The organism is Nostoc sp. CCY 9925 (assembly GCF_963920935.1).
Taxonomy (GTDB): Bacteria; Cyanobacteriota; Cyanobacteriia; order Cyanobacteriales; family Nostocaceae; genus Nostoc.
On record NZ_CAWUDO010000050.1, the window covers coordinates 1 to 57,671 of the forward strand.

Here is a 57,671-nt window from a genome sequence, read left to right on the forward strand (position 1 = left end):
TCAAATCCCTTATTGGTCATAGCAATACGGTCAATAGCGTTGCCTACAGCCCCAACGGAAAACAGTTAGCTTCTGCTAGTGCTGACAAGACCATCAAAATCTGGGATATCAGCAGTGGTAAATTCCTCAAATCCCTTATTGGTCATAGCAATACGGTCAATAGCGTTGCCTACAGCCCCAATGGACAACAGTTAGCTTCCGCTAGTGCTGACAACACGATCAAAATCTGGGATGTCAGCAGTGGTAAATTCCTCAAATCCCTTATTGGTCATAGCAGTGCGGTCATTAGCGTTGCCTATAGCCCCAATGGACAACAGTTAGCTTCCGCTAGTGCTGACAACACGATCAAAATCTGGGATGTCAGCAGTGGTAAATTCCTCAAATCCCTTATTGGTCATAGCAGTGCGGTCATTAGCGTTGCCTATAGCCCCAATGGACAACAGTTAGCTTCCGCTAGTGCTGACAACACGATCAAAATCTGGGATGTCAGCAGTGGTAAATTCCTCAAATCCCTGACTGGTCATGGCAGTACGGTTAATAGCGTTGCCTATAACCCCAATGGACAACAGTTAGCTTCCGCTAGTGCTGACAACACGATCAAAATCTGGGATGTCAGCAGTGGTAAATTCCTCAAATCCCTGACTGGTCATAGCGATTCGGTCTATAGCGTCGCCTACAGCCCCAATGGACAACAGTTAGCTTCCGCTAGTCTTGACAAGACCATCAAAATCTGGGATGTCAGCAGTGGTAAACTCCTCAAATCCTTAACTGGTAATAGCCGTGGGATCATTAATGTCGCCTACAGTCCCAATGGACAACAGTTAGCTTCTGTTAGTGATGACAAAACAATAATTTTATGGGACTTGGATTTCGATAATTTATTACTCAGTGGTTGCAACTTGCTAAATAATTACCTCATTGCCCATCCAGAAGTGTTAGAAGAATTGCAAACATGCCAAACTCCATCTCGGTTGGTGCTGGGGGCGACAGTGTTAGTCATCCAAGGTGAAAAGTTAGCGCGAGATGATATTGATGGCGCTGTTGAAAAGTTCAACAAAGCACAGCAGTGGGATAATAAATTAAAGTTTGATTCCCAAACGAGGGCGAAGGAGTTGGCGAAGTAAGACGCGATTCATCGCGTCTGTACAAGAATCAGTCCCTTAGACATCTGGTAGAAATTAATTATGCGTTGCCCGAAAGCCTTGGTAGGGGCGAACGGCCGTTTGCCCTTACGTCATTTTCACCAGATGTCCCTTGTAGAGACGGCGATTTATCGCGTCTGTGTTGACGACGATTTTCTCTCACTCATCTTCTTTGTTGCATAAAATAGCTGTATTGAGTCATCAATTCGCCATGACTGCAACCACCAAAAAACTGACTTTTGCTAAGTATCTCAAGTATAGCGATTATGAATCCAAATGTAGAGAGGTTGCAATGCAACCTCTCTACAAGGATTGCGATATCACGGACATTTCAGCAATTTTTTTATAATAGAATTTCAACGCTAAAAAGTTATAGAGAACTGCGATCGAAAACGAAGGGGATTATTAATTTTGAATTTTGAATTTTAAATTCGGAGCGAAGCGACGTGACCACTACACTACACTGGCAAGAGCGAGTTGGCAATCAACGAGATTGGGTTTGGCGGGGTTGGCAAACTCGCTATACTTATATTCGCTCTGCCAAAAATGACGAAAAGACACAACCTCTAATTCTGTTACATGGCTTTGGCGCTTCCATTGGTCATTGGCGACATAATTTAGAGGTGTTGGCAGAACATCACACAGTTTACGCCCTAGATATGCTGGGTTTTGGCGCTTCGGAAAAAGCCGCAGCTAATTATAGCGTCGAACTTTGGGTAGAACAAGTTTACGATTTTTGGCAAACGTTTATCCGCCAACCAGCAATATTAATAGGCAATTCCAACGGTTCGCTGATTTCTCTAGCGGCGGCCGCGGCTCATCCCGACATGGTGCGGGGTATGGTGATGATGAGTTTACCCGATCCTTCACTGGAGCAAGAAGCAATTCCTCCTGCGCTGCGACCAGTGGTGAGAGGAATTAAAAATATTGTCGCTTCGCCGTTGATTCTCAAACCTTTGTTTAACTTTGTCCGCCGTCCTGGAGTGCTGCGTCGCTGGGCTAGTCTAGCCTACGCTAACCCAGAAGCGATTACCGATGAACTGATAGAAATTCTAGCTGGCCCTCCCCAAGATCGGGGTTCGGCGAGGGCTTTTAGTGCTTTGTTTAAAGCGACAATTGGAATTAACTTTAGTCCCAATGTCAAGGCAGTATTACCAACCTTAACAATTCCCATGCTCTTAATTTGGGGACAAAAAGATCGCTTTGTTCCGCCAGCTTTGGCTAGCCAATTTGCCCAATATAACGAGAAATTGGAAGTGCTGAATTTAGAAGACGTGGGTCATTGTCCCCATGATGAATGTCCCGAACAAGTGAACCAAGCGATTTTAGATTGGATTGAGAGGAATTAGGAGACGCGATCAATCAAAGAGACGCGATGAATCGCGTCTGTACAAGGGTTAAGAATTATTCTCTTTGTCTACCTTGTCTCCTCTGTCCTCTTTTTATCCGACGGTAGTTTGGCTGCTGTCAACGTTTGTGGCGCCGTTCACAGTACGGGCGACAGAAATCATTCTGTCAAGGATTTGTTGATTGGGAACTTTACCTTTTAATACTACAGTGCTGCCTGTTTGAGCAACCCAAAGGGTATTAACATCATCAAGTTGGGCGTCTTGGTCGAATGCCAAGGCTACTCGTTTGGCTAGACCACTTTGGTCATATTCTCCATTTAATCCTAGACGTTCTGGCGGTATTGTTTGTGTAGCGGTAGGCGCAGCAGTAGCAGTAGGAGTTTGGGGTATTGCCTGTGGAGTAGGGTTTACTTCAGCATTTTGAGGTTTTTCCATTCCAAATAGTCTTTGTAACCAACCCATAACAATTTATCTCCAATTAAAGGTTCAATCAGCTTTGAATATACAAGTTTTAACCAGATGGTACATCTGTCCATGAAAAGATATGCATTCAAAGAGAATCCTGCTTACGAAATAATTTGTGGACAAATTATCTCTATCATTTGAAATGAGTGTAGCTATTAAGTTTAAAATAAAAAGTCTCACTTATTATTTTTTAGTGGAGCAGTACGTCTAGCGCAGCCTTTAGCTAGTGTCTGCGTTACTCAAATCCTGCTCTAGCCTCTGCTGGCGAAAATGAAACATACTCTTTCTGTTCTCGTAGAAGATGAGGCGGGTGTTCTGTCCCGCATTTCTAGTTTATTTGCCCGTCGTGGTTTTAATATTGAAAGCCTTGCTGTTGGCCCGGCTGAACAGGGAGGAGTTTCACGAATTACGATGGTTGTACCTGGTGACGATCGCGTGATCGAACAACTCACCAAGCAATTATACAAGTTAGTCAATGTCCTCAAGGTACAGGATATTACCGAAACTCCTTGTGTAGAGCGAGAATTAATGCTGTTGAAGGTGAATGCTACCAGCAGCAATCGTTCTGAAGTTATCGAACTGTCTCAGATTTTCCGGGCGCGAGTTGTGGATGTGGCGGAAGATTCTCTAACTTTAGAAGTTGTGGGAGATCCAGGTAAAATGGTAGCGATCGTGCAGGTGTTACAAAAATTCGGTCTCAGAGAAATCGCCCGCACTGGCAAAATCGCCCTAACTCGTGAATCGGGTGTGAATACCGAATTACTCAAATCTTTGGAAGCAAAGGTTTAACAGAAGTCACAACTCAGAATTCAGAATTCAGAATGTTTTAAAAGTATTGTGCGAATATAATTCGCCAGTACATAAGTAAAGCCCTCAACCTAAATTAACCAAAAAGCAAGCTTTTTAACCCGCGCAGGCGGGTTTTGTTTATTTATAGCAGTCGAAGGATAGTTTAGGAGACAAACTGCTCGTAAAACCCCGATATCAAGAGCCTGTTGCCTGTTCTCTGCTATGGCTACCAATTCCATTGGCAGGGGCTTTCTTCATCTTTTCCGGTAACAATAATTACTAACATATGAATAAGCATAAACGGTTATGTCTTTTTATATGCACAAGTTACGCCAATTTGGCATGACGCAACAGATAAGAAACTGCTACAAAGTTGTTAGAAGGATAAAACATTAACAACAACAAGTTTTAATAGTCATATAGACGACTATTACCTAATTTTAAATGTTTTATTCAAAAATTTAGGTGTATTTCTTTTGAGCAAAAATATCTCTTTGATAAAAATGATCGTGCCCAATAAGATGTACACTCACTTTTGCGGTTGAGATAGTTAATTTTCTAAAAATTAATAATCTAATTTAAGTTAGACAAATCATTTACAGTCTTAAATCCCTATATTGTGCAATTAGAGGGTAATTTCACAGTAAAAAACCTGACTTTGGGGGATAGAAGACTATATTTGATTATTTAACAAAACCAATGATTATTTAGATTATCTAGAGGTTTTGACAGGCATGAATTTATTATTGTTACTCGTTTCTAATTGGTTGCCTCAAAAATTAATGAACAAATTATTAAATAACTTGCTAAATATCAGAAATCGGCATTTGTTTGTTTTTGATATTATTGTTTTTTTAGGAACAACTTTTTTGGCTCTGAGCTTAGGTTTAGATGGTAAATTTTTCATTGAAGAATATAAATCACAATTAGCAATTGCAACAACACTTTTTCTAGCAATCAAACTGACTGTATTGTGGAATTTTGGTTTTTATAAACTTTACTGGCGCTATGCCAGTATTGAAGAACTTTTATATATAACTATACTTATGGCTATTGCGGTATTAATCCAAGCAATATTCTTCGATGCTATGGAATTTCTACCATATTTAGGGCTGGATGTACTGCCGCGATCGCTACCCTTAATCGATGGTTTACTTTCGTGTATCTTCATTGGAGGACTGCGTTTTAGTATTCGGATTGTAGAAAGATTTAGTCAGCGAAGCGTAGTATTTAATCCACAAGAACGTGTCTTAATAGTTGGTGCTGGAAATGCTGGAATTTCTCTGGTACAAGAAATGCAAAGAAATCCTCAATTAGGGTTTTATCCTGTTGCTTTTATTGATGACGATCCTCGCAAATTTCGAGCATATATACGTGGGATTCCTGTAGTTGGCGATCGCTATCAAATTCCTGATGTTTTAAAATCTCTGCAAATCCATAAAGTTATCATTGCTATGCCGACAGTTACAGGTGGAGTTATTCGAGAAATCGTAGATATTTGCAAAGCAACTGGAACTCAAACGAGCACTTTACCAGGTATACATGAAATCCTCAATGGTCGTGTGCGAGTTGACAGCATTCGAGATATACGAATTGAAGATTTGCTCAGACGTGAACCTGTGCAAATAGATTTTGAAAAAGTTTCTAAATTCCTCCAAGGCAAAACAGTATTAATCACAGGTTCAGGTGGTTCAATTGGTAGCGAACTTTGCCGTCAAATTTTTAAATGCAATCCTGCAAAAATGATACTTATGGGACATGGAGAAAACTCTGTGTTCAACATCCAGCAAGAATTACAACAACTTGTCCAAGTACTTGAAGATGAATGTAAATCATCCATTAACACTCCTGAAATTTCTACCTTTATTGCTGATATTCGCTTCAAGTTTCGATTAGAACATGCATTTGAAATTTTACAACCTGATGTAATTTTTCATGCTGCTGCTCATAAACACGTCCCATTAATGGAATTAAATCCAGTAGAAGCAATCACGAACAATGTAATGGGAACAAAAAATTTACTAGAACTAGCCTTGAAATATGATGTGAAACATTTCGTGATGATTTCCACAGACAAGGCAGTTAATCCTACTAATGTTATGGGTGCTAGTAAAAGAATTGCTGAAATGTTGGTGCTACAAGCTGCAAGAGAAAGTGGCAAACCTTATGTCACAGTGCGTTTTGGCAATGTTTTAGGCAGTCGAGGTAGTGTAGTTCCCACCTTTAAAAAACAAATTGCAGCAGGTGGACCAGTAACAGTTACTCATCCAGATATTCGTCGTTATTTCATGACTATTCCCGAAGCAGTTCAACTAGTTTTGCAAGCTGCGGTACTTGGTCGTGGTGGGGAAGTTTTAATGCTGAATATGGGTAAACCTGTGAAAATTGTTGACTTAGCGAAGGAATTAATTCGCCTTTCAGGATACGAAGTTAACCAAGATATTGAGATTGTATTTACTGGTTTACGTCCAGGAGAAAAATTATTTGAAGAATTATTTATTCCTGGCGAAGAATATGAGCCGACCGAACACGAAAAGCTGTTAGTAGTAAAAAATGCTAGTAGGATGATTCCAGAAAATTTGGATATTAGTGTAGCAACTCTGTGTCAAGCAGCAGTGAAAAATGATATCAACTTGATTCTGTTTTTACTTGAACAATTAGTACCAGGATATAAACCCCAAAATTTAAATAGTTATTTGGGAGCAAATATTCCCAGCCATACTTCACTCAAAATCAAGCCAAACATGAATATGCTGGCACAGGCAAAATCTTAATTTTAGATGTTGGATTGTGAAAATGTGATTACACATTGGCTTGAACAATCTATGTGTCAAATGATTTTTTAAAATTGGTATCAAACGCAAGAATAAATATGTCCAAAAATTCTAATATCAGCAGTATTTCAGAGGTATTCGATAGAGTATCTAGAGTAAATAATAAATATTTGGCTGGGATTAAAAATATAGCCAAGATTTTTGTCACAAGAAGAAGTGAGTGGTCAATTGGAGTTTATATAGGCAACTCTCCTTTCAATTTGGTTTGTCCAGACACAATTATTAATCCAGTTTTGACTGCTAACGACATAACAGATGTTCCAGCGCACTTTGTTGCTGACCCATTTATGCTTCGTGAGGACGGCATTTGGTATATGTTTTTTGAAGTATTAAATGGTCAGCAAAATAAAGGAGTAATAGGACTAGCAACTAGCAATGATGCATACAAATGGAATTACCAACAAATTGTACTTGATGAGCCGTTTCATTTATCTTATCCGTATGTATTCAAGTTTCAAAATGAATATTATATGATTCCAGAAACTTCTGAAGCTAGTTCTATTCGTTTATATAAAGCAATTAATTTCCCAAGAAAATGGTCTTACGTCAAAACTTTACTCGCTCAAAGTGATTTTGTAGACCCTAGTATTTTTCAATACAATAATCTTTGGTGGCTGTTAACTGCAACATCAGAAGCAAGAAATACATTACGTCTTTATTATTCTCAAGATTTAATGGGTGTTTGGATTGAACATCCGAAAAGTCCTGTAATTCAGGGAAATAAAAATATTGCAAGACCAGCGGGTAGAGTTATAGTATTCGATGGCAAAATTGTGAGATATACCCAAGACTGTGAGCGCATATATGGTCATAAAGTTCGAGGGTTTGAGATAACTGAATTGACAACAACAAATTATCAAGAGAAGGAAATTAAGAATAATCCAGTTATTCAAGCAAGTGGAGTGGGTTGGAATCAAATAGGTATGCACCATATTGATGCTCACCAAATTGATGAACATAAATGGATTGCATGTGTGGATGGAAAGCGTTATCGATTAGTTTTTGATCCAAGGTTAAATAACTGAAACTTTGGCTAGTAGCAATTTTATTTGATTTGTGAAAATGATTTTTTATCTCACGCAGAGACGCACAGAGAAGTCGGAGCGCTGGCCATCCTTTGCTACGCAACGCTACCACGAACGGGAACGCCGCGAACCGGCTGCCGCAGGCATCTGAACTTCGGTGGACGCAGAGATAATACCAATTCAAAATTCAAAATTAAGAAATCCTTGTTTGACAAGGGTTTCTAGATTTGGATCTGTTTCAAACTTTTAGTGAATTGGTATAAGAAGAATAAAGAGAGGTTTTCACGAATAATTTAGGATTTTTAGGTATTTATTAGCACGTGTAGGCAATCAGAATTAAAATCTGCTAGCTACAAGGGTATTTCAAGAAGTTTAGTTTGAATAAAGTAGTAAGGACTAAAAAAATGTTAATTGTTACAAAAAAATTTATTTTTTCCGTGGGAGAAGTTTGGTTTGATGAAAATCCAAAGGAATTACGTAATGTAGATGTAGTCCATTATAGGCAATTGATACACCCTATTAAAGGTGGTCAGTCTGATGAATTCTACACAAGAGTGATTGATTTAACTAAAAGTCATGATGAACTTTGGGGAAGTATCAGTAGTAATGATAAATATAAGATTAGGCGAGCAGAGCAAAAAGACGAAGTTATTTATGAATATTGGGAACAAACTGACTCTGATATACTTAATGAATTTTGTGAATTTTATGATTTATTTGCTTCCCAAAAAGGCTTGACTAAAATTAACAGAATTCAACTAAAAAATCGCGTGGATGCTGGTGTAATTGATATCTCACGTGTCAAGTTAAAAGATGGTGAATCTTTAGTGTGGCATGTTTATTACCGTACTAAAAATAGAGTTCGTCTTTTACATTCTGCATCTTTGAAAAAAAATAATGATACTTCGTATCAATCGATTTTGGGACGAGCAAATCGTTACCATCACTGGCAAGATATTGTCAGATTTAAGAATTTAGGCATTTCAACTTATGATTTTGGCGGTTGGTATAGGGGAAGTACAGATCAGGAAAAATTAGGTATTAATCAATTTAAAGAAAAGTTTGGCGGAGAAGTTGTTAAGAATTTTAACTGTGTTTATGGGATTACTTTGAAGGGGAAATTATATTTACGTTTACTGAAGATATATATGAGTTTATCTCAATTATCTTTACTGCGTAGACCTCACTTTGTAGCTCACGCAGAGACGCAGCAAAAAGTTGAAATGCCGGTTTCTGACGAATTAAACTTTTCAAGGCAAGACGCGCACAGAGAGTGAGAAATGCAAAGCTTAGTTGATCGTTGGAAGAACCTGACAAATGGCTCTATCGATCGCCAAATTTTTGGTGCTGCGATGATAGTTGGTTTATTGACAGCCTTGGTTAAGGTGGCGGCTGTTGGTAAAGAATTGTTGGTTGCTCAAAGGTTTGGTACTGGAGACGATATAGATGCGTTTTTAATTGCTTTGCTGATTCCTTCTTTTATTATCAATGTCATCGCTGGTTCTTTTAATACTGCTCTCATACCTACTTATATGCAGGTTCGAGAGCAGGAAGGTACAAAAGCTGCTCAAAGGCTTTTTTGTGGAGCCACAATCAGCGGCTTGGGATTGCTATTAATCACAACAATATTGATGGTAATCCTAGCACCTTTGTATTTACCACGAATTGCAGCTGGATTTAGTCCTCAAAAGTTAGATCTGACTTTTCATTTGCTTTGCGCGATCGCACCTTTTATTCTCTTAAGTGGGATCGTTGTTATCTGGGGTGCTGTGTTGAATGCAGGAGAACGTTTTGCTTTAGCAGCATTCTCACCAATTATTACCCCAACTGTTACCGTCATATTACTTTTAATGCTCAAATCTTGGGGTATTTTCGCTTTAGCCGCTGGGTTAGTCTGCGGTGCAGTACTAGAAATAATTATCTTAGGAATAGCACTGCACCGACAAGGCATTTCTTGGCTTCCCAAATGGTATGGATTTGATACTAATCTACGTCAAGTTGTTCGCCAATATTTCCCCATGATTGCAGGGGGACTTTTAATGTGTAGTACAAATTTAGTGGATCAATCTATGGCAGCAATGTTGTTACCTGGTAGTGTAGCAGCACTCAATTACGGTAACAAAATAATTGCATTCCCCATGTCTCTAGCCACTACAGCATTGAGTACTGCTGTGATTCCCTATTTTTCCAAAATGATAGCTACTAACAATTGGGTAGGAACATGTCGCACACTTAAGCGATATATACAGATCATCTTTGTTACAACTACTTTATTGTCAGCATTCTTATTTATCTTTTCTGAATCTATAGTCCAAATACTCTTTCAAAGAGGTTCATTTACTGCTGATGACACTCATTTAGTAGCTAGAATCCAAAATTGTTTTGCTCTCCAAATTCCTTTTCATGTAGCAGGAATTTTAGTAGTACGCTTAATTTCAGCAATGCAAGCCAATCATATATTAATGTGGGCTTCGGCATACAATCTCATCAACAATATTGTTTTAAACTATTTATTTCTCCACTATTTTGGCGTTGTAGGTATCGCTTTATCAACAGCCTGCGTTTCTGCCTTAGCATTCTCATTTTTATCATACTTTGCTCATAAAAAGCTCAAAAAAAATTCTGCTATATTAACAAGCTAATTTCTATCTAACTCCTTTCTTAATGTCTATTCTCTGCGCCTCTGTGTGATTTTAAACATTCCCACAAATGAAAATAACATTAATCATTCATTCTCTTACCTATGGTGGTGCCGAACGTATTATATCAATCATGGCAAATTACTGGTCAGCCAAGGGATGGCAAATTACTCTACTAACATTTGATGACAATAAAATACCCGACTTCTTTTTAGACTTCCATGTAATTTACATTCCCTTGGGTATAGCTAAAAAATCTCCCAATACAATGATTGGCATTTGGAATAACTTAAAACGTATCCGAATACTACGAAATGCAATTATTAATAGCAACCCAGATGTTGTAATTAGCTTCATGTCTAAAATAAATATCAATAGTTTATTAGCAACGCGGTGGTTGAACATACCAGTAATAGTTTCTGAACGTAGTAACCCCGGAAAAAGTTCTTTAGGTTGGAATTGGCAACAACTACGGCAATGGACTTATTCATTTGCAGATAAAATTGTTTTTCAAACTCAGCGAGCAAGAGATTATTTCCCATTAAAACTGCAAAATAAGAGCAGTATTATCCCTAATATGGTTGTATTACCACCAATAAAAAAACAGTCATTAGATAAACTTTCAACAGAGCGATCGCTCATTGCTATGGGACGTTTTGTTCCAGAAAAAGGTTTTGATTTATTGCTACAAGCTTTTGCCAAAGTCAAAGATAATTATCCACAATGGACATTGACTATTTTAGGAGATGGAAAACTACGTCCAGAATTGGAATCTTTGTGTAAACAATTGGGATTAAGCGATCGCGTTTATTTTCCAGGAATGGTGAACAATACTTATGCTTTTTTGCAACAAGCAGAGTTGTTTATTATGTCTTCCAGATTTGAAGGCTTTCCCAATGCTATTTGTGAAGCAATGGCATGTGGATTACCAATTATATCCACAGATTGTCCTAGTGGTCCACGAGAGATTATTCGTGATGGGATAGATGGTATTTTGGTTCCCAATGAAGATGTTTCAGCATTAGCCATAGCAATGGAACGACTGATGTCTAACGAACAAGAACGCAAGTCTTTAGCTACTCGTGCGCCAGAAGTAACCGAACGATTTTGTGTCGAAAAAATTATGGGTATGTGGGAAGACGTGTTAGCTCAAGTTATTAATAATAGAACAAAATTTTCCATTAAACGCCAAATTGTATAGCCGTAGTCACACAGGTTAGGACATTTTGAAAGCATGGAAGCTAGGAATAGTAATACTTTTACCTCCTGCCTTCTGCCTTCTGCCTCCTGCTATAAATAATTAGCTATCTTGCAAAATTCATTCTTTTCATCTTCTGTGCAGGATACGGATATATTTTTTTCTAAAATTATAATGATTAATACAATGAATATCAGAAAATATCTTTACTTCAATTATGCTTATTCCCGAAAATACAATTTTCCTCAAATTTATAATAAATTTGCCAAAGAAAGTTTTTCAAATATCTCTTTTGATACCACTAAAGAATTGTTAACCAAACTCCTAATTCACTGCCATAAATATGTTCCATACTACGCTCAAGTAATGGATAATCTGTCTTATGAAGGAATTATTCAGCAAAATCCAGAGCGATATCTTTATCGATTACCAATTCTCACAAAAGATATTATCCGTGCCAATTTTGAACAACTAAAATCTCTAGATTTAGCACAACGCCAGTGGTATTTTAATACATCAGGTGGTTCAACAGGAGAACCAATTAAGTTAATTCAAGATGCTGAATACAACGACAAATCTACAGCAGTTAACTTACTCTATTCTTATTTAGTTGGACGGGAATTAGGGGAGCCAGAAGTACGTTTATGGGGTTCAGAAAAAGACGTTTTTGATGGCACGATGGGATGGAAAGCAAACTTTTTTAATTTTCTGAGAAATACTACATATATGAATGCCTTTCAGATGACCCCTGAAAGAATGAGATATTTTTTGAAATTCCTGAATACAAAACCACCAAAGTTAATTGTTGCCTACGCTCAAGCGATTTATGAATTAGCAAAATTTGCTGAAGATGAAAAAATTAAACTTGTTCCTCAAAAGGCGATCATAACTTCTGCCGGCACACTTTATGCTTGGATGCGGCAGAAGATTGAAACTGTATTTCAGTGTAAGGTATTTAATCGTTATGGTTCTAGAGAAGTCAGTGATGTAGCTTGTGAAAAACCAGGACAGCAAGGATTGTGGGTAGCTCCTTGGGGTAATTATATTGAGATTGTAGATGATGATAATAATCATGTGCCGGCAGGAGTTGAAGGTAATATTCTGATTACTTCTCTGACAAATTTTGCTATGCCGTTGATTCGTTATAAAATTGGCGATCGCGGCACTTTATCTCCTGAATATAAATCTGGACAAATACTACAGCAAGTTTCCGGTAGAAATGTTGATATTTTCAAAACTCAAGGTGGAACTTTAGTAGATGGTGAATATTTTACTCATCTTCTCTACTTCAAAGATTGGGTACATAAATTTCAAATTATTCAAAAAAGCTACTTAGAAATTACCATCAAGATTATTAAATCTAATTCTGATTATCTCACTGAAGAACTTGATGATATTATCGCCAAGTGCAAGCTGATGATGGGTAAAGATTGTGTAGTTAATTTTGAATTTGTCAATCATATTCCTGTAAATAACTCTGGTAAATATCGCTACACAATTTCCGAGGTGATTTAAATGAAAAAGAAAATTGTATTCCTGATTCGAGATTTGAATTATGGAGGAGCAGAAAGGCAATTAGTCACACTAGTAAAAGCTTTAAATAAAGAATATTTTGATATCACAGTTTTATGTTTTTACGCTGGTGGCTCATTATCTTTAGATAAAGAATTGAAAGATAATGGCATCCCAATAATTTATTTAGAAAAACAAGGACGTTGGCATTTATTTGGCTTCTTTTGGCGTCTTGTTCAGCATCTTCAGTGTATAGATCCTGATGTGTTGCATGGATATGGTGGAACACCAAATTTACTAACTATCTTTTTAAAACCGTTTTTTCCCTCAACTTATATGGTTTGGGGATTACGTAATTCTAATAGCGATTCTAATTTTTATGATTGGTTAGGGAATTTAATCTTTAAATTAGAGTGTATTTTATCCCATTTTGCCAACTTAATAGTTGTGAATTCTTATGCTGGTAGAACATACTATCTCACTCATGGATTCCCCATCAAGAAGATGATGGTAATTTCTAATGGTATTGATATCGAACTTTTTCAGCCTGACTTAGAAGCTAGAACAAAAGTGCGATCGCACTGGGGAATTTCGCAAGATACAATTTTGATTGGTTTAGTGGGACGACTAGATTTAAGAAAAGACCATCCGACATTTCTCAAAGCAGCAGCATTATTATGTGAAGAAAGCCAAAATGTGCATTTTGTTTGCGTAGGCAGTGGTTCAGAGAACTATGCACGGGAGTTAGATGAACTAGCTCATCAACTAGGCATTTCTGAAAAAGTTATCTGGGAAAAAGCGCGTGCAGATATGCCTGCAATCTACAACGCTTTAGATATTATTGCTTCTTCATCTTATACAGAAGGATTTCCCAATGTAATTGGAGAAGCGATGGCCTGCGGTGTTCCCTGTGTGGTGACAGATGTAGGTGATTCAGCTTTAATTGTTGCTAATCTGGATGTAATAGTACCTCCTAAAAATCCAGAAGCTCTGCAAACTGCGATTGAAAAATTAATAGAAAGAGTGAATATTAATGGTTGCGATCGCACTAAAATTCGACAGCGAATAGTTGACCATTTCTCAGTAGCTAAACTAGTCCTCAAAACCGAAGCTGCTTTACTTAGTTTATCCCATGAATCACTTTCTAAATAAAAAAATTGATTTACTGTTTTATTATCAATGTGCCCTAGCCTTAGGTGCTGTTTTTGCCTTTTTTACAGATATTAATTCGTATTTATATACATCAGGCATTGTTTCTCAACCTCCTTTATTTTGGATCTTAGGTTTTGCTGTAGCTTCTATTCCATTAATTCTTTCACAAGATAAGTACATACCACTATCTGTAATTATTTGGTGCTTTGGTTTTATTTTTGTCTCATTATTGTGGTTCGTACTATTTTCACCATCTGGAGAACTTGCTTTTGAAGAATTAAGAAAACGACTTTTAGCAGTGATTTTTATCATTGCAATGACACTAATCTTCTCTCGAAATCAGACAATCCATTACTTAGCTCAATGGGCAATATTTTTAGCAGTCTTAATAGCTGTATTTAATAACATTTACGAGTTTTTTAACCCTGCCGCATTTAGTTCATTAGGTAATGGTGGTCGCGCTACCGGATTTTACTTAAATCCGAACAGTAATGGCTGTGCCTTGATATTAGGGATGATTTTTAGTGTAAGTATATTACAGCCAATATATCGTTTACCTTTCGTGTCTATAGTCGGTTTTGGGGTTCTCTTGACATTTTCCCGAGGCGCTATTCTTGGCTGGTTAGTTACAGTTATTATTTTTACCATCGCCCGTATACTTCATTTGAACAAATTACTTTATTGGATTTTAGGAATAGGTATTTTCATTATTAGCTTAGGCTCACAATGGTGGGAAGAATTATTGCAAAATTTGAATTTGAATACCAATTCACTGGAAAGAATTGCATGGTTTCAAAATATCTCAACTTCTGATTCTGAAGATTCTGCTGATTCGCGCTTAGAAGTGGCTCAATTGGCTTGGCAAATGTTTACTAAACATCCCTTTTTCGGCAATGGAATTGGCTCAACTTTAACCTGGAACATAGAAATATCTACACACAATATTTACTTATATTATATGGCAGATCATGGAATTATCGGCGCTTTAATCTTACCTTTATTAGTATATGCAGTCACACAGCACGCTCGTGGAGAAACTAAATATATTGGCTTGGCTTTCGCTGCTTTTATTCTTCTCTGGGGACTATTTAGCCATAACGTTTTAGAGGAACGTTATATCCTCATCATGTTTTCATTCATGGCTGCGATGACTGGAGCGAGTCGGTTAGAGCAAAAGTTCAAATTAGGTTATCAATTATGAAAATTATTTATATCATTACCGGACTCTCCACTGGTGGTGCTGAAGTAATGCTTTATAAACTTCTTTCCAGGATAGATCGACAGCGTTTTCATCCAGTTGTTATTTCTTTAATGGATCGTGGTACATGGGGCGATCGCATTGCAAATTTAGGTATTCCTATTTACACCATTGATATGCAACCAGGAACGCTTAAACTAGTTAATATTTGGCGAATGATTCACATAGTAAATCAACTCAAACCAGACCTCATTCAAGGCTGGATGTATCATGGAAACTTAGCTGCACAATTTACCAAACTTTTTATATTCAGACAAGTACCTGTTTTATGGAATATACGTCATTCACTTCATTCTTTAGAATTAGAAAAACCAAGAACAACTACTATTATTAAACTATGTGCTAAATTTTCTGATTTGGCTACAAAAATTATTTATAACTCTCAAAATAGTTCTAAACAGCATGAAAAAATTGGCTATGTTTTTGATAAAAGTTGTGTAATTCCCAACGGTTTTGAAACAGAAAAATTTACACCATCAATAGAGGCTCGTCTCAGCGTCCGTTCAGAACTAAATACTCCTGAAAATGCTTTATTGATTGGCTTAATTGGTCGTTATCATCCCATAAAAGACCATTTTAATTTTCTTCAGGCTGCTGTATTATTACTTAAAAATTATTCCAACGTCCAATTTGTTCTTGCTGGCAATAAAGTTGATTGGGAAAATCATCTTTTATCCGAACTAATCCATGAATTAGGGCTTGTAAAACACATACATCTATTAGGTGAACGTCACGATGTGCCCCGTTTAACTGCTGCTTTTGATATCGCCTCTTCCTCTTCATCTGGAGAAGGTTTTCCCAATGTAATTGGTGAAGCTATGTCTTGTGGAGTTCCCTGTGTAGTCACAGATGTGGGAGACTCAGGCTGGATTATTGGTGATACTGGAAAAGTCGTCCCCCCAAGAAATCCAGAAGCATTAGCAAATGCTTGGCAAGCATTAATTGATATAGGAAAAGAGGGCAGAGAAAGCTTAGGAAAAGCAGCACGCGCAAGAGTCATCAAATGCTTTTCTTTAGACTCTATTGTGGGTGAATACGAGGCACTTTACGAGAATACAGCACTTTGCAAATAAATAAAGTTCACATCTTAATATCATAAATCTTGTGGGGTAAGCGTCTCGCCTGCCCTTGTATACCTCATGTAAATGAAATGTGCTGTATATTGTCTAAAAAAAGTGCAATAACTCAGGATTTAGAATAGTTAAAAATCAGATTCATCCAGCTATTCTCAATCGAAAATCCAAAATTGTCTCACTTCGTAGGCATAGTAACTTCCCAAATTCCTTGATCTCCACCATATTCCAAAACATAAATCTTATTACTGATAATTTCAGCATCAATAGGATTGCTGAAACCTTGGACAATGCGTCTGGCTTCAAGTTTATAGTTGGTAGTTCCTACTTTAGTCAAGTTTAAATGTAACAGATCTTGGCTGGGATCTTTAAAAGGGCCTGCTACTGTTTCGCCAACGGGGTCGCCTGGTGTCCAACCTAATACAAATCCATCTTTGTTGAATTCTGGACTCATTGCTCCTTGTATATCAAAAACTAAACCCAAAGGAGAACGGTGTGTTGTAAAAGTACTCAAACTTTGTCCAAGAACACTAGCATCTTTGATTTGGCCATTCTGAGGATCGCGGTAACTGTCTGCATCTGGCCCAAAATTAGGAATTGATTCAGTCAAGGTGATATTAGGCCGAGGCGGAAAAGTCGGATCGTTATAATAGTAGCCTTTTATAACTGCACTAAATTTGGGATTTAATAAACGATCATTAGCAGGATTGTAGTTGGGGTATTGTTGTGGATTATCTGTCCCACCTATACGCCAGGGAAAGCCGTAATGAAAACCCTGACGCAGCCAATTTAATTCTTCTGACATATCGCGGTCTGGGCCATTTTCTGCGCCAAATAAATCTCCATTAGGCGCAAAAGCCATATCAAAAGTATTGCGTATTCCTTCTGCAAAAATATAGCCAGCACTCTTTAAAGTTGCTCGATTGTTTGCAAGAAATAGATTTTGTCCATTAGTAGGAAGACGGATTATACAAGCCGTTAATCCTACTTCGCGAGTATTGGGATATAAACCGCCAGCAGTCTGAACTTCACCATGATCGGTACGAGAACCGCTATTGATATAAATAAAATTACCGTCTGCACTAACAACTACGCCGTTGAAACGATGGTCATAGGCTGTTTTGCTTTTAGGATATGCTGCACTCTTAGCTAAAACAGACCAAATGCGTTGTCCTGTATTTGAGTTAATTACACCTTTAACAATAACTGCTTTGGTCTGGTCATTTGCAACATTTCCATTGCCAACTAAATAAATAGTACCGTTAGGCCCAATGGCCATACCTTGAGTTTCACCTACCTTATGATTACTAAAATTGTAGACAAGTGTAGTAGTAGATGAAGCTAAATTCACTCGATAAATCTCACCATTGCGTTTGAGATAATAGAGAGTGTTGTTTCGTGGATCTTTTGCAATCCGAACAGAAGGAGAAATCGATTTTGTATTGACAATATTGCGGATCTTAATATCAGAACGCAGGGCTTCAGGTGCAGCATGAACTACAGTAGTTCCATAATTTAACAGGAATATTGTTAATAAAAGTGTTTTTGACCAAAAAAAGCAGCGTTCGAGAGCAAATTTAGTAAGAAATTTGCCTTTAGCTGGGTTGGATGATTTAGTACTATTCATGATTTTCTCCACAAACAAAGTCAGATAATTTTTTCTAAATCTTCTTAATCAAGTAAAAATTTTTAGAAAATATTGGAAAATTTATACCCATTTGCAAATGATTACAACAGATGGATTCACGAAACCCAAATACATAAATTCCGAATCCAAAATCAAAAATGCTATTATTCGTCCCTATGCCAAACTAACTTCTAAGGTATAAGGAACGGAGATGCTGTCACTTTCGCCGGAGAAAGTTCCACCATTTTGAGGAAAGAAAGCATATTTACTTACTGAAACAAAGTATGTCCCTGCACCTAATGAAGCGGTGATTAACGACCCAAAGTCTGATTCATTACCACTGTCATCATTAAATTGCAGCAAAGTGCCAGCATTGTTAAATAGACCGAGAACCGTATCATCAAGTGTCACCGTTTTGATAGTTACAGTTCTTGAACTTGCTATGGAAAATCTAAAAAAGTCAAAATCAGGATTATCTCCCGGTTGAACTGTTACTAATTCACCTGAAAGATTAACATCTGAGCCTGATGATAAGGAGCCTAATCTTTCAGCGCTGGATAGTGTATTGTTTGTAGCTTGTCCAGCATTTTCCTGCTCATAGAAAAGGAAGTCGTCACTATCAAGTCTGAGATTAGTTCTTCCTTGTACAATACCTACGATTTCATCTGGTTGTGTTCCCGGTTTGTCTAAGAATATTTGTGTGTTAGTTCCAACAACTTGCAGACGATAGTTCTGTAGAGATCCTTTGAGTTCAATTCGATCTTCACTAGAGTTGAAGTCAGTAATGGTGGCTAAGTCTCCAAAACCTGCATTGGTAGTGTTGTTATCGTCGTAGAAAACATTTGTAGCGTTTCCAAGGACAAATCTATCTACCCCAACCCCACCAGTCAAGGTATCAATTTCGCCTAATCCGAGTACAAGTGGACTACCAGGAAAAACACCAATCAGGATATCGTTTCCAGACCCCCCATTGAGTCTGTCATTACCAGGCCCGCCCTGTAGGCTATCATTGCCATCCTCACCATTGAGGATGTCATTGCCCAAATTACCGTCTAGCGTGTCATTCCCTGCTCTACCATTGAAAGTATTGTTAGCACTATTACCAAAGAGGAAGTTGTTAAGATTGTTACCTGTGCCATTGATGGCACTAGTTCCCGTCAGCGTCAGGTTCTCCAAATTCGCTACTAATGTGTAGCTGATAGAAGACCGGACGCTATCTGTGCCTGAATTAGCAGCTTCGGTAATAATATCACCAACATTGTCAATTATGTAAGTATCATTACCTAATCCTCCATTCAAAGTGTCAGTACTAGTGCCGCCATCAAGCGTATCGTTGCCATCTCCACCAATTAGGCTGTCGTTTCCCGTCCCACCAAAGAGATTATCGTTACCAGCTGCACCATTTAAGGTGTCGTTACCTGACGTACTATTGGCATTACCGCCATTAGCCCAACCATATATCGTGTCATTTCCCGAAGTCCCATTTCTGACATCAGAACCTGTCGTGCCGTAAATAACTGCCATATTTATTACTTCTCCTGAATTTTTAACTAATACCTAAGAGATTGTTTAGAAAGTCGTTTTGAATACTCGGCTTCTAGCTTTAAGGGAGTAGGAAGTAGGAAAAAGCAAAATCATACTTTTCAAACATCCTTTAAGTTCGGCATTAGTCAAATAACTCTTTATTAATTCGATGTAGATTACTTGCCATTTGCGTAATCCTAAATTTGGGCAACATTAATTCTTGATTTGATTAAGGATTTACAAATAAAAAATATCCAATTGCTGGTTCGAGGCTGGATCAAAATCTACACCTATGGTTAGAGGTGAAGGAGGCGATCGCCCTACAAAAAGATTGGATAATTTATTTCTTTTAACTCCTTTAACCGATTACGCAAATGGTAAGTAATTGGCAAAAAAATTTATTTATGTTGATTATTTTAGTAAATTTTCCTCATGCCATAATTATTAATTATCATGAGCGAAAGTATACATACACTGCTTTAACAAATCTTCAAAATGTCAATCTATACCATTTATAATAGATTCCCAGTAAATGTAAACCTTAATGAAGCTTTTTTTCAAAAAAACTATTTTTTTTAGTAAAACTTGTGATTTTTTTTCAATAAAAGCGTCATCCTAGTTAAGTTACGTATCAATACCAAATTTTTTGTAAACAAACTATTATTTTTGACTACAAAAAATACTTTTAGATTAAAGAAATATATTGAAAAACCGATAAGTTAAATTGATATATCGATCCAGAAAAGTTTTATCCTTAATAGCAGTTAAACTTTACATAAATTTTATCAACGCTTTTCAAAATACAGTTGCATGACTCTTAGAGAAAACTGCATGAAATGGTAAATTGATATTTCAGGCGTTTACTAATCTCCCAGTGTAAAATTTATCTCTCTCTTCAATAATCTTTGAATCAGGAGAAATTGAAATGTCTCTTGTAAACAAAAAGACAAAGCTTTGGAAGAAAATAAAACTTATCTTAGGCATATTGGGGACAGTATTTACTTTATTTGTTTGCTTAAATATTGCCTTATTAGCTAATAACTCATCATTAGGCGATCGCCCTTTTGTATGGGTGGCGTCAAATCTAGAAAGGATAAAGCAAAAAGACCCACCAGGAACTAAAACCGAGATTGATTTGTACGCAGCGCGTGGAGAATATGAACCTTTTCAGATAGGAATTCGCGCACCCAAGAGTGGTCTGAAAAATGTAAATGTTGTGGTTTCGGATTTGTCTGCTTCAAACAACCGAGTAATTTCCAATACAAACATCACACTCTATCGCGAACATTACGTTCGCGTTACTCATTCCAGCCCTAACAAAAAAGGTAGTACCAATCCATCTTTAGGTACTGGATGGTATGCCGATGGACTAATTCCGTTTATTAATCCTGAAAACAAAACAGATCTTAAAGGTGCTGAGTTAGATGCTGTTCCATTCAATTTGAAAGCCGGGAATAACCAACCTATTTGGGTAGACATTTTTGTGCCCCGCGACACTAAAGCTGGTGACTATCGAGGCACTTTTACTGTTAGTAGTGACCAAGGAGCGATCGCAGGTAAAATCCACCTGAAAGTTTGGAATTTTGAGTTGCCGATCAAACCATCGCTGAATTCTGAGTTCACATTTTATGAACATGAAGATAAAAGCGAGATGATAGAACTTCTCAAACATAAATTAATGCCTGATGCCCATTTTAATCCAGCAGATGAACCAGACTTAATGAAGCAATGGGGACTGCGTTCCCGGAGTCTTCCTTTTTGGAGTGGGGCTAATGTTAGTACTTGCAAAATGGCTCCAGCACCTTCTCTCAAAAAAATTAAAACTACTGCTGCTAAACATGAATCAGGTTTATTTCTCTACGCTAGATATGCTGATGAAATTGATAACTGCCCAAATTTAATTGAACCAGTAAAGGAATGGGCGCGAAATTTTCATCAAGCTGGAATTGCAACCGCTTTAGCAATGACTCCCACACCTGCGCTTTATGATGATGGTTCTGGAACCGGACGCACAGCTGTAGATATATGGATAGTATTACCAGAAGTCTATGATGAAGCTGCTGAGCGAATTACTGAAGTTTTGCAAAAAGGAGATAAAGTTTGGTCTTACAACGCTTTAGTACAAGACGGTTACTCTCCCAAATGGCAGATAGACTTTGAACCAATCAACTACAGAATTCATCCAGGTTTCATTAGCCAAAGCCTTGGACTGACGGGAATTTTATACTGGCGAGTTGACCTATGGACAAAAGACCCCTGGAAAGACATTCAAACTTATTTTCAGCAGAAATACAAACATTATTTTCCTGGTGAAGGCATGTTGTTTTATCCTGGGAAACAGGTAGGTATCAAAGGAGTTGTTCCTTCCATGAGGCTGAAGTGGCTTCGAGAAGGGGTAGAAGACTACGAGTATCTGGAAATACTTAAAAATAAAAATCGCCAAGAGTGGGCGCTGACATTAGCTCGGCGTGTGGGCCTTGACTGGAAGCACTGGACGCGGGATACAAATCTGCTGGAATCAGTCCGGCGACAGTTGGGTGAGGAAATACATAGACTCTCTTCTCAATAAATGATTGAGAAATTCATCATTACTTTGACTAAAATTTAGATATTTTTTAATATATCCAAGTGGATATATTTTTTTCGTGTATAGATATATTTTATACTTAGTTATTGTCTACACTATAAATATAAGATCCCAACTAACAACCAAAGCCAGATTTAGTTTCAAAAGGAATTAAAAATATGAACCCCCCAGAAGAATACATCAATCATAATTCATTCAAAGTAGAACAAGAAGGCTCGAATTCAGCAATCAACGATATGCAATTTAGTAATGGTATTAGCGAAAGCAGGAATTTAGAGAAAGTTAGAGAAATTCTTGTAGGGAATCAAATTCGAGATATGGAAAAAAGATTTACTCGCCTAGAAGAAAGGCTAATTCAAGAATTTGGTAACGTGCGAGATGAAAACAAAAAACGTTTAGATTCTTTAGAAAATTATGTTAGACAAGAAGTTGATTCCTTAACACAGCGCCTCAAAACTGAGCAGAAAGAACGGGATTCTCAGGTGAGAGCAGTTGCAGAAGAAAATAAAAATATAACTATAGCTCTGGAAAATAGGCTTTCTCAATTTGATGAACACAGTACTAATAGTCAACGAGAGTTACACGAGCAGATTCTCAACCAATCTAAAAGTTTACAAGATGATATTCAAAAAAAATCCCAGGAAATTTTAGCTTTACTAGAACGGGAAGTTCAAGAGCTTCGCAGAGAGAAAACAGACCGTTCCAATCTTGCGGCGATGTTTACAGAACTAGCCGTCCGCCTGAACGCAGAAAACAAGTCTTAAACTCAAAATTAAGAAACACAAAGTTGATTGTTTGATCGTCAGCGTAATTCTCCTGTTAACAATAAAATGTTACTTCATAACAATTGGGTATTGGGAGATTTCGGTAATGAGTGACTCTTCGATGAATCAAATACCAAAAGTATCTCCTGAAGGTTTAAAAAGCAACAGCCAAACCTCTGAAACCAAGGATGAATTAACTATACTCCGCAGTTTGCTGCTGGATATTGAGCCAACTAAACTTGAAAGACTTTATGAGCGACTAGAAAACCCCGAAATTCAAGCAGAAGACATTAGCAGTATGCTTCCAGAAGCTGTGATCCTGCGCTCAAAGCAAGATAAACAACTGGGAGAAGTAATGGTAACAACTGTTGAAGAAGCCATCCAAGCTTCTGTTAAACAAGACCATAATGTGCTTGCAGATGCATTATTTCCAGTTATTGGGCCAGCTACTCGCAAAGCGATTTCCGCTGCTCTTGAAGAAATGATGCAATCTATGAATCAAACCTTGGAACATAGCTTGTCTCCACAAAGTTTTCAGTGGAGATTAGAAGCCCAACGCACAGGAAAATCATTTGCGGAAATTGTGCTGCTACGGACACTAGTTTACCGAGTGGAACAAGTATTTCTGATTCATAAAGAATCTGGATTATTACTTCAACATTTAGTAACAAAGCAAGTTACGATTCAAGATCCAGATTTGGTAGCTGCTATGTTGACAGCCATCCAAGATTTTATTAAAGATTCGTTTAGTGTACAAAAAGGTGATGGCATAAAAAGTTTACGTTTTGGAGAAGTCACGATTTGGATTGAAGAGGGACCGCAAGCGTTAATAGCAGCTATGATTCGGGGAAATCCTCCCCAAGAATTAAGATTAGTTCTACAAGAAGCAATCGAAAAAATTCACCTCAAGTTTAGTAGAGAAATTAAAAACTTTGCCGGGGATACGGAACTATTTGAGCCAAGTAAACCCGATCTAGAAGCTTGCCTGGTAGTTCAGTATAAATCTGCCGCTAAAAAAAATTATACTTATGCTTGGATTCTCTTAAGTGTAATGGCGATCGCTTTTGGAACTTGGGGCTTTTTCACAATTAGAGAACAACTCCGGTGGCGAAACTATCTGCAAAAACTCAACTCTCAGCCAGGAATTGTTGTGATTAACTCCAAGCAAAGTTTTGGCAAATACTTTATCTGGGGAATGCGCGATCCTCTAGCAGTAGATCCTAATACACTCATACAACAAACAAATCTCAACCCCAAAACAATAATCAGCCAGTGGCAACCTTACTTGTCTTTGGAAACAGAATTTACTACCAAAAGAGTTAAAAAATTGTTACATCCGCCCCCAAGTGTATCACTAAAAGTTGATAAAAACGGTATTCTCAACGCCACAGGTTATGCATCTCGTCAATGGATTTTAGAAGCACATAAATTATGGTCTTTTATTCCCGGTATTACTCAATTTCAGGATAAAAATCTTGTAGAAATAGAACTTAGTCAATTGGAAGAATATAAAAAACAAATAGAACAAAAAATCTTGTTTTTTGTAGAAGGTACAGTTGAACTTAACTCTGGTGAAGTTAGTAAGCTACCTAATTTAACTCGATCAATACGGAATTTTTTGAATATTGCTAAGTATTTGGATAAAGACGTGCAAATTCAAATAATTGGACATACCAATAATACAGGAACAGAGCAAACAAATATGCTCCTCAGTCAAGCCCGCGCTGAAAAAATTTTATCTTATTTAAAATCCCAAGGAATCAATACAAAGCAATTTCAAATAATAGGTCTAAGTTCTAACCAACCTTTCCAGCCACAACTAACATCAGAATCTCAAAATGTTAGTAGTCGTCGAGTATCTTTTAGAGTATCTCTAGCTAATAAGTCTGACTAAAGTTATATCAATTTATTTATGGTTGTTCAGAAAAAAATTTGTATGATAGGTGCATTTGCTACAGGTAAAACTAGTTTAGTATCGAGGTTTGTTCACAGTATTTTTTCTGAAAAATACCACACCACTGTGGGTGTGAAAATTGATAAAAAAATTATAGAAATTCAAGAAAATAAAATAAATCTCATTCTTTGGGATCTTTACGGAGAAGACGAATTTCAAAAAGTGCGAATGTCTTATTTGCGGGGTTGCGCTGGTTATTTATTAGTCGCAGATGGTACGAGGCGTAATACTTTAGAAAAAGCTTTTGATCTACAAACAAGAGTAGAAAATGCCATAGGTAAGGTTCCATTTATTTTGGTGATGAATAAATACGATATTACAGATGAATGGGAAATTGAACCTGCTGAACTAGATGATGTAATAGAAAAGGGCTGGACTGTGATTAAAACAAGTGCCAAAAATGGACTCGGTGTAGAAGAAATTTTTCAAACTCTTGCTAAGAAAATCTTGGATTGTTAAATGTTAAATGTCCCTAATTCTGTGATTACCTATCTTATCAATTTTCTTACAGTAGAGCGTTCTCTTGCCTATCTGTTGGTGGACAAAGATGGTAGCTTATTGGATTGGGGAGGCAAGTTAGCAGAATATGGAATTACTAACCTCAGTAAAGGAGAAAATATCAAAGAGCAAGTTTGTTTTCTGGAGGGTTTACTACCACTGGATAATACTTCTGTATTCCTGCCATTTATCAAAACAGAGTATGGTAGTTGTGCAGATATTCATATGTTCCCCACAGAGGAAGGAGATTGGGTATTACTGTTAGATAGTAGCTGCAATGAAGACCACCTGTTCGCTACTCAACAAAAAGCTAATGAGTTTAGTCTTTTACAAGAAAAATTAAATCAATAGTTATATTAGTCACCTGAAATCAAAATTAATCACCCAAAATTTAAATTATGAATACATCTATTACAAATGATGTGCTGGCTGCTCTAAACATTTTAAGTTTAGAGTATATAAATACAGGCTTATTTAAAATTATTGCGAATACACCTGACTGGTTAAATCAATTTTGCGATCGTAAATTAACCTCAGGAATGAATATATCAATACCAGAGGAAAAATTTTGTTTTTTAAAAAACTTTTTAATTGATGCTGAAGAATTTTGGCTGAATAATAGGAGTAAAAAACTCAGTTCAGGTTTATGGACTGAAATAGATACAAATGGACAAGAATATCAGTTTGAAGCTTATGCAATTTTTGTAAATCATAGGAAAGTTTTATTGATTGAGCTTTTAGAAGAGAGTTATCAAGATAAGCAATATCTTATACAAAAAGGTAGAGAATACGAATTAATTTATTATCAATTACTCAAAGATAATCAAAAAAAAGATGTCTTGCTTCATTGTATTATGCATGATATAGCTGGGCAATTAAGTGCTATAAATGGCTGTTTATCACTACTAGAATATGAAAATTTAACACTCAAAGGTAAAGAATATTTAGAAGTTGGTAGACAGCAATGTTTCAAACAACAGAGTCTAATTAAAGATATTTTAGACATTTTTTCTACTGAAGTAATGTCATTGGAAAACTCTAATATCGATATTCAAGAATTACCTAATATTTTAAATTCTATACAAGAAGTAATTGAATTTTCAAAGCCTAGTTTTTCCCAAAAAAATATACAATTAGAGCTTGCTAACCAAATTGACACAACAATAGACTGGACAGTTATCGCAGAAAAATCTCGTTTAGATAGAGTGATTTCTAATCTAGTAGAAAATGCTTATCGCTACAGTGTTCAAGATTCTATTGTGACTATTAGTCTCCAGTTGGATGGAGAATATGTTTTAGTTAATGTAGACGATCGCGGTTCCGGCGTACCACCAGAACTAGTAAAAAGTTTATTTCAAAAGTTTTCCCAAGGCAAAGATAAATCCGGCAGAGCCGGTCTAGGTCTTTATTTTTGTAGAATCACACTAGAACGCTGGGGAGGTAGTATTGGTTATTTACCCCACCCGGAAGGTGGTTCTAGATTTTGGTTCCGCTTGCGAAGAAGGGCGATAAGGGGGTGAGGGAGATGAGGCAGATGAGGGAGACGGGGGGACACGGGGACGCGGGGACGCGGAGAATAATCAATGCCCCATGCCCCATGCCCAATACTATAAGTGTGAGGCAAGACCGATCGCTCCCCCTGCTAGCACTAACCAAGCAGAATTGATTTGGAACCGGAACACAGCGATCGCACTCACAATTGCCACAGTAATTGTTAACCAATCGACTAGGGCGGCTTGTCCTAATGTGTAGGTCACTCCTGCCATTAATCCTAGAGAAGCGGCATTCACACCATCTAAAAATCCACTTGCCCAAGGAGATTGACGCAACTTAGAAACCCAAGGATTAACTACCCACACGAGTACAAAAGCTGGTAAGAAAATACCAATTGTACCAGCGATCGCTCCAGCATTTCCCGCTAACAAATAGCCAATAAATGTTGCAGTCGTGAAAACAGGCCCTGGTGTAAATTGCCCGATGGCCACGGCATCTAAAAGCTGCTGTGACGTAAGCCACTGGTTGCGCTCAACTAATTCTCTTTGCAAAAATGCTAGCAATACGTAACCACTGCCATAGAGAACACAGCCGATCTTGAGAAAGAAGAAAAAGACACTAATCCAACTAACTGATGTGACTGCTGCTGTACTACCAACCTGAGCCAAAACACCTGAAAATGGCAATAGGAATGCTCCCGTTATGTTTCCTCTGCTTTGCCAATTCTTCAGTAGCATCACAACAACACCTAGCAAAATCAGCACCAAAATTTCATTCAGTCCAGCAAAGTAGGCAGCGATCGCCGCTATCCCTGCAATAATTGTTGGTGCATCTTTGGCTGCCTTTTTACCTAGATTCCACACAGCCTGAAGCACGATCGCAATAATTACAGGTTTAATTCCATAGAGCAACCATTCCACCTGGGGAACAGTTTGATAGCGAGCATAAATGGCAGCTAATGTCCAAACGATGAGCATCGCAGGCAAAATAAAGCAACTTCCCGCAACCAGTAAACCACGCCATCCGGCTCGTTCGTAGCCAATATGAATTGCTAATTCCGTTGAGTTGGGGCCTGGAATCAAATTCGTAATCCCCAGTAAATCTAGTAGTTTCTCCCGGCTCATCCACTGACGGCGATTCACCACTTCATTGTCCATCATGGCAATATGGGCAGCAGGACCACCAAAGGCGATCGTCCCCAATCGCAAAAACACCATTGCCAGTTCCGTTAATCGCTGCTTCTGCTGTTTGGGAGTCAGATTATTATCGGATTTCTGGATATCCTCAGCTTCCTGAGTCACTGTGATTTTCCTGATTTAATGATGTTGATAGCATTAATATATCGAATTTCGATATCGTAAATCTATATATTAGAAGTTAATTCATGCTACCATGCCGTTGACAATTAAATACGGTAAATCAATCGATTTTATGGAGTATATATGAGTGATATTAAAAAGGTGAGCGATAAGTATTCCGCAGGTGGACAGCCAACCCCAGAAACGCTAAAACAGCTTGTAGATGAGGGTTATAAGTCTGTGGTGAATTTGCGCTCGGTTGATGAAGCTGGAGCATTAGCAGACGAACAGCAGCAGGCTCAAGCTGTAGGGCTTGAATATATTAACGTTCCACTCAAGTCAAGCCAAGCCAACGCCAACTCGACTGCAAAAGTTCTCTCAGAACTACAGCAATTGCCGACTCCTGTATATTTTCATTGTGGTGCAGGCGGACGAGCCAGCGCCTTAGCGCTCATTGCCTTTGCAACTCAACATCAGCTCAACCGCGAACAAGTTTTAGCAAAAGCAAAGGAACTTGACATCAATCCAGATCAAGCTCATCTCAAACAGTTTTTAGAAAATCTGAACTAGGGCATTGGGAGTTAGGAGTTAGGAGTTATTATTCTCCCCTCCGCTCCCCACTCACCACTACTCTTCAAACAATTCGCCAAATAATTCACGTACCTTTTCTTTGGCATCTTCTAACGTCATTTTTCCTAAATCGGTAGCTCGGTATAGGCGTCGGTTCTGTCGCCCAGATCTTTCCTCAACTGAATATAGATATCCCTTACGCTCCATATCGTGCAGCATTGGGTATAGTGTTCCCGCGCTGAGTTTATAGCCGTGACGTGCCAATTCTTCAATAATGCCCAGCCCAAAAATTGGCTCCTGAACTGCATGATGAAGAATGTGAAGTCGAATTAAGCTTGAGTAAAACTCTCTTCCATCCATTGGGCAAGGCTTTTGCAACACTTATATCATTTTGAATTTTAGATTTTGGATTGGGAATAGGCTTAGCGAATCTGGGTTTAATAAATCCATCTATGGTAATTATTTTACAAATTGCTATTAGAGTTTCATTTTCACCTATATCGGGCTGAGTGTTGTTGGGTTTTCCCACAGATACCCTGCACGGATGTCAGCATCGACACTAACGTGGGTAATTTTGGACGTACTTCATCATACACGGCGTTCGAGTAGCATCTATGCAATAACTTCTGCTGAGGACATAAAGAAAGCACAGAATCAGCGTACAGATTTTTCCTAAATTCAATATAAATTCTATATAAGAATAACTACTTGTAGACAATTCCGTAGATGTGGTTATGTCTTTTTATTTGTAGGAACTGCGCCAATTTGGCATGACTCAAACAACAAAACAGTGCTACAAAATTGAGATAGAAATCAAAAATAAACAATAGCTACTATTTGGAATCAGCTAAAACAGATATTGATTGCACAATTCCTTAATTTGTCATCTTAGATCGTTTGCCATTAGCCAAAAAATTTTATAAAAGACAAACGACTAATGACTAATGACTAATGACTAATGACTAATGACTAATGACATATTCTAAATATACTCCTGTTGAGATATGAGCAACCGCATTGCAGTTATTGGCCTTGGCTACGTTGGTCTACCTGTTGCCTTGGCATTTGCTAAAAAATTTCCTCAAACGATTGGGTTTGATATCAATTTAGAAAAAGTTAAAAGTTTAAAGCAAGGCATCGATCACACAAATCAAATCTCCAGCGATGAGTTAATAAATTCTAGTCTAATCATTACTTCAGAAGTCTACGATTTAGTAGACGCAAACTTTTTTGTAATTGCCGTACCAACGCCAGTTGACGGCAACCATAATCCTGATTTGAGTGTGCTAATTAAAGCTTCTGAACTCGTTGGCAAAGTATTACAACCTGGAGCGATCGTAGTGTATGAGTCTACAGTTTATCCAGGAGTAACAGAAGATATCTGCAAAACAACTTTGGCTAAAGTATCAGGCTTGCAACCGGGTGTTGATTTCAAGCTGGGTTATTCTCCAGAACGGATAAATCCGGGTGACAAGGCTCATACACTGGAAAAGATCGTCAAAGTAGTAGCTGGGGAAGATGCAGAAACTCTAGAACGAGTTGCAAGTGTCTACACAGCTATTATCGATGCCGGTGTTTATCGCACGTCCTCAATTAAAGTAGCTGAGGCTGCCAAAGTCATTGAGAATACTCAGCGAGACTTAAATATTGCTTTGATGAACGAACTCGCGTTAATATGCGATCGCCTTGGTATCCGCACCCATGATGTTTTGGCAGCTGCCGGCACCAAATGGAACTTTTTGCCATTCACTCCAGGACTTGTTGGTGGTCACTGCATTGGGGTTGACCCTTACTATCTAACTACCAAAGCAGAAGAATTGGGATATCATCCCCAAGTCATCCTAGCTGGTCGTCGAATTAACGACAGTATGGGTACTTACCTTGGTCAACGTTTTGTCAAACTCCTAGTTGAAGCGAACCTGTCGATTAAACAGGCACGGGTAGGAATTCTCGGCCTTACCTTCAAAGAAAATGTACCCGATATTCGCAATAGTCGGATACCAGATATGGTGAAGGAGTTGCAGCAATTTGGTATTGAACCACTCTTACACGATCCTCTGGTAGATCGTGATGAAGCACAGCAAGAATATGGGATTGATTTAGTCGATTGGCATAACCTGTCTGATTTAGATGGGGTAATACTTGCAGTCAGTCATCAAGCTTATTTAAATATGCCTTGCGAACAACTTCTTAACTGTTTGCGTCCAGGTGGTGTACTGATGGATATCAAATCCATTTTCAGCCAAGCTACACTACCACCCCATATTCATTACTGGAGCTTATAGGAGAAACATCATGGTCAAGGTTTTAGTGACTGGTGCTGCTGGTTTTATTGGATTTCACCTCAGCCAACGTCTATTGACCAGAGGCGACAAAGTTGTTGGTCTGGATAACCTCAATGATTACTACGATGTCTTCCTGAAAAAAGACCGTTTAGCTCAATTACAGGAAAGACCGGGTTTTAGTTTTTATCAACTGGACTTGGAAGACTCGGCAGCTATAGCCGAACTCTTTGCCGAACAACGCTTTGATGTGGTGGTCAACTTAGCAGCACAGGCTGGCGTTCGATACTCCATCAAGAACCCTCATGCCTATATAAACAGTAATTTAGTCGGCTTTATTAACATCCTGGAAGGTTGTCGTCATTCAGGCGTTCAGCACTTAGTATTTGCTTCTTCTAGTTCTGTTTATGGCGCTAATACTAAAATGCCTTTTTCTGTTCACGACAATGTAGACCATCCAGTTAGTTTATATGCTGCTACTAAAAAAGCTAACGAATTAATGGCTCATAGCTATAGCCACTTATATGGTCTACCAACAACTGGACTCCGCTTTTTTACTGTCTATGGGCCGTGGGGTCGTCCCGATATGGCGCTGTTTTTGTTCACTAAAGCAATTTTGGCAAAACAACCAATTGATGTGTTTAATTACGGGAAAATGCGCCGAGATTTTACTTATATTGACGACATTGTAGAAGGTGTTGTGCGAGTGATGGATAAAATTCCTGAGCCAAATATCGGTTGGTCAGGAAATGCACCCGACCCAGGAACGAGTAAAGCTGCTTATAAAATTTACAACATAGGTAATAATCAACCAGTTGAATTAATGCGCTTTATCGAAGTACTGGAAAATTGTTTGGGAATAAAAGCACAAAAAAATCTGCTACCTCTGCAACCAGGTGATGTCCCCGTTACATATGCGGATGTTGATGATTTAGTCAAGGATGTAGGCTTTAAGCCCAGCACGCCTATTGAAGTAGGAATTCAACGTTTTGTAGCTTGGTATTGTTCTTATTATCAAAAAGCGAGTAATCGGGTAAACCAAAATGCTTGGGTGAGGGTAGGGAATAGGGAATAGGGAGTGGGGAGTGGAGAATAAGGAGTAGGGAATAATGAAAATACTGCATATTTGTGCAATTGGAGGCACTGTTGAGGCACTTTTACGGCCTCAAATTGATTATTTTTTGTCTCAGAATCTATCAGTTGAAATAGCTTGTTCTCCAGGTTCTGAAGTTGAAAAGCTACAACAACAGGGTTATATAATTCACCCAATTCAAATTGACCGCCGGATTTCTCCTGTTAGAAATTTGAGAAGTATTTATCAATTAACACAATTAATGAGGCAGAATCATTATGACCTTGTTCACGTACATACTCCTATTGCTGCTGTCTTAGGTCGCATTGCTGCTAAGCTAGCTGGTGTCAAAAAAATTGTCTATACTGCTCACGGTTTCCCATTTCACGATCAGTCCTCACCCAGTGAATATCGTTTTTATTTTACTGTTGAGAAACTGGCTGCTTTGATAACTAATTTGATTCTTACCCAAAATTATGAAGATATCGCCACTGCCAAAAAATTAAATCTTTGTCCGCCGATAAAATTGCGTTATTTAGGTAACGGTGTAGATGTTAATCGCTTCCAACGCGATCGCCTCAATCCCACTCATCAAATTGAATTACGCAAATCCTTAGGTATACCTGAATATACCGACTTAATTATTGGGACAATTGGACGCATAACTTATAAAAAAGGGAGTGGATATTTAATTGAAGCCGTAGCCAAACTACTCCCTTATTTTCCGAATTTACAAGTTTTAGTAATTGGCTCTCAACTTAGTAGTGACCCTGAACCTTTCCAAAAGCAATTAATTCAAAAGATTCATGATTTGGGAATTAAAAAAAATGTTATTTTGACAGGAGAACGTCAAGATATACCAGAACTTTTAGGTTTATTAGATATCTTCACTTTGCCTACATTTACTCATGAAGGATTACCGCGCTCTATTCTTGAGGCAATGTCAATGGGTTTACCAGTTGTCGCTACAGATATTCGTGGTTGTCGAGAAGCAGTAATTCATGGAAAAACAGGTTTAATTGTACCACCTAAAAATAGTGAAAAATTAGCTGAAGCTTTGGGTGTACTATTGTCTAACTATCAATTACGACAAAGTTATGGTAAAGCTAGTCGCGAACGTGTAGAAGTTGATTATGATGAAGAATTAGTTTTTAAACGGCTGAATAAGTACTATCAAGATTTAGGAATTTATTGAGGATAAAAGCAAAAATAAAATCCTTAATAATTCTCTCTGTGTTCTCTGCGTCGCGCCAGTTGCTACCCTGCGGGAACGCTAAGAGCGAACAAGTCGGGTAACCGCAAGGGCGCACTGGCTTCTCTGTGGTTCGTTAAAAAAAAACCAGGCAGAGAGAAGAAATGAGAGATATTTTGAGACCGGAGGGTGTATTGATGAATGGTAAGAATTTTGAAGGTGTTGATTTCAAAAGGTATAGCAGATTAATTAAAGTTATATTGGATAGAGTTGTGGCAGCGATCGCCTTAATTTTTCTTTCTCCTTTACTCGTGGGTGTAGCGATCGCTATTTATTTCCACATGGGTTATCCAGTTATTTTTACTCAACCTCGTCCCGGTAAAAATGCTCGGATTTTTAACTTTTACAAATTCCGCACGATGACCAATGAATGCGATACCAAAGGTAATCTTCTTGCTGATGAAAAACGCCTCACAGCCTTTGGTAAATTCTTGCGTCAAACCAGTCTTGATGAATTACCTCAACTTTGGAACGTCCTGAAAGGAGACATGAGTTTTGTTGGCCCTCGTCCATTATTAGTAAAGTATCTTGACCGCTATACACCTGAACAAGCACGTCGTCATGAAGTGAAGCCGGGTATTACTGGCTGGGCACAAGTTAATGGTCGTCGCACATTAGATCGGTTTTGGCATAAAAAATTTGAGTTGGATGTTTCGTATATCGATCGCTGGAGTTTGTGGCTTGATTTGAAGATTTTATTTATGACTGTATGGCAAGTAATTCAGCGAAAAAGTATCAGCCAGGAAGGTCATGTTACATCCGAGGAATTCACAGGTCAATAACCGTTTTGATCGGTAATAGAAGTACAGGAAGTGAAAAAGCATGAGTCTTCAACAGATGCGAGATGTATCAGCTGCGGTGTTAACTTCAATGACAGAAGAAGAATGCGCCGATTGGTATCGCAAACGGGGAACGCATGTGATTCGCCATCGCGATCGCTACTGGAAGGAAACAATTCGGGGCTTTTATCAGCCGTTGCATTGGTTAGCACGTTTGAGTGTCCAAGAAGCAAACTCTCCAACCCCACTATCTTGGGGATTCCAAACAACATTATCTGAAGTTGACGCAATAGCAGCTAACGCCTCAATGCCAATTCATTGGTTACCCAATTTGGAAAACTATGATTTCCAGAGTATGACATCAAATCGCCGAAATCAGCTGCGAAAGTGTTACAAGCGAGTCAATATCGTGCATTTGGATAAACCCACGCTTTTGCAGCAGCAGGGATATGAAGTCTTTATGTCAGCATTGAAGCGAACAGCTTATCGTCAAATACCTGCAAAAAAAGACTATTTAAGGGGACTTGCTGGTCGTACTAACCCTGAGAGGCGGTTGATTCTTGCAGGTGTCAACGGTGAGCAGCTTCTCGGCTACATTACAGGACACGCCGTAAACAGCACTGCTTACATTGATGAAGTAATCATTGCTAGTGAGGCATTGTCTACCAATATTGGTACGGGATTGCTATTTGAATTTGCACAAGTCTGTCGTCGGTCTGGGTTAATTCGTGAGCTTGTTAACGGTCTGCACTCACGAGAAGATGAAAACCTCTGTGTCTTCAAAGAAGGAATGGGTTTTCAAGTAAAGCATATTCCTGCAAAGGTGCAGATGAACCCCATTATTGAGCAATTCATCCAGTGGCGATATCCACATAAGTATTATCGCCTGGTTGGTCGTCAGTTGCCATCGCACCAGATTTTCACCAGTACTCAAAATACAAACAGTAAATGAGTATGAGTTTTCAACAAATGCGAGATGTATCCGAAGCAGTGCTGACTTCAATGACAGAAGAAGAATTCGCCAATTGGCGCTGCAAGGAAGGCGCAAAGGTTGTCTTTCATCGTGGGTGCTATTGGGAAGAACGACGTTTTGGTTTCTATCAGCCAATCCATTTGTTAGCCCGTTTACAGATTCAACAGGCAACTCGTCCGATGCAACTATGCTGGGGATTCCAAGCATCATTGTGTGAGAATGACGCCGTAAGTGCTAACGGGTCAATCCCTATTCATTTATTGTCTAACGTTAAAGACTACGATTTGTATAGCGTAAACAAGAACAGCAGACAAAACATCCGCAAAAATCGCCATCTGTTTAACATTGTGGAGTTAACTGATACACAGTTGCTACAAGAGCAGGGATATGATGTTTTTCTCTCAGCGATGACACGAACGCGATCGAAACCATTGCTTTCTAAAGAGAAATATATGGTGAATCTTTTGAACTATGTTGTACCTAAACGTCGGCTGATTATTGCAGGAATTAGTGATAAAAAGCTTTGTGGTTATGTCACCGGATATGCTATCAATGGTACTGCATATGGAGAGGATCTCTACATCAGCACTGAAGCATCAAAGAACAATATGAGTAGAATATTGGTTTTTGAGTTTGTGCAAGTTTGCCGTCGTTCTGGTGGAATCTATGAATTTGCTATCGGCCAGCACTGGCGAGAAAAACCAGGAATAGTTGAATTCAAAGAAGGAATGGGCTTTCCCATCGCATATATACCCACCAAAGTGCAGATAAATCCGGTCGCTGAGCAATTTATCCGTTGGAAGTATCCACATAAATATTATCGGTTAACTGGGCACGATTGATATTCAAAAAACACTGTTCAGTTAAAAGATGTGAATTGAACTAGATATTGAATATAGGAGAACTCAATGGATTATAAAATAGTTAGTTTGTCAGATCCATTGTGGCTGGAAATTTTAAAAAAGTTAAATCATGATATTTATCATCTGCCAGAATATGTAGATTTAGAAGCTAAAAGAATTCGAGCTATTCCTGAAGCTATATTAATTTTTGAAAATGACAAAATATTGTTTTTGCCTTATTTATTGCGCTGTGTAAATAATTTATTTGAGACGAACATTGAAATTCCATTGATTTGGGATATTGTATCTCCCTATGGTTACCCTGGAATTTTATTGAGTCAAGCCGCGGCGAATACACCAGAATTTTTGCAATTGGCAGTAAATCAGTTAATATTGGGATTGCGCGATCGCCAAATTTGTTCAGCATTTTTAAGGCTACACCCAATACTCAATCAAGGATTAAATGAAGTTTTACCACTTGAATTATGTCAAGTAAGTGGAGAAACTGTGTCGATAGATTTAAGCCTATCAACATCAGAAATTTTGCATCAAACTAGACCAGAGCATCGCAATCATATCAATAGATGTAAACGCAATGGTTTTACTGCCAGAATGGTTAGATTGGAAGAATATATAGATAAATTTATAAATATATATCATGAAACTATGAATCGCGTAGAAGCAAATAAATATTTTTATTTTGACGATAATTATTTTCAGAATTTAGCAAATTTGAATAAAAATATTTACCTATGCCTCATAGAGTTGAATAATCAAATTGGTTGTGCTGGAATATTTACCGAATGCTGTGAAATAGTTCAATACCATCTGGGAGGAACAAAAAGTGAGTTTTTGAAACAAGCTCCTAGTAAGTTAATGTTTGATTACGTTAGATTTTGGGCTAAAGAACGCGGAAATAAATTTTTGCATTTAGGTGGTGGTGTTGGCTCAGCTAAAGATAGTCTCTACAATTTCAAAGCAGGGTTTTCTAAACAAAGACATCTATTTTTGACACTACGCTTAATTACAGACGCAGAAAAATATGATTCTTTAGTTGAATTACGAGCAAAATCTTTAAAAACTGAACCAAAAAATTTATTTGAGTCCAATTTTTTTCCTGCCTATCGTTCTTTGAATTGAGTGAAAACTGGCAAATCTGCGAGTCAATCGATAGCAAACAGATTCAGGTAATGTGCATGAATAAACCAATTCTGCTTTCAACACCCCACATGGGCGATCGCGAACTAGAATTAGTGAAAGAAGCTTTTGAAACAAACTGGATTGCTCCTGTTGGCCCCCATGTTGACGCTTTTGAGGAAGAGTTTTGTCAAGTAACTAATGCTAGATATGGTGTTGCTGTGAGTTCAGGTACAGCAGCTTTACATTTAGCTTTACAATTAGTTGGTGTTGAAGCTGGGGATGAAGTTTTTTGCTCTACCTTAACGTTTATTGCTAGCGCTAACCCAATTGTTTATTTAGGAGCAAAACCAGTATTTATTGATAGCGATCGCAATTCCTGGAACATGAACCCTGAATTGTTAGCAGAAGCACTAGATCGCCGTGCCAAAAAAGGCAAATTACCTAAAGCGGTTGTACTTGTACATTTATATGGTCAAAGTGCAGATATCGATCCAATTTTGCAGGCTTGTAATCAGTATGATATTCCTTTAATTGAAGATGCTGCTGAAGCTTTGGGAGCTAACTATAAAGGACGTTCTTTGGGAACTTTTGGACGCATTGGTATTTACTCGTTTAATGGTAATAAAATTATTACTACTTCTGGCGGTGGGATGTTAGTGTGTGAGGATTTAGAATTAGTTGAAAAGGCACGTTTTTTAGCAACCCAAGCACGCGATCGCGCTCCTCATTACCAACATTCTGAAATTGGTTATAACTATCGTCTCAGTAATATTCTAGCTGGTATTGGTCGCGGTCAATTGGCTGTTTTAAATGAGCGAGTAGCAGCTAGACGACGTAACTTTGAAATTTATTACCAAACGCTGAAAAACTTACCAGGAATAGAATTTATGCCAGAAGCTAATTATGGATATGCTACTCGCTGGCTGACCTGCATAACAATAGATTCTGAGGCTTTTGGCACAAATCGAGAACAACTCCGCCTAGCACTTATTGAACAGCAAATTGAATCTCGTCCTGTCTGGAAACCTTTGCATATGCAGCCTATTTTTGCTGAGTGTGAATGTCTTGGTGGTGCCGTGGCGGAAGATTTATTTGCACGCGGTCTTTGCTTACCTTCTGGGTCTAATCTCACAGATGAGGATTTAGAAATAGTAATTAGTCAAATTCAAATAGTCCATTATCAAAGCGTAAGAAATAAACCAAAACTGCTCAATTCTTCACTTGTAGTAATTTAGATAAAAAGTTACAAATAAATACTCAAGTTTTTCTTTGAATTTTTGCTGCTTTCTGTCAATTGGACACCAATCTTACTTTTTAATTTTGACTCTTAATTACTGAATTCACATTTATCAATAATACAAAATTGCCATAGATGGGTTCATATAACTCAATACGCTTGCTTGGGTTAAGTATTTTTCTATTCTCTTTACGTCTACGTTAAAAAATTAACTTTGATAAAGAGTTTTAGTCTTAACTGAACCGCATTGTTAACCCAGATGGCAATTCTCAATCCCAAATAATATAACTTGCAATTATTTTATGAAAATACAAGAATCTTCTGCAAATTTCGATAACTATGGGCAAGTCCTAAAACGTCGTTGGCTTGCTGCTTTAAGTGCTTTTGTATGTGTATTTGTAATCTTACAGGTAGCTACATTTTTTAAAAAACCTTATTATTTAGCAGAGGGAAAACTAAAATTCCAAAGAATAAATACTACTTCTTCTTTAACAGGATTAGGAACAGAAATTGGTAAATTGGAACCATTAGTTGATGATAAAAGTAACCCTATGAATACAGAAGCAGAAGTTATTCGTTCTAACCCAGTTGTCAAAAATACTATAACTAGACTCAATCTCAAAGACAGTAAAAATAGAGAATTAAAACCAACACAATTTCTGCAAAAATTTACAGTAAAGGAAATTAAAGGAGCCGATATTTTAAATATTTCCTATAAAGATACAAACCCAAAAATAGCTGCACAGGTTGTCAATACCCTTATAGATGTATATTTAGAATACAATGTATCCGCTCATAGAAATCAAGCTGCAACTGCTCGCAAGTTTATAGAAAAACAACTGCCAAATGCAGAATTGGTGGTTAGACAAGCAGAAGCAGAACTAGCAGTATTCAAAGAAAGAAATAAAATTATCTCCTTACAAGAAGAAGCAAATAAATCACTAGAACTCATCACAGAATTACAACAGCAAATTAGTGAAGTTCAATCTAAATTTGCTGATGCTGAGGCACAAACTCAAGCAATCAAAAAACAATTAAGAATGAACTCTGAGCAAGCTGTAGTTATGACTTCTCTTAGTCAAACCTCAGGGGTACAAGATATTCTTAAAGAAATCCAACAGTTAGAATCACAATTGGCTGCTAAACGAACTGTTTTTCAGGATAATCATCCACAAATTATTGATTTGGTATATAAATTACAATCTTTAAACGAGTTACTACAACAACGGGTAAAAAACGTTGTAGGAGTAGATTCAGTACAACTAAATAATAATTTTCAGCTAGGAGAGTTGCAACAGCAACTTTCTGCAAAACTTGTAGATTTAGAATCAAATCGTTTGGGTTTAGCCAGCCAAATCACTACTTTATCTAACTTACAAGCTGCTTATAAACAACGCTTGAACAATCTACCAAGATTAGAACAACAACAGCGACAATTAGAACGTAAAGTACAAGCTGCACAATCTACCTATTCACTTTTACTACAAAAGCTGCAAGAAAGCCGAATTGCGGAAAATCAAAGTTTAGGTAATGCCAGCATGATATCCGCAGCTGAAGTTCCGGAAGAATCAATTTCTTCTCCAATGTTTTTGTATTTGAGTACAGGTCTATTGTCTAGTTTAGCAGCTTTGGCAATTGTATATATTCTGGAAAAAATAGATAAATCTATTAAGACTACTGACCAGGCAAAGCAATTATTGAATTTTACTTTACTAGGGGTTATTCCTGCTTTCAATAAGTCGAATAACTATCTCCGGGGCAATGAAGAAATGGAGTTATATAGTAAAAGACTTATGGTTCGAGATGCACCGCGATCGGCTATTAATGAAGCATACCGGATGTTGCGGGCAAATCTTAAGTTTATGAGTGCTGATAAGGAACTAAAAGTTATAGTTATCACTAGTTCTGTACCCAGAGAAGGCAAATCCACAGTTGCAGCTAATTTAGCTATCACAATGGCTCAAATGGAGCGAAAAGTCTTACTAGTAGATGCGGATATGCGCCGTCCTGTTCAGCATAAAATTTGGGAATTAATTAATAATGAAGGTCTGAGCAATTTAATTGTTGGACAAGGTGAAATTAGTACAGCTATCAAACAAGTAATGGATAATTTGTATGTTCTCACTTGTGGAGTTATACCACCTAATCCAGGTTCTCTTCTGGACTCAAAAAAAATGGCCACATTAATTCAAACTTTCTCTATTTACTACGATTTCGTAATTATTGATGCTCCATCATTGAACGTTGCGGCTGATGCTGCTACTCTAGGGCAAATGGCTGACGGTGTATTATTTGTCGTTCGTCCGGGAGTAGTTGATTGTGTTAGTGCCACTATTGCAAAAGAGCTTTTAGAAAAATCTGGTCAGAATGTCTTGGGACAGGTTGTAAACGCAGTTATTCCCCAGCATGAACGCTACAGTTATTATTACTCAAATGAAGAAAAAAATGAAGAATTCAGAAACCATAAATCAGGTGACAGAATTAAGTTGCCTGGTTCATAATTCAGAACCAACTAACATTCTGAATTTTGCCAGTTTTTATAGTAATGATGAACAATTAAATCAATTTAGTTTAGTATCCAACAACGAGAACGAAAATAAATATAATCAGTTAAACGCTACTTTCAGCTACCCGGCCATTGTCAACATTACAGCCAGAAGAAACTGTGCATCTCAATTTGGAGATATTGGTGAGTTTGTAATTACCCGTAATGGTGATACGACTCAAGATTTAATAGTGAAGTACAGCATCCAGGGAACAGCTGAGTATGGAGTAGATTATCAGCCAATTGCTAATTTTGCGATCTTTCCATCTGGGGTAAATGAGGTAGCAATTCTCATCCAACCTCAAAAAAGCAACTCTCAGGCTACAAAAATAATCTTATTAAAATTAGAAAATTTACCCAATAGCAATCAATATATGCTCGGAGCAAATTTTCATGCAGTGGTGAATATTCTTGGTTAATGTACTTGTTGCTCTTGCAAAATTAAATAATCTTAATTTTACTTGCAGCTTTAGTAGCTTTTTCCCTAGCTTCTTGGACATTCACACCTTTTGCTAAAGCTACTCCCATTCGCCGATATGGATGGGCATTAGGTTTACCAAATAATTTGATATCTACATTTTTCTCTGACAAAGCATCAGCTACACCAGCAAAAGCAATAGAATCAGATTTTTCTGAAGCTAAAATTACCGCACTAGCTGATGCTCCTAATTGTTCTATATGAGGAATTGGCAAGTTTAAAATAGCTCGTAAATGTAATTCAAATTCGTTGAGATTTTGAGAAATTAATGTCACCATACCTGTATCATGAGGTCTGGGAGAAAGTTCAGAAAAAATTACTTCATCTTTAGTAATGAAAAACTCAACACCAAAAATTCCGGCTCCTCCTAAAGCGTCAGTGACTTTGATGGCTATTTCTTGGGCTTTTAATATCTTGTCTTCCGAAATTTCTGCGGGTTGCCACGATTCTTGATAATCGCCTCTTTCTTGACGATGCCCAATCGGAGGACAGAAAATTGTTGGGGCACTCCACTGCTTAATAGTCAGTAAAGTTATCTCAATTTCAAAATTAATAAATTCTTCTACAATTACTTTTTGACTGTCACCTCTAGAATTAGCGATCGCATAATTCCAAGCTCTTTCTACTTCGGTCTTATTCTGCACTACAGACTGACCTTTTCCAGATGATGACATCACGGGTTTCACAACATTAGGAAATCCAATTTTATTAGAAACAGCAATCAATTCTTGTAGACTTACTGCATAACCATATTTAGCTGTTCTGATGCCTAATTCTTGATGTGCTAGTTCCCTAATTCTATCCCGGTTCATTGTATAATTAGTAGCAGCCGCCGTTGGGATAACTGTAATTCCTCGCTGCTCAAATTCCATCAGCTTTTCTGTTCTGATTGCTTCAATTTCTGGTATGATAAAATCTGGCTGATGCTTAGCAACTATAGCTTCTAAATCATCGCCACTGAGCATAGAAATCACTTCAAAACAATCAGCAACTTGCATCGCTGGAGCATTAGGGTAACGATCAACAGCAATCACATAATTACCAAGACGCTGAGCAGCGATCGTAAATTCTTTGCCTAGTTCCCCAGAACCAAGCAACATCAATTTTTGGGGCAGTTTAATACTCATTAACTTATCCAAGTCAATCTCAATCTCATAATTTTATAACTTTTTGTATTTTAATTATCTTTTTCTCAAGATACATCTATGAACAGGAGTTCGCAATAGGGGATGAAGACATCTATTCCCCACTTACCACTTACCATTCTTTTTTTTAAGCTAGTTAAACATAGCTCCGCGCAGCTGTAAATCTTGGCGTTGCAGATGAGTTAAACCAGTATTTACATCAAGCTGACACCGATCGACTAAAGTATCTAACCAAATAGTCTCATTCAAAGTTGCACCTCTCAAATCTGCATTTGTCAAATCAGCTTTTGTCAAATTTGCGAATAAAAGGTTGGCATTAACTAAACTGCTACCTTGCAAATTTGCCGCTGAGAAGTTTGCCCGAATGAAGTTTAGTTCATCTAAAATTAAACCAGATAAATCTGCTTCTTGAAGATTAGGAAATTTTAGGCGGCTTGGATATTTTAAAAATCGCGTCATACAAATTATATTTGCTTCGTTGAGGCGTATCTTAGTTAAAAACTCATAACGAGCTATGCCTAATTGCTTGAGAATTTGCAGACGTTGTAGAGAGCTTTTTTCTAAAAACTGGATGGCTATATGACGTAGTTCTTCAGCAGAAGGATCTAGCATGATTTTCGGATTCCCGTAGTAGTTGCGCTGATTAACAATTTCCAATTATTTAATGAAATTACTGCTACAGATAGATGAATAAAGCTGTATATCTATAGACTAAAACAGCAGATTTATTTATCGCCAATATTTTGGATAATCCTATAATTTTCGATGTATATAACTAATAATATAGCAAAAAAAAGAACCCCGACTTCTAAAAGAAATCAGGGATCTAATGTGTGTAAATTACAGCAGATTTAATATTCGCTAATTACACAAAAATTGCTCTAATATTATGTCTGGTTAATTAGTTATGATTCCCACAGTCATTGCACCCCACCCCTTAATCCCCTCCCCGCAGGCGGGGAGGGGAGACAAAGCGCAGCTTTAGCGGGGTGGGATTCTTCGGATTTAATAAGTAATCAAGCGGACACGATATAAAATCGAGGTATCAAGCCTATTTTCCTTCAAGATTCTGAATTATACTGTATCAAATTAACGTCCTGCTAACAATGCTTTGGTAGCAGATTCGCCTGCTAATCTCACTTGTTTTGTTAACTGGAAGTTCAACAATGCAAGAACACTCAACTGGCCTAGGAATGCCATAAAAATTGTTGTTGCCCCAGAGTATTGTATTGCTGACCAAGGAAAAGTTGAAAACAGCCATATAGTGGGGTGCTCCCACGAAGACATGCCAAGAATTTCTAAAATTCCCGGTGGGAGAAACATTACTCCACCAATAGTTCCAATTGCCCAGAAAGAACGTTTGGGAGTTTTGAATAAAAGTATCAATTGAGCGATGGTAGCATAAATCAAAATCATGCTAATAGACAAAGCTAAGGCTAAAAGTAATTTCAACCTGTCAACATTGTCGCTCGCCCAATTTGGGCTATGGTCTGTATTAAAAGCAGATGTAAGTGAAATCCAAACTACCCAAGGGATACTAACAATTATAAGATTAATGGCGATCGCCACTAATGCAGGACTTTTTTCGCTTGAAATTAAATCCCACCAAATACTCTTGTTGCTAGCTTGATGTCGATATCTTGCCCAATCTTGTACAGCTTGACGATGAGGTGTAAGAATTGCAATCAAACTGACAAGCAAGCCCACGTTGTATAATGCCATCAAAGCAAAATTTCGCTCAACCTGTCGATCTAAATCGAAAACTTTGTCCCAATATTGCAACGTAAATCCCCACATCATCACCTGGGAAAAAGCTACTATTATATAACTTTGTCCCTTGCTTATCACTGAGGCTTGGGGATTACGAAAACAACGTCTGAGGGCTTTGAAAATACCGTAAGTACACACTCCGTAGTTGAACAAATGGAAGCCAACAACACTTACAACGCTTGTTCCCAATGGTATATAGAAAAACTCCAAGTTCTTCAGAGGAGAACCATTGTTGATACGGAACAAGTTTGGAAACAGATAATTGGTTACATCCCAAGGATTAAAAAGTCTTAACCAAGCACCTGAATTATTTAAACTATTGCTATAAGACGACGCTATTATCATCGTCATAAACAAGAAAAATAAGACAGAACCACTACCTAACCACGGCTGAAAACCACTGAACCAGCGACTAACTAATCCAAAGAGTAACGCAGTACTGTAGAAGAAAAGACAGCTACTAACAACAATAGCGTAGTAACTAAGAATGTAACTAAAAGCTATGTTGGCGGAATGTCCAGCCCACAAATGTAAAGGAAGGGCTAGTAAGACTATGAGATAAATAAAACTTGGAACTCCTAGCAATTTGCCAGCCAAGATACTTGTTTCTGATTGGGGACTCAGACGAATAAAATTCAACGTACCGCGACGTTCTTCTTTGGCTAAATCATTAATAAGTAAATAAGTTCCTGCAACTAATAGTGTAAATACAAAAATTACACTCAAAGAAAGGAATATATACTCCCAATGGTCTCGCCACCATAACTGCCAATCAATTTGGTTTTCAGGGCAAAAATTATTGGAGAAGAAATTATTGAGTTCATTAATTATAGATTGATTTGATTGCTGATAAGCTTCTCTTTGCCGTTGCTCGTATATATTACGCAAACCACAGTATGTGCCAGTTAGCGAATATTTTTCATCAGGAAATTCGCGAAGCTGATATAAAAAAACTACTAGTTGTAATAGTAGGGAAGTTGCAACAGCGATCGCCACATTAAAAAATTTCAGGCGTCCTTTTAATTCCCGCAATAGTTGGGGATTTGCATCGCCGATTTTGTCTATCAAATTGAGCATCATAGGAAAAAAATCTCCAAAAATTGGGAGTGATAGCTATTGACCAATGATTCCTTGATGGTACAGAACAAGCGGATTTATCCGTGGGGTCAATCCAAAATTCAAAATCTAAAATTGTCTAACGAATCAAGATGCTTGTTTGTGGCCTAGTTTTAAGAAAATAGTTTCTAAGTCTTCTTGCGTGCAGTGGAAATCACTCAAAGGAATGCCTGTTTGAATGAGCGATCGCAATAATTCAGCACAATCTTCCTGCGTTCCTGAAAAATTCACCCGCACACTGTTTTTTCCTGGTATCACCTCCCACTGTTCTATTAAAGGATGATGCTTCAATTCACTTAAAAGTGCCTCTATTTTTCCCAAAGTAGATAACACAATTTGTTGGTGTGAAAGACGTTGATAAAGTTGCTGTAGGGAAGTACTTTCTACCAAAAAGCCAAGTTCCATAATTCCTACGGAAGTACACAATTCCGCTAAATCGCTGAGAACGTGGGAAGAAATTAATATAGTCATCCCAGCTTCTCGTAAAGCCTTGATGATTTCACGGAACTGCATTCTCGCAATGGGGTCAAGCCCAGAAACAGGCTCATCTAGTAATAGTAAAATCGGTTCGTGGATAATGGTTCGCGCTAAACTCAAACGCTGTTTCATCCCTCGTGAGAGAGTAGAAATCATGCTGTGGCGTTTGTTACCAAGTTGGATTAATTCTAAAACTTCATGTAGCCGTTGGGTGCGGCGTGGTTCCCGCAAGCGATACAAACGCGCAAAATAATCTAGGTAATCCCAGACTGTCAAATCCTCATACAGTGGATAGTCATCAGGTAAATAACCAAGACGACGCTTGAGTTTCGGGTTACTCTTATCGCGTAAAAGGCGATCGCCATTAATATAAATCTCACCCGTAGTTGGTTCCTCAGCAGTCGCCAACATCCGGATGAGAGTTGTTTTACCTGCACCATTCGGGCCAATTAATCCATAGACTTCACCTACCTGGATTTCTAAATCAACGTCATTGACAGCAACGTGTCGGTCAAATTGCTTAGTTAGTCCACGGGTACAAATTGCTAATTCTTTTACCATCGCTGCTGGGGGTGCGGCTTGTGATTAACAGTTAAGCTAACCTTTTTCTACAGCATTTGTCAGGCTTGTTTCGGAAATTGAAACTGGCTTTTTCAAAAATTTGTGACATTAAAAAGTAGGTAAGGTATATGCCCTAACTACTTTTTAATTCTTATTCAGATATTTAGCAAAGATTTGCAAATGAAACTTGACTTTTTACTTTATTGTCAAGTTATTTCCGATAGTGGTGGGATAACATTACTAATCCCATTACCAGATGAACCGCTAATGGCATAACGGTATTCGGGAATTGGATACCCAGCTTCACCGAAGGTTTCACGTATAGTTTTATTAGTGTCGAAGTAAACCTGCCAGTAGTGGTCATTATTGCAATAAGGACGTACTGCTAGTACAGGGCCTGCAAAATTAAAATCCAGAATTTCTATGTCCGGTGCTGGATTTTGGAGAACATTTGGAATTTGGCTAATTTTCGCTTTCAAAAGTGCGATCGCTTCGTTATGTTTCACGTCATGATGGATTTGAGCCACCAGATCAACCCTACGGTAAGGATTTGCAGAAAAATTCTGGATATTATCAGCAAATATCTTGTTATTTGCCACAATCGTCAACACGTTATCGGGTGTATTGATATTGCTTGTGAACAGTCCAATTTCTGTAACAGTGCCCGTAACACCTGCTGCTGTGATGAAATCACCAACTTTGAAGGGTCGAAAAACGATTAAAAATGCGCCCGCTGCAAAGTTCGCCAGTAATCCCCCCCATGCTGCGCCAATTGCCACACCAGCGGCGGCTAGCAGCGCGGCAAAGGAAGTTGTTTCAATGCCGAAAAAGCCAAGAATTGCCACAATTAGAACAATTCTCAGCGTTACGCCAATGATATTCAGAAGATAATTAATCAGTGTCGGATCGACTTGTTGGCTTCGGAAAGCACGTCGCAGTAGCTTTAATCCAAAATCAATCAAGCGTTGAACAATCAGCCACAGAGCGATCGCACCTAAAATTTTCAGTCCAAACTGAGTTAAAAGTTGACTAGCAACTTGACTAATCTGCCTGAAATCCATAATTTTTTGTTTGTGAATTATTAAACACAATCAACATACAAGAAATTGCATCAAAACCACGTTTCAATACTTTTTTTTAATTTTTATTTGACTGTGCCTTGAAAATAGGGAGTAGGGAAAAGAAATTTTTATTGCTTCTTTTGAGTCCAACTCATGGAGTCTCTTGAGGAAATAGGCGATCGGCTTGCGATAAATGATCAACAAACTCAAACACCAAGCTGACTAATTTGTGGCAATTCCCAAACTTTGAGAAATATAGTAGTTGCCAGGTGGATTGGGAGATCAACCTAGCATAAAACCCGCACACAAAAAGAGTTTCAAGCTTGTTGCCTATTGCCTATTGCCTATTGCCTGCTATAAAACAACAAAGGGCAAGAAATTTGACTCACCCTTTGATTTCGTTTATTCACTCATCACAGAAGTACAAGCTTGAGCTTCCTGCCAAAGTTTGTGCAAAAAGAACTCAGCGCGATCGCTCATTGTGGTGACAAACACACCCGCAGCATCCTCAGAACTATCTGATAGCCAAGAACCCCGCAAGGTGACTTCCACATATTCGGAATCGCAGACAGACAGAGCAATAATTTCTCTGTCATCTCTTTTCACCTCAGCCTTCAACACTTCTACTCCCCGTAAATCAACAGGAAGCAAAAAGGAAGCTGTACTGGGTTCAACGGTCAGAGTTTGCCCGACTCGCAGTGCCAAAATCACTCGTTGCGCTACCCATTCTTCTAGCGACAGAGTGATAAATTCTAAATAAAAGCTGCTTTCAGTGTAAGTTAATTTCAGCATTCCTTATGCTCTCCTGTTATTCCAGGTTTGCTTGCACATTTATCCAAAACTCTTCAGCCTGTATATCGCGGTATCAGATAATCTAGCGTTAGATGTTTGCTGCTACCGCAATCTTGGTAAATGCAATCCTGTTGTGGTAAGACTTTCCGCCAATTAACTGCTGGAACTTTCCACATCCGCTCCCAACTTGAATGAGTGAATTTGCCATTCACTTTCCGTAGTAAGACCCAGTGCTGTAGTTTGTTTTCTTACCAAAAAAACAATCGCCCGCTTGATATTGATCCGACATAGTGGTAAATAATTCTGATAAAACATCACTACGGATTGCTCTAACACTTGCCTTGCAGTCGTCACAGCTTAACTCCTTATAAAAAACCCCCGCTTCTTGTTTGCCTGAAGCGGGGGTTGGAAATTGACCGAAAAACTTTCTGGTCTTATATCGGTACAGTATTCCTTCGCCTGTACCCCCCGCTTTCTTCATCTAGTTGTGGTTTTGCAATCAGCCAACTAATGCTCAGATATCTAAACTCATCATTACCCTCTGTGATTTGCCCATGATTTCGGCTACTACCGCCCATAAATAAATACTCCACTCCCACAGCAGCTGATTCCCAATCGGCTCGGCAATTGGTAGCGCATAAGGAAGTAGAGATGGGGTAAATGGATTTCACAGAAAATTTCACCTATTGAACATTCCTTTAAACATACTACACTTGTATTACTATCCTGTCTATACCTTTAAGGAGAAAAACTCATGCATACAATCGCTCGCACCCCAACCACCGATATGGAAGTTACCAGCATCCGTCTAGAACGCGAACTTAAAGATAAACTCAAAGAAATCGCTGGCAATCAGGGATATCAAGCTCTGATCCGAGATATTCTTTGGAATTATGTCCAGCAAAAATCAGGTGAGTGGAAGCCGCGATTTTCCCGAGCCGATATTCGAGCTAGCATAGCCGCCACAGCCCAGCAAGAAGAACGCTGTGTACTCACAGGTCAACTAATTCAACCCCAACAGCCTATGTTGTTAGGACTGACGAGGAATGGGGATATGGTTCCTCTAAGTGTCGAAAGTTTGGCTGGATAGTCTTATATCCAGGCGAGTGCAGCTCGGTTATTTTGACTAAAATAATTGGGCTGCATTCAAAATTAATTTAGCTCTATTTTCTCCGATGGTTCAATACATTGTTAAAACTTATAGTTTATTTATTTAAGTTTATTTATAATTATAATTGGAAAGTTGGTAATGGATAACTGCCAATGGCTAATAATTTTTTCCCAATTACCAAACCAAAAGCGATACCTGCCTAATATGCACCGAGAGTTTACTGAAAACCCTGCGCGATCGCTCTGAAAAAAGAGAAGCGTAGCGATCGCCCTTACGTGTTCTCGCAAATTACCATTAAAGATCCCATCTTGTAGAAAGCACTTTGCCTCTAGATTCCACTTCGCTCTATTAGGCATGAGAGCTTTAGGATAGTTTATAGTCTATTTTTCAAGCTTTAGCTTTTCTATATCTTTTTGACACTAACACAGAGTCAAGGACAGCTTGTAAATATACTAAAATTTCAATAATTTTTACAAAAAACTGAAAAATAGTTAAGTAATATTACGGTTAAAACTACTGGTAGTCGTGGTTTGATTCCAGAGAAATTACGGTTTATGTATACTTACAGACAGGATATTCTAAGTCAAAGTTAGTAAATCATATCAATATAAAGAAAGCAAAAATAATCTGGCCAAGGGATTTTAGCATATTTTAACTATCTAAGTATCCATGTAGCAATTTGCTTAATATATTTGGAAACTTGGCCATCTGACATAGAAAAGGGCTATAACAGGTGAGAGAAAGTATTCATACAAAATTTGTCAATTACCAGGGTAAAGCAACACAACTAACGGTGAACAATATGCCAAAAGGTTGGGTGCAAAAACAGTGGATTTATTATCCAAGGGCGTGCCAAAAATGAAAAAGCCTTTATCGTCGCCGCCACATTACTTAAATGACGTCGATCGACTACAACCTTACCAAGTCAAGCTGATGCAGCATCAGGAAGAACCAGCCCGCCAGTTGGTACAGAAGATCAACCAAATCATTGCTAATAGCTCGGCAACGGCATTGATGCTGCAAGATATTGCCCGATTGCTAGGAGTTACTTTTCAAGTAGATTGCTGCTGCTTGGTTTCAGTAACAGGTGAGATCTCCGATGAACCAACTGCTACTAATTGGTGTGCTGATGAGTATTTAGGGTTACCACACCCAGAAGAGATATTTTCGATGGAACAGTTGCTGATGCACTCCCCAGTGCTGCAATGTGCTGCTGAACCATTGACTATTGAAGACATTTCCATCATTCAAAACAGTCTGGTAATTGGGTGTCAATATCTGCCACTACCGATAAAAGCAGTTTTGGCAATTCCTACCCGATTTGGTGGCAATAACAATGGAGTAATTTGTCTGATTAAATTCCAACCATATGATTGGAGTGAATCGGAAAAACAACTGCTCAAAGAAGTAGAGTCATCTTGCGCGATCGCTTTTTCTCGAGTCGCACAAACCCAGCTAATTGCTAGTCAAGAACAGGATTTGCAAAAAAGCAAGCACCATCAAAACTTGATCAAGCAATTAACTATATTAAGTCGCAGTAACTTGGAGCTTAATCAAATGTTCCAAGTAGTTATTGCCTCTACTGCTGAATCTCTACAGGCAGATCGGGGTTTCCTGATCCTGTTGAAATATACAGATCCACTATTTAGGACTCAAGCGAAGAAACAAATTCCCAAAGCCAAAGCTACGGTAGTTGGTGAATGGACAAAGGCAACACAAAATTCCCGCACCAGTAAACCAGAGATCTTAAATCAGTCTTTTTCGCTTTCTGAGTGTGGTTTATGCCAGCGTGCTTTCATAGATTCTGGAAAACCAGTAATTTTCGATGATTATACAGCCCAAAACGATATCTCCTGTGCTGTTCCATTATTTGCAGTAGAGGAATTGCCCGCGGTACTGTTAATGCCATTAGAAAGTCAAGGTAAAATCTTAGGGTTTTTGGTATTACAGCAATCTTTTACTCGCAGTTGGCAGCCAGCAGAATTAAATCTTGTGGAAATGGTTTGCGCTCAAGTGAGTAATGCCATCATCCAGGCACAGACTTTGCGCCAAGTGCAAACTTTGGTAGATGAGCGAACAGCAAAACTACAGAGCAGTCTGGAACTTCAAGCAAAATTGCATGAAAGAACCCGGCAATATGTTGAGCAGTTGCGGCAGCTTAACGAACTCAAAGATGAATTTTTGAGTAATATGAGCGATCGCCTACGCTACCCCCTGACAAACATGCTATTGTCAATTCGCAACTTACGTTTCCCAGGAATAACACCAGAGCGTCAGGTGAGATATCTGGATATCCTAGAGCAGGAATGTACAAAAGAAATTAACTTAATTAATGACTTGTTGACACTCCAGAAGCTAGAGTCGCCTCACGAAGCTCCGCAATTAGAAACTATAGATTTAAATACCAGAATCCAGCATATAGCGGCATCTTTTGAGAAAAAACTTGCCGATAAGGGATTAAATATTTCCTTAGATTTACCACAAGAGTCGCTAAGACTGCAAACTGAACTAGAAAGTTTTGACCGCATTCTCCAAGAATTGCTCACCAATGCTTGTAAATACTCAGAGCATGATACTATAGTTCACCTACAAGCCTTTCATCAAGTCGATGAACAAATAGATCGAGTTATCATGAAGGTGAGGAACATCGGACGTGCTATTTCTGAAGAAGAAGCGACCTACATTTTTGACAAGTTCCGTCGCGGAAAAGGGCGCTGGACTCCAGGAACGGGCTTGGGACTTGCTTTAGTCAAGTCTTTAGTGCAGCATCTCAATGGGGCGATCGCAGTTGAAAGTCTACCAATACTAGATTCTCAACAGAGCGAAATTTGCTTCACCCTGACTCTGCCGCAATTTTCTGACGAAAGCAAACCATAATTCGGAAAGTGACTCAAGAATACAACACAACAGAGAACCTCGATTTCCAGTCCTCCACTGATGACAATAACTTAGAAGCTGATTTGTCTGCTGATGCACTTGCTTTATTGGCTAAAGTTGAAGTTCAAATTGAGAAACTAGCACAGCGGCAACGGCAAATCAGTGCTAAAGTTCAAATTCCCCAGCCAGTGGAACAAATTTGGAAGGTTCTGACTGATTATGAAGCCTTAGCTGACTTCATTCCCAACCTTGCCAAAAGCCGTCTCATGGAGCACCCTGACGGCGGTATTCGACTCGAACAGGTAGGCTCCCAGCGTTTTTTAAATCTCAACTTTTGTGCGCGGGTAGTTTTAGACCTGGAAGAATACTTTCCTAAAGAAATTAATTTCCGCATGGTAGAAGGAGATTTTAAAGGTTTCTCTGGTAGCTGGTGCTTAGAGCCTTATTCCCTTGGCGAGCATATAGGAACCAATCTCTGCTACACAATTCAAGTTTGGCCTAAGCTCACTATGCCAGTGTCAATTATTGAAAACCGCCTGAGTAAAGATTTGCGGTTAAATCTTATGGCTATTTACCAACGTGTAGAAGAAATAGCCAGTCAAAAAAGTTGAGTTTCAGTAATCTATCATTCAGAGTTGACTCTGAGTGATAGTTATTACTAACAATTCTTCTCAAAAACATTTTTACTTTTTGATTTTTAGTACCCCCAGGGGAATTCGAATCCCCGTTACCTCCGTGAAAGGGAGGTGTCCTAGGCCTCTAGACGATGGGGGCATCAGACTCAGACCTTTTATAAATTAACGAATTTTCTGAGGTATGTCAATAGTTTTTGCCAAAAAAAGTTGGTGGCGGCTAAACTGGGTGGAGGCGAAAGTTTGAACAGATATGGATACACAAAAAAAAGTCCGTAGGCGCTTGTCCAGCTTTGGGCACAGTGGCTCAACATCCAGGGCTGCCAATTCTAGTGGATGCCTAAATAGAAAAAACGCAAAATTCCCCAAAGGAGAAAGGGTATGATGTTGTACCCTGTAGAGTTAATACCTACAGTTTTTTTACAAAAGATTTTGAAATAAATGGCTCAAAATCTACAACATGGAAGCATCTTTTGAAATCACTCTCCAGATGGCGATCGCTGTCCTGGCAGGTATTAGTGCCCAAGTCTTGGCTGCCTACCTGCGAGTACCCAGCATCGTCTTGTTATTGCTGTTGGGCATCTTGTTTGGCTCTGATGGTCTAGGACTGTTGCACCCCAATCTGTTAGGCACTGGACTGGAAGTTATTGTCGCCCTAGCAACGGCAATCATTTTGTTTGAAGGTGGACTGAATTTAGATCTGCGAGAGTTAGGCAGAGTTTCAGTCAGCCTACAATTGCTCGTCACTCTTGGAACTCTAATCACACTGCTTGGTGGGAGTATGGCTGCTCACTGGCTGGGTGAATTTCCTTGGAACATAGCTTTTCTCTACGCTTCCATAGTCGTGGTTACAGGCCCGACTGTCGTTGGTCCCCTACTCAAACAAATTAATGTAGACCGACAGGTGGCAACACTCTTAGAAGGCGAAGGAGTTTTAATTGACCCTGTAGGAGCAATCCTGGCTTTCGTTGTCCTCGACACGATTTTGAACGGCGATGCTCAGCCAATCAATGCGATCGTTGGTCTACTGATGCGGTTGGGTGTTGGTGCGGCAATTGGCGGCGCTGGCGGTTATCTGATGAGTTTGATTTTCAAACGCGCCAGTTTTTTATCATTCGAGCTGAAAAACTTAGTGGTGCTGGCGATACTTTGGAGCCTGTTTACCTTATCGCAAATGATCCGCAGTGAATCGGGAGTAATGACGACAGTAGTCGCCGGAGCGGTGTTTGCTAACTCCTCAGTTCCAGAAGAACGTCTGTTAAGAAGCTTTAAAGGTCAGCTGACAATTCTCAGCGTTTCCGTACTGTTCATCCTATTAGCAGCTGACCTATCCATCGCCAGTGTATTTGCTTTGGGCTGGGGTAGTTTACTCACTGTTTTGGTACTAATGTTCGTCGTTCGCCCAATTAATATCCTGTTCTGTACGTGGAACAGTGACCTAAACTGGCGGCAGAAATTGTTTTTGAGTTGGGTTGCTCCGAGAGGAATTGTTTCCGCGTCCGTTGCTTCTCTATTTGCGATTTTGCTAACACAGCGGGGTATTAATGGCGGCGACTCCATCAAAGCTCTAGTCTTCCTGACAATTATCATGACTGTCGTCTGCCAAGGACTAACGGCTGGCTGGGTTGCTAGGTTTCTACAAATTACCTCGAAAGATGCAACTGGGGCAGTAATTGTAGGTTGTAATCCTTTGAGTCTTTTGATTGCCCGATTCTTTCAAGAACGGGGGGAAAATGTCGTGATGATTGATACTGACCCCCAATGTCTTCTGCAAGCCGAGTCCCAAAATCTCCGGGTGATTGCTAGTAGTGCCTTAGATGCGGCTGTTTTGGAAGAAGCTGGACTTGCCTCGATGGGTACTTTTTTGGCAATGACAAGTAATGGTGAGGTGAATTTTGTTTTGGCTCAACGAGCAGCTGAGGAGTTTAATCCGCCGCGTGTGTTAGCAGTTTTTCCCCGTGACCCCCAAGCGAGTAGCTCGGTCAATCATAAAGTTAATCAAGCTTTTATCCCAGATTTAGCAATTAAGACTTGGAATGAATATCTCAATGATGGGCGAGTCAAGTTAGGGACAACTACACTTAATGAGTCGGAATTTTCCACTCAACACGATCGCATTCAAGAGAAAATTCGGACTGGGGTATTAATACCGCTATTGGTAGAACGAGAAGAACGTTTACAGGTAATGCCAGCGAACCAAGAGTGGGAAATTGGCGATCGCATTATCTACCTCTTGCATGACCCCAGGCCTAGCCTTTTAAAACGCTTATCCGGTGTCACCCAATCCACTCCCCTATCTCTAGAAAAGTTACCAGAAGTTGAAGACCTAGCCCTGGCACAATTATCTCCACTTTCTACTACTGAGAGTGCTGGGAGATGAGGGAAGAGGAAGAGGGGCAGGGGGCAGGGAGCAGGGGAGAAGCTCCTCCCCTCTGCTCCCCTGCTTCTTCCCAATGCCCAATGCCCCATTCAACACTCAACACTCTGTTGCCATTCTTGCCAGAGTAAAGCAGATAAATGCACTATAGCCAAAATTAGTGTTGTCGTAGCAATCAGATAACTGTGTATTGTGTAAAGGTGTTCAACAGTAACCGTGCTAATAGCTCCACCACCTGTGAGGATGTCGCGCAGTTGCCCACCGATTAAAGGAATCGCTTCGATGGTTCCTAGCTCAATGCTAAAACGCCAGTATCCTTCTTGAGTCCAGTCTAGGATCATCGCTGTCCAATCTAGCCCGATGGCACTGAGGGTAAACAAAATCCCGCTAATCCAACCAGTTAGCCAACTTTTGCGAAATTGGCGACTCAAAAACATAACTACAAGTTGAATGAGAGCGATCGCAATTAGTCCATTACCAGCAAGCTCGTGGGATCTCCAAAACAACCAACCGTATGACAGTTGTGTATTAATCGTCTTTAACGAGTTATAAGCCCCGCCTGCTGTCGGTTCATAGTAAAAAGAAAGCAAAACTCCGCTAGAAACGTAAATTAAGCACAGAGTCAGAATTACAACTGATAATATCGTCGCTACTCGTCGCAAAATCCTATCGAACTGGGTGCTTTGCATAGCTCACCCCTCCTGTTCTTAAGTAGGTATTTATTCTTATACAATTTTAGCGAAGAAATCTTAATAAATTTTACTTTTCTTATATAAAAATAAAGTTTTTTAAATCAAATATTGCATCCAAGCTTTTAAAGGTTCTGGTGAGCCATACCAAATCCCAGGAGTTCTGGGAGAATGCTTGATACCTTCAATTACCAGATTTTCTGCGCCTTCCAAGTGAGCTGCTTCAATGGGTGTGATTCCATCTCCCCAAGTGTTACCTTTACCACAGGTTAATTTGTAACTACTGTAAGCCAACCAGCTACCGCGCCGTCTTTCTCCAAAAATTGTTTTGCCCGCCACGCAAACGTAACGAACATTTTTGTAAAAAGCTCCAGGATAGTTATTGGTAACAAAATCCAGATTCGAGCGCGTCCAGCGTTCTTGGCTGATGTGGGGTGTACCCAAGGTGATGAGAGTAGTAACCAAGGGATGGGCTTGCCAGAGGGATGGCTCAACATTGCTGCGTGCGAAATAGGGTTTTTCTCCCATGTAGATGCGCGATATCCAACCCCCGGCTGAGTGAGCAATCAAATTAATTTGAGTAGCGTTATGTTGCTGCAATATTTGTTTGACTGTGACATCGAGTTGTTGCAAAATCGGCGTTACAGGTCTTCCGCCAATAGTGGGTAGCCAGTCACGCCGCTGTAGTGGTACTGTGACAGTGGGAAAATTTAACTGTTGTAAAGATTGTTCTAGTTGGCGGTAAGCGATCGCGCTTTCTAGATAACCAGGAACAATAACTGTCGGTAATGGCATTTAAAATTTTGACTGCAAGGACTGAAGGTTTAATTATTTTTTAAGAAATAAGGAGTCATTAGTTTAGAGGCTAAAATAACCATTGCCTGACTTACTCTTGGTAGCCAAACCCAGACACATATGGATGGGTTTTAGGGCTAAAATGTCAATAAAATGGTACAGTTCACAACAGTTTTAGGGTCAACTGATGTGGTAAGATTGTCACAAAGAGCGTAGTATCTAACCGTTCATTGTGCCATTTGTTACGTAATCTTTGTTAAATAAAGGCAATAGAAAAAATAGGACAACCAGAGAAAATTTTCTAATTTAGTCAAACTTATACGATAGATGAAAGTTTATAAATATCCGAAATATTACTTTTAACTGTGCGGTTTATAACAGTAAAAAATCAAAAGCAGTAATTCTTTAGACATCTTTTTAGTAAACACAAATTAAAAACATGATAGAGCATCATTAAGAAATTCAAAACTTGAGGAAATGGTAATTTTAGAGTCTGGATTGCCAGCATAGGAAGTTATTATTTCCTTAGAGGGACGCATCTCTTGGAATATATTGCAATATAGTCACCAAAGAGAGAATTGTTAGCAAACTGCAACTGAGCCGAGTGAACGATAACAGCCATGTCTTACGTCTCCCTGCTGAAAAATATACCAGAAATCATTAGCCAGCCAATTGGGATAGCAGCTATAGCTTCTGTTGGCATCCACGGTGCGATCGCCATGATTGTACCATTGATGCCCATAGACTCTAGCAAGCCCAAAGAAACGGCATCATCAAAAACAGTCGGACTTTTAGAATTGAGTCAAGCCGACCAAAGCCGTTTGCCCGAAAGCACACCCAAAGTAGGTTTACAACAATTACCGCCAATAGCGCCACTTTCTGCACCGAATTTTAGCGCGCAGAGTGTATTGCCCCC

The 57,671-nt window shown here is 38.6% G+C and carries 48 protein-coding genes, 1 tRNA gene and 1 pseudogene (1 of these 50 running past the window's edge); 34 read left to right on the forward strand and 16 right to left on the reverse strand.

The genetic code is table 11. The features are described 5' to 3' along the window. The coding region (locus tag ACM0OY_RS22855; protein ID WP_414571127.1) for a WD40 repeat domain-containing protein at positions 1-1,124 on the forward strand (1,124 nt) is incomplete at its 5' end. Positions 1,125-1,588: 464 nt separating this feature from the next. Beyond that, positions 1,589-2,491 carry an alpha/beta fold hydrolase gene (locus ACM0OY_RS22860; RefSeq protein WP_414571128.1) on the forward strand — a complete coding sequence of 301 codons (903 nt, stop codon included), beginning with the start codon at positions 1,589-1,591 and terminating at the stop codon, positions 2,489-2,491. 93 nt (positions 2,492-2,584) lie between these two features. On the opposite strand, the gene ACM0OY_RS22865 is transcribed toward ACM0OY_RS22860, so the two are convergent. After that, a complete protein-coding gene (locus ACM0OY_RS22865; protein WP_414571129.1) occupies positions 2,585-2,953 on the reverse strand; it encodes a phospholipid-binding protein in 369 nt (122 codons plus the stop codon). Between the two features lie 273 nt (positions 2,954-3,226). On the opposite strand from ACM0OY_RS22865, the gene ilvN reads away from it, so the two are divergent. The 10 genes from ilvN to ACM0OY_RS22915 all read left to right on the forward strand — a co-directional run bounded on the left by ilvN (position 3,227) and on the right by ACM0OY_RS22915 (position 16,436). Then, entirely contained in the window at positions 3,227-3,745 is a 519-nt protein-coding gene (gene ilvN, locus ACM0OY_RS22870; RefSeq protein ID WP_414571130.1) for an acetolactate synthase small subunit, read from the forward strand. A 782-nt stretch (positions 3,746-4,527) separates the two neighbouring features. After that, on the forward strand, positions 4,528-6,519 hold the full coding sequence (locus ACM0OY_RS22875) for a polysaccharide biosynthesis protein (RefSeq protein WP_414571131.1): 1,992 nt from the start codon (positions 4,528-4,530) through the stop codon (positions 6,517-6,519). A 98-nt stretch (positions 6,520-6,617) separates the two neighbouring features. Next, positions 6,618-7,604, forward strand: a complete 987-nt coding sequence (locus ACM0OY_RS22880; protein ID WP_414571132.1) for a hypothetical protein — start codon at positions 6,618-6,620, stop codon at positions 7,602-7,604. Between the two features lie 404 nt (positions 7,605-8,008). Further along, positions 8,009-8,881 (forward strand): hypothetical protein, encoded by an 873-nt coding sequence (locus ACM0OY_RS22885; RefSeq protein ID WP_414571133.1) that lies wholly within the window; start codon positions 8,009-8,011, stop codon positions 8,879-8,881. A gap of 3 nt (positions 8,882-8,884) precedes the next feature. Further along, positions 8,885-10,246: a murein biosynthesis integral membrane protein MurJ gene (murJ, locus tag ACM0OY_RS22890; RefSeq protein WP_414571134.1), complete on the forward strand. Its 1,362-nt coding sequence runs from the start codon at positions 8,885-8,887 to the stop codon at positions 10,244-10,246. A gap of 67 nt (positions 10,247-10,313) precedes the next feature. Continuing rightward, a complete protein-coding gene (locus tag ACM0OY_RS22895) occupies positions 10,314-11,444 on the forward strand; it encodes a glycosyltransferase family 4 protein (protein WP_414571135.1) in 1,131 nt (376 codons plus the stop codon). A 183-nt stretch (positions 11,445-11,627) separates the two neighbouring features. Continuing rightward, positions 11,628-12,956 carry a hypothetical protein gene (locus tag ACM0OY_RS22900; RefSeq protein WP_414571136.1) on the forward strand — a complete coding sequence of 443 codons (1,329 nt, stop codon included), beginning with the start codon at positions 11,628-11,630 and terminating at the stop codon, positions 12,954-12,956. Next, the gene (locus tag ACM0OY_RS22905) at positions 12,957-14,105 is read left to right on the forward strand and encodes a glycosyltransferase (RefSeq protein ID WP_414571137.1); all 1,149 of its coding nucleotides are present in this window, start codon (positions 12,957-12,959) and stop codon (positions 14,103-14,105) included. Further along, positions 14,086-15,306 carry an O-antigen ligase family protein gene (locus ACM0OY_RS22910; RefSeq protein ID WP_414571138.1) on the forward strand — a complete coding sequence of 407 codons (1,221 nt, stop codon included), beginning with the start codon at positions 14,086-14,088 and terminating at the stop codon, positions 15,304-15,306. Before ACM0OY_RS22905 ends, ACM0OY_RS22910 begins: the two co-directional genes overlap by 20 nt. Beyond that, on the forward strand, positions 15,303-16,436 hold the full coding sequence (locus ACM0OY_RS22915) for a glycosyltransferase family 4 protein (protein ID WP_414571139.1): 1,134 nt from the start codon (positions 15,303-15,305) through the stop codon (positions 16,434-16,436). Before ACM0OY_RS22910 ends, ACM0OY_RS22915 begins: the two co-directional genes overlap by 4 nt. A gap of 178 nt (positions 16,437-16,614) precedes the next feature. Here the strand turns inward: ACM0OY_RS22915 and ACM0OY_RS22920 are convergent, their stop codons facing one another. Both ACM0OY_RS22920 and ACM0OY_RS22925 read right to left on the reverse strand, forming a co-directional pair. Further along, positions 16,615-18,063: a PQQ-dependent sugar dehydrogenase gene (locus ACM0OY_RS22920; RefSeq protein ID WP_414571140.1), complete on the reverse strand. Its 1,449-nt coding sequence runs from the start codon at positions 18,061-18,063 to the stop codon at positions 16,615-16,617. Positions 18,064-18,237: 174 nt separating this feature from the next. Then, positions 18,238-19,587, reverse strand: a complete 1,350-nt coding sequence (locus tag ACM0OY_RS22925; RefSeq protein ID WP_414571141.1) for a hypothetical protein — start codon at positions 19,585-19,587, stop codon at positions 18,238-18,240. 925 nt (positions 19,588-20,512) lie between these two features. Here ACM0OY_RS22925 and ACM0OY_RS22930 point away from each other — a divergent pair. From ACM0OY_RS22930 to ACM0OY_RS22955, 6 genes are all read left to right on the forward strand, one after another. Continuing rightward, positions 20,513-22,156, forward strand: a complete 1,644-nt coding sequence (locus ACM0OY_RS22930; RefSeq protein WP_414571142.1) for a glycoside hydrolase domain-containing protein — start codon at positions 20,513-20,515, stop codon at positions 22,154-22,156. A gap of 176 nt (positions 22,157-22,332) precedes the next feature. Continuing rightward, the gene (locus ACM0OY_RS22935) at positions 22,333-22,938 is read left to right on the forward strand and encodes a hypothetical protein (protein WP_414571143.1); all 606 of its coding nucleotides are present in this window, start codon (positions 22,333-22,335) and stop codon (positions 22,936-22,938) included. 106 nt (positions 22,939-23,044) lie between these two features. Continuing rightward, entirely contained in the window at positions 23,045-24,832 is a 1,788-nt protein-coding gene (locus ACM0OY_RS22940) for an OmpA family protein (RefSeq protein WP_414571144.1), read from the forward strand. An 18-nt stretch (positions 24,833-24,850) separates the two neighbouring features. After that, the gene (locus tag ACM0OY_RS22945; RefSeq protein WP_414571145.1) at positions 24,851-25,351 is read left to right on the forward strand and encodes a Rab family GTPase; all 501 of its coding nucleotides are present in this window, start codon (positions 24,851-24,853) and stop codon (positions 25,349-25,351) included. After that, entirely contained in the window at positions 25,352-25,741 is a 390-nt protein-coding gene (locus ACM0OY_RS22950; RefSeq protein ID WP_414571146.1) for a hypothetical protein, read from the forward strand. Between the two features lie 47 nt (positions 25,742-25,788). Further along, positions 25,789-26,910 carry a sensor histidine kinase gene (locus tag ACM0OY_RS22955; protein ID WP_414571147.1) on the forward strand — a complete coding sequence of 374 codons (1,122 nt, stop codon included), beginning with the start codon at positions 25,789-25,791 and terminating at the stop codon, positions 26,908-26,910. 87 nt (positions 26,911-26,997) lie between these two features. Here the strand turns inward: ACM0OY_RS22955 and ACM0OY_RS22960 are convergent, their stop codons facing one another. Further along, entirely contained in the window at positions 26,998-28,185 is a 1,188-nt protein-coding gene (locus ACM0OY_RS22960; protein WP_414571148.1) for a chromate transporter, read from the reverse strand. A gap of 141 nt (positions 28,186-28,326) precedes the next feature. Here ACM0OY_RS22960 and ACM0OY_RS22965 point away from each other — a divergent pair, with 141 nt between their 5' ends. After that, the gene (locus ACM0OY_RS22965) at positions 28,327-28,752 is read left to right on the forward strand and encodes a fused DSP-PTPase phosphatase/NAD kinase-like protein (protein WP_414571149.1); all 426 of its coding nucleotides are present in this window, start codon (positions 28,327-28,329) and stop codon (positions 28,750-28,752) included. A 57-nt stretch (positions 28,753-28,809) separates the two neighbouring features. On the opposite strand, the gene ACM0OY_RS22970 is transcribed toward ACM0OY_RS22965, so the two are convergent. Next, the gene (locus ACM0OY_RS22970) at positions 28,810-29,112 is read right to left on the reverse strand and encodes a PadR family transcriptional regulator (protein ID WP_096535044.1); all 303 of its coding nucleotides are present in this window, start codon (positions 29,110-29,112) and stop codon (positions 28,810-28,812) included. A gap of 644 nt (positions 29,113-29,756) precedes the next feature. Here ACM0OY_RS22970 and ACM0OY_RS22975 point away from each other — a divergent pair. The 10 genes from ACM0OY_RS22975 (at position 29,757) to ACM0OY_RS23020 (ending at position 41,293) form a co-directional block, all read left to right on the forward strand. Next, complete coding sequence (locus ACM0OY_RS22975) at positions 29,757-31,037, forward strand: nucleotide sugar dehydrogenase (protein ID WP_414571150.1); 1,281 nt, start codon at positions 29,757-29,759, stop codon at positions 31,035-31,037. A gap of 10 nt (positions 31,038-31,047) precedes the next feature. Continuing rightward, entirely contained in the window at positions 31,048-32,109 is a 1,062-nt protein-coding gene (locus ACM0OY_RS22980) for an NAD-dependent epimerase (protein WP_414571151.1), read from the forward strand. Between the two features lie 34 nt (positions 32,110-32,143). Then, entirely contained in the window at positions 32,144-33,301 is a 1,158-nt protein-coding gene (locus tag ACM0OY_RS22985; RefSeq protein WP_414571152.1) for a glycosyltransferase family 4 protein, read from the forward strand. A gap of 194 nt (positions 33,302-33,495) precedes the next feature. After that, a complete protein-coding gene (locus ACM0OY_RS22990; protein ID WP_414571176.1) occupies positions 33,496-34,140 on the forward strand; it encodes a sugar transferase in 645 nt (214 codons plus the stop codon). 40 nt (positions 34,141-34,180) lie between these two features. Continuing rightward, on the forward strand, positions 34,181-35,089 hold the full coding sequence (locus ACM0OY_RS22995) for a GNAT family N-acetyltransferase (protein WP_414571153.1): 909 nt from the start codon (positions 34,181-34,183) through the stop codon (positions 35,087-35,089). Between the two features lie 2 nt (positions 35,090-35,091). Further along, positions 35,092-35,952: a hypothetical protein gene (locus ACM0OY_RS23000; protein ID WP_414571154.1), complete on the forward strand. Its 861-nt coding sequence runs from the start codon at positions 35,092-35,094 to the stop codon at positions 35,950-35,952. Positions 35,953-36,018: 66 nt separating this feature from the next. Continuing rightward, complete coding sequence (locus tag ACM0OY_RS23005; RefSeq protein ID WP_414571155.1) at positions 36,019-37,092, forward strand: FemAB family protein; 1,074 nt, start codon at positions 36,019-36,021, stop codon at positions 37,090-37,092. Positions 37,093-37,148: 56 nt separating this feature from the next. Continuing rightward, positions 37,149-38,327: a DegT/DnrJ/EryC1/StrS family aminotransferase gene (locus ACM0OY_RS23010; RefSeq protein WP_414571156.1), complete on the forward strand. Its 1,179-nt coding sequence runs from the start codon at positions 37,149-37,151 to the stop codon at positions 38,325-38,327. Between the two features lie 304 nt (positions 38,328-38,631). Continuing rightward, positions 38,632-40,830 carry a GumC family protein gene (locus ACM0OY_RS23015; protein WP_414571157.1) on the forward strand — a complete coding sequence of 733 codons (2,199 nt, stop codon included), beginning with the start codon at positions 38,632-38,634 and terminating at the stop codon, positions 40,828-40,830. Then, positions 40,775-41,293, forward strand: a complete 519-nt coding sequence (locus ACM0OY_RS23020; protein WP_414571158.1) for a hypothetical protein — start codon at positions 40,775-40,777, stop codon at positions 41,291-41,293. Before ACM0OY_RS23015 ends, ACM0OY_RS23020 begins: the two co-directional genes overlap by 56 nt. Before the next feature lie 22 nt (positions 41,294-41,315). Here the strand turns inward: ACM0OY_RS23020 and purT are convergent, their stop codons facing one another. The 8 genes and pseudogenes from purT to ACM0OY_RS23060 all read right to left on the reverse strand — a co-directional run bounded on the left by purT (position 41,316) and on the right by ACM0OY_RS23060 (position 48,957). Further along, a complete protein-coding gene (gene purT, locus ACM0OY_RS23025) occupies positions 41,316-42,479 on the reverse strand; it encodes a formate-dependent phosphoribosylglycinamide formyltransferase (RefSeq protein ID WP_414571159.1) in 1,164 nt (387 codons plus the stop codon). 150 nt (positions 42,480-42,629) lie between these two features. Then, positions 42,630-43,109, reverse strand: a complete 480-nt coding sequence (locus ACM0OY_RS23030) for a pentapeptide repeat-containing protein (protein WP_414571160.1) — start codon at positions 43,107-43,109, stop codon at positions 42,630-42,632. Positions 43,110-43,586: 477 nt separating this feature from the next. After that, entirely contained in the window at positions 43,587-45,347 is a 1,761-nt protein-coding gene (locus ACM0OY_RS23035; protein ID WP_414571161.1) for an ABC transporter permease, read from the reverse strand. A gap of 123 nt (positions 45,348-45,470) precedes the next feature. Beyond that, the gene (locus ACM0OY_RS23040; RefSeq protein ID WP_414571162.1) at positions 45,471-46,421 is read right to left on the reverse strand and encodes an ABC transporter ATP-binding protein; all 951 of its coding nucleotides are present in this window, start codon (positions 46,419-46,421) and stop codon (positions 45,471-45,473) included. Between the two features lie 206 nt (positions 46,422-46,627). Continuing rightward, positions 46,628-47,482 carry a mechanosensitive ion channel family protein gene (locus ACM0OY_RS23045; RefSeq protein WP_414571163.1) on the reverse strand — a complete coding sequence of 285 codons (855 nt, stop codon included), beginning with the start codon at positions 47,480-47,482 and terminating at the stop codon, positions 46,628-46,630. Between the two features lie 402 nt (positions 47,483-47,884). Next, entirely contained in the window at positions 47,885-48,274 is a 390-nt protein-coding gene (locus ACM0OY_RS23050) for an alr0857 family protein (protein WP_414571164.1), read from the reverse strand. 56 nt (positions 48,275-48,330) lie between these two features. Next, positions 48,331-48,628, reverse strand: a pseudogene (locus ACM0OY_RS23055) (HNH endonuclease); the annotation flags it as partial. Positions 48,629-48,708: 80 nt separating this feature from the next. Beyond that, entirely contained in the window at positions 48,709-48,957 is a 249-nt protein-coding gene (locus ACM0OY_RS23060) for a hypothetical protein (RefSeq protein ID WP_414571165.1), read from the reverse strand. Between the two features lie 71 nt (positions 48,958-49,028). On the opposite strand from ACM0OY_RS23060, the gene ACM0OY_RS23065 reads away from it, so the two are divergent. The 3 genes from ACM0OY_RS23065 to ACM0OY_RS23075 all read left to right on the forward strand — a co-directional run bounded on the left by ACM0OY_RS23065 (position 49,029) and on the right by ACM0OY_RS23075 (position 52,873). Then, on the forward strand, positions 49,029-49,364 hold the full coding sequence (locus tag ACM0OY_RS23065; RefSeq protein ID WP_069070862.1) for a hypothetical protein: 336 nt from the start codon (positions 49,029-49,031) through the stop codon (positions 49,362-49,364). Positions 49,365-50,243: 879 nt separating this feature from the next. Beyond that, positions 50,244-52,262 carry a GAF domain-containing protein gene (locus ACM0OY_RS23070; protein WP_414571166.1) on the forward strand — a complete coding sequence of 673 codons (2,019 nt, stop codon included), beginning with the start codon at positions 50,244-50,246 and terminating at the stop codon, positions 52,260-52,262. An 8-nt stretch (positions 52,263-52,270) separates the two neighbouring features. Beyond that, positions 52,271-52,873 carry an SRPBCC family protein gene (locus tag ACM0OY_RS23075; RefSeq protein ID WP_414571167.1) on the forward strand — a complete coding sequence of 201 codons (603 nt, stop codon included), beginning with the start codon at positions 52,271-52,273 and terminating at the stop codon, positions 52,871-52,873. 90 nt (positions 52,874-52,963) lie between these two features. Here ACM0OY_RS23075 and ACM0OY_RS23080 read toward each other — a convergent pair. Further along, a tRNA-Glu gene (locus tag ACM0OY_RS23080) sits at positions 52,964-53,036 on the reverse strand. A 318-nt stretch (positions 53,037-53,354) separates the two neighbouring features. On the opposite strand from ACM0OY_RS23080, the gene ACM0OY_RS23085 reads away from it, so the two are divergent. After that, positions 53,355-55,274 carry a cation:proton antiporter gene (locus tag ACM0OY_RS23085; RefSeq protein ID WP_414571168.1) on the forward strand — a complete coding sequence of 640 codons (1,920 nt, stop codon included), beginning with the start codon at positions 53,355-53,357 and terminating at the stop codon, positions 55,272-55,274. Between the two features lie 89 nt (positions 55,275-55,363). On the opposite strand, the gene ACM0OY_RS23090 is transcribed toward ACM0OY_RS23085, so the two are convergent. After that, entirely contained in the window at positions 55,364-55,960 is a 597-nt protein-coding gene (locus tag ACM0OY_RS23090; protein ID WP_414571169.1) for a cytochrome b N-terminal domain-containing protein, read from the reverse strand. 99 nt (positions 55,961-56,059) lie between these two features. Beyond that, entirely contained in the window at positions 56,060-56,755 is a 696-nt protein-coding gene (locus tag ACM0OY_RS23095) for an esterase/lipase family protein (RefSeq protein WP_414571170.1), read from the reverse strand. A gap of 620 nt (positions 56,756-57,375) precedes the next feature. Between ACM0OY_RS23095 and ACM0OY_RS23100 the strand changes: the two genes are divergently transcribed. After that, on the forward strand, positions 57,376-57,671 hold the start of the coding sequence (locus ACM0OY_RS23100; protein ID WP_414571171.1) for a hypothetical protein. Its footprint extends 1,351 nt past the window's final position; 296 of the gene's 1,647 nt are visible here — the first part of the coding sequence; the start codon lies at positions 57,376-57,378; the stop codon falls past the right edge of the window.

Coding starts and splice junctions, on each gene's coding strand:
- ACM0OY_RS22865 (WP_414571129.1), bottom strand. CDS start 2,953: ATGGGTTGGTTACAAAGACTATTTGGAATGGAAAAACCTCAAAATGCT.
- ilvN (WP_414571130.1), top strand. CDS start 3,227: ATGAAACATACTCTTTCTGTTCTCGTAGAAGATGAGGCGGGTGTTCTG.
- ACM0OY_RS22875 (WP_414571131.1), top strand. CDS start 4,528: ATGAACAAATTATTAAATAACTTGCTAAATATCAGAAATCGGCATTTG.
- ACM0OY_RS22880 (WP_414571132.1), top strand. CDS start 6,618: ATGTCCAAAAATTCTAATATCAGCAGTATTTCAGAGGTATTCGATAGA.
- ACM0OY_RS22885 (WP_414571133.1), top strand. CDS start 8,009: ATGTTAATTGTTACAAAAAAATTTATTTTTTCCGTGGGAGAAGTTTGG.
- murJ (WP_414571134.1), top strand. CDS start 8,885: ATGCAAAGCTTAGTTGATCGTTGGAAGAACCTGACAAATGGCTCTATC.
- ACM0OY_RS22895 (WP_414571135.1), top strand. CDS start 10,314: ATGAAAATAACATTAATCATTCATTCTCTTACCTATGGTGGTGCCGAA.
- ACM0OY_RS22900 (WP_414571136.1), top strand. CDS start 11,628: ATGAATATCAGAAAATATCTTTACTTCAATTATGCTTATTCCCGAAAA.
- ACM0OY_RS22905 (WP_414571137.1), top strand. CDS start 12,957: ATGAAAAAGAAAATTGTATTCCTGATTCGAGATTTGAATTATGGAGGA.
- ACM0OY_RS22910 (WP_414571138.1), top strand. CDS start 14,086: ATGAATCACTTTCTAAATAAAAAAATTGATTTACTGTTTTATTATCAA.
- ACM0OY_RS22915 (WP_414571139.1), top strand. CDS start 15,303: ATGAAAATTATTTATATCATTACCGGACTCTCCACTGGTGGTGCTGAA.
- ACM0OY_RS22920 (WP_414571140.1), bottom strand. CDS start 18,063: ATGAATAGTACTAAATCATCCAACCCAGCTAAAGGCAAATTTCTTACT.
- ACM0OY_RS22925 (WP_414571141.1), bottom strand. CDS start 19,587: ATGGCAGTTATTTACGGCACGACAGGTTCTGATGTCAGAAATGGGACT.
- ACM0OY_RS22930 (WP_414571142.1), top strand. CDS start 20,513: ATGTCTCTTGTAAACAAAAAGACAAAGCTTTGGAAGAAAATAAAACTT.
- ACM0OY_RS22935 (WP_414571143.1), top strand. CDS start 22,333: ATGAACCCCCCAGAAGAATACATCAATCATAATTCATTCAAAGTAGAA.
- ACM0OY_RS22940 (WP_414571144.1), top strand. CDS start 23,045: ATGAGTGACTCTTCGATGAATCAAATACCAAAAGTATCTCCTGAAGGT.
- ACM0OY_RS22945 (WP_414571145.1), top strand. CDS start 24,851: ATGGTTGTTCAGAAAAAAATTTGTATGATAGGTGCATTTGCTACAGGT.
- ACM0OY_RS22950 (WP_414571146.1), top strand. CDS start 25,352: ATGTTAAATGTCCCTAATTCTGTGATTACCTATCTTATCAATTTTCTT.
- ACM0OY_RS22955 (WP_414571147.1), top strand. CDS start 25,789: ATGAATACATCTATTACAAATGATGTGCTGGCTGCTCTAAACATTTTA.
- ACM0OY_RS22965 (WP_414571149.1), top strand. CDS start 28,327: ATGAGTGATATTAAAAAGGTGAGCGATAAGTATTCCGCAGGTGGACAG.
- ACM0OY_RS22970 (WP_096535044.1), bottom strand. CDS start 29,112: ATGGATGGAAGAGAGTTTTACTCAAGCTTAATTCGACTTCACATTCTT.
- ACM0OY_RS22975 (WP_414571150.1), top strand. CDS start 29,757: ATGAGCAACCGCATTGCAGTTATTGGCCTTGGCTACGTTGGTCTACCT.
- ACM0OY_RS22980 (WP_414571151.1), top strand. CDS start 31,048: ATGGTCAAGGTTTTAGTGACTGGTGCTGCTGGTTTTATTGGATTTCAC.
- ACM0OY_RS22985 (WP_414571152.1), top strand. CDS start 32,144: ATGAAAATACTGCATATTTGTGCAATTGGAGGCACTGTTGAGGCACTT.
- ACM0OY_RS22990 (WP_414571176.1), top strand. CDS start 33,496: ATGAATGGTAAGAATTTTGAAGGTGTTGATTTCAAAAGGTATAGCAGA.
- ACM0OY_RS22995 (WP_414571153.1), top strand. CDS start 34,181: ATGAGTCTTCAACAGATGCGAGATGTATCAGCTGCGGTGTTAACTTCA.
- ACM0OY_RS23000 (WP_414571154.1), top strand. CDS start 35,092: ATGAGTTTTCAACAAATGCGAGATGTATCCGAAGCAGTGCTGACTTCA.
- ACM0OY_RS23005 (WP_414571155.1), top strand. CDS start 36,019: ATGGATTATAAAATAGTTAGTTTGTCAGATCCATTGTGGCTGGAAATT.
- ACM0OY_RS23010 (WP_414571156.1), top strand. CDS start 37,149: ATGAATAAACCAATTCTGCTTTCAACACCCCACATGGGCGATCGCGAA.
- ACM0OY_RS23015 (WP_414571157.1), top strand. CDS start 38,632: ATGAAAATACAAGAATCTTCTGCAAATTTCGATAACTATGGGCAAGTC.
- ACM0OY_RS23020 (WP_414571158.1), top strand. CDS start 40,775: ATGAAGAATTCAGAAACCATAAATCAGGTGACAGAATTAAGTTGCCTG.
- purT (WP_414571159.1), bottom strand. CDS start 42,479: ATGAGTATTAAACTGCCCCAAAAATTGATGTTGCTTGGTTCTGGGGAA.
- ACM0OY_RS23030 (WP_414571160.1), bottom strand. CDS start 43,109: ATGCTAGATCCTTCTGCTGAAGAACTACGTCATATAGCCATCCAGTTT.
- ACM0OY_RS23035 (WP_414571161.1), bottom strand. CDS start 45,347: ATGATGCTCAATTTGATAGACAAAATCGGCGATGCAAATCCCCAACTA.
- ACM0OY_RS23040 (WP_414571162.1), bottom strand. CDS start 46,421: ATGGTAAAAGAATTAGCAATTTGTACCCGTGGACTAACTAAGCAATTT.
- ACM0OY_RS23045 (WP_414571163.1), bottom strand. CDS start 47,482: ATGGATTTCAGGCAGATTAGTCAAGTTGCTAGTCAACTTTTAACTCAG.
- ACM0OY_RS23050 (WP_414571164.1), bottom strand. CDS start 48,274: ATGCTGAAATTAACTTACACTGAAAGCAGCTTTTATTTAGAATTTATC.
- ACM0OY_RS23065 (WP_069070862.1), top strand. CDS start 49,029: ATGCATACAATCGCTCGCACCCCAACCACCGATATGGAAGTTACCAGC.
- ACM0OY_RS23070 (WP_414571166.1), top strand. CDS start 50,244: ATGAAAAAGCCTTTATCGTCGCCGCCACATTACTTAAATGACGTCGAT.
- ACM0OY_RS23085 (WP_414571168.1), top strand. CDS start 53,355: ATGGAAGCATCTTTTGAAATCACTCTCCAGATGGCGATCGCTGTCCTG.
- ACM0OY_RS23090 (WP_414571169.1), bottom strand. CDS start 55,960: ATGCAAAGCACCCAGTTCGATAGGATTTTGCGACGAGTAGCGACGATA.
- ACM0OY_RS23095 (WP_414571170.1), bottom strand. CDS start 56,755: ATGCCATTACCGACAGTTATTGTTCCTGGTTATCTAGAAAGCGCGATC.